Below are 55052 nucleotides of genomic sequence, written 5' to 3' on the forward strand. Positions count from 1 at the left end.
AGCCCACCGCCCTGCGCATACCGCATACCTCCGGCATACCGCAACAATCATGAAACGTCAGATCCCCACCCGCCATAGCGAGTTCAACCTCAGTAACGGCCTGTCGAGCGAGCGAACTCAAGATAATCCAGGACCAGGTCGGCCACGAGCACGCCTCGACGACCTCCCTCTACGGGTCTCTCTCGAGCGGCGCCGCAAGGCTGTCGAGACGATGCGGCTCCACGTCGTGGACCGCTCTGGGCAGGCGGCGCCGACCTCGTCGGCCACGGCGTACGAAGCGCACTCGGTGGCCGTGCCGTTCGGCAACTGCACCGAACCGTCGAACGTGAAGGCCGGCGGCGGGAGTTGCCCGATCCGGTTCCAGTGTTCCGGCTGCGGCTTCTACCGCCCCGACCCCTCATTCCTCCCGGCCGTCGAAGACCACATCCGCGCGCTCAAAGCGGACCGGGAGACCGCTCGCGCCATGCAGGCCGCCGAGTTCGTCATCCGCAACATCACCGACCAGATCGACTCCTACCAGTCCGTCGTTGTCGGCATCCGCACCAAGCTCGCCGCGATGCCCGAGGACGAACGGCGCCACATCGAAGGAGCATCCGCGGTGCTGCGCAAGGTCCGCGCCGCAGCCCCGCTTCCGGTCTTTCCCGTTCCCACCGTCCCCGCTAGGAGCACGTCCAATGAGTGAGCCCCGTACGCCCGCGCAGGTCCTTCGCGACGCCCGGCAGAAGGATTCGCGTACCAAGCGCGCCAGGGTCCTGTCCATCGTCGACCAGCTCGTCGCCGACGAAGAACCGGTCACCTTCATGGGAGTGGCCCGCGCCGCGAATGTCTCACACTGGCTGGTCTACGCAGACGGCGTACGCGAACACATAGAAGCCGCTCGCCGCGCCAGTCCCGCATCGCGCGCGGCGAAGCCCGCGGCCAAGCAAAGGCCCCTGCCGGCTGGAAGGTCGAGCAGGAGATCGTGCGCGAGGAGAACCGGCGCCTGCGCGCCGAGGTCGAGCGGCTCAAAGCGGCGGTCCGCCGGAGCCTGGGCCAGCAACTCGACCAACTCGGCGCCGCCGACCTCGGCGCACGGGTGGACGAACTCACCGCGGAGAACCGGAAGCTGCAAGACGACCTCGCCGAGGCCCTGACCCAGGTCGAGGAGCTGACGGGCAAGCTCGCCGACGCTGAGGACGATCTGATCAGCGCGCGGACCAGCCTGCGACGCATGATCCGGTCCGAGAACCAGGTCACCGGGCCATAACTGGCAAGCCCTGTTTGTTATTTATCCCGTTCGGCGGGGCTTCGTGCGCTTCTTGTGGTGGGCGAGCGTGTGTCCTCGCCAGCGCGCCGCCCAGGCCCGGAGGGGATCAGTTAAGGAGAGCGTTACGGCAGACAGCGGGGTGGTCGCGTACGCGCCGGGTGATGCCGCATCAACACCTCACGCGCCGCGATCGTCGACCGGGCCGCCCTACACGAGGGCTCCATCGCCGTTCGCAGGCGTCGACCTCTTCGACGCAGAACTCCTTCCTGCAGACCACCCGATGCGGACGGCTCCCCGCCTGCCCACCACGCCCCACCTCGGCTATGTGTCGCGGGCCAACACGAGGCGTGATACGGGCCAGGCGGTGGAGGACGTCCGGGCGTTCCTGGGGCGTTCACGAGTGGGTCTGACCTTGAGCGATGCGAGCAATTGAAGTGATCGACTTGCCTGCTCAACGAGGCATGGAAGACTTTTAGCTGCCGGGCTACGGAGCCTTGATGAGGATCTTTGATTGAAAACGGCCAGAGCTGCTCTTCGTTCCCCACTCGGTTGCTGTTGGCAACGAGGACCAGGGCCGCCCGCTCGTCGAGTGTGCGGGCCGTGACGCCCCGTCAAGTGCGCCTTCGGCGTCGCTCCGCGATGAGCTTCGCTCACCCTGGACGGCTCGCCCCGCCCCTGGACCTGGCTGGCTATCGGGCGGCCCCTCCCTTGTGGCGTCCGTCGGCAGGTCAGCTGCCTGTGGGTGGGGAGGCAAGGTGAGCAGGTCTGGGGAACCCCTTAGCAGGGTGGGGAAATTCGAAGAGCGTCATCAGCCTGGAGGCTGACATGACCTCCCTTCGCAGACAGTCCTCAACAGCCGAGCACTCGCCGCTGCCCCTGCGCCGGCCTGTTCCTCGGATACTGGGAGCTGGCCTGATTTTCCTGTGCCTAATTGCGGCCCTGTGGTGGATCGGCCACAACGACGAAGCCCCACGTTGGGCGGCGGAACACGACTGGCCCAAGTGGGTCCAGGGCGTCTGGAACATGGTTGCGCAGGTCTTCAGTGGCGCAGCGCAGGTGATGACGAACAGCGCCACCGGGGCGCCGCTGAGCACTCGGTTGGCGTGTCTAGCTCTGTTGATGGCCTTCTTCTGGGCGCTGCGGCGCGTGCTGCTTGCTGGCAATGCTTACAGGCCTGGCCCGGTGGACGTACAGCCGCTCATCGACGCCACTCCGGAGGGGACATCGAAGCCGCGGGTCGCGGACCTGACCGCCAGATTCCGTAAGCACCTGTCAGAGACGGACCTATATCCTCCGACAGTCCTGCCCGCAGAAGCACCGGCTGAGATCTTTCTGGATTTGCTCGGAGACGTGAACCTCGAGTCCGGAAAGCTCGGGACAAGCCTGCTGCACTTGTTTAGTCGCCTGCGGCCCAAGGTCGCCTACCGTGTCAGCGGCGTGTTGCAGTGCGCAACGCATGATCAGAAACGCTGTTATGGAGTGACGGTGACCGTTACCTCCTTCGCAACCCGCGGCAGCCGCGCGCACACGACCTGGGAATCCACATGGGAGGAGGCTGTGCACGAGGCGGGTTGTTGGGTGATGGCGACAATTCTTCCCGTCACTCGAGCAAGCAAGAACCCGCCGTGGCAATCCTGGCAGGGACGGTCCCTCCCCCCGGAACTGTTCGCCGCGTATCAGAAGGGCAGGGTACTGAGTCGCGAGCGAAAGTTCGATGAGGCTCTACATGAGTTTTACAAAGCGTCCCGATGGGACCCAACAAACTTGTTCCTGCGGACCCAGATTGCTGCAATTCAGGAGAAGTTGGGCTTGTATCTCGACGCTCTCGAGACCTACCACGGGGCACTCACGCTCGGCAGGCTGAGCACCGAGGAGGATGACACCCGGCTAGGAGCCGCCCGATTTGGAAGGCGGCGACTCACTTACCTCTGGCACTGGCGACAACGGTCCGGGTTGCTGCAGGCCCGCTACAGGTACGCTGTCGTCCTCGGTACCTCGGAGAGGACAGCTCGTCAGTGGTGCCACGATCCTGACGACGACATCCACCAGCACCGTGCTGAAGCACGTGAGCAGATCCGACAGGCGCTGACGCCGGCCTTCGAGGAGCGATACTGGCGCGCTGTCGCGGAACTCGTTCCGCCAGGTTAAACTCGCATGCCTGCAAGAGATTCGACGCCTCACACAGGACTACACCGTCGCTCGTTTCTACCCTAGCCTCCGCGCGGACAGAAAGGCCTTCACCCGAGCCACGCTCCGCATTAATCAGAAGGTGTGGGCCCCACTCAGACTTGGATGGTCTTCCTACGACGCCTGGTCGGCATACCAGGCGTCCCAGTTGGCGCAGAGAACACTCACGTCTCCCCTCTCGATCTCAAGCAGTCTGCCTCCGGGGGGACGGATATTGCTCCTAATACCACCACGGCGAAGTTTTTATGACTGGCTTCGCGATTACCGCACCTATGTTAGGTGCGCGGTAAATCTGAGGACATGGGTGCCGACCAATCTGGAAAATCGTGTGAAGAGCGCCCGGAAGGTGTTTTTGGGGGAGCGTCATCGTCATTGGCAAGAGCACTACAACGCGGCCTGCGTGTACGCCATTGCTATGAGTGCCCCCGGAATCGACGGGAGCCGCGACAGACTCGCCCGCCTGGCTTACAAGGAGTTGGAGAATGCCGTACGAGGCGCCGAAAGCAGCTTCGTGATGCTGCAGCGGTCTTGGATGCTCGCTGAGGACCCCGACCTTGCTCAACTGCGGACAGAAGACCAGATTCCACACTTGGCACGCTTCGAACGCGAAGCCTATCCGCACCCCACCCCTGACCGAAGGCGTTTCGAGGACCCAAGGCCGATTCACATCGAGATGGCTATGAATAATAGTCAACTATTGAGAGATCTCGCCAATGTGATGGAGTTGACCTGGCATAACAGAAGCTCCCAAGACCCTGTGGACACCCACGACGCAATCAAGTGGTTCGAGGATGAAGAACTTGTTTGGGAATTCATACACCGCGTAGCGAGCAGTCAGGCCCGGAACTGGCCCGATCGAGAGAGATTGTTGCAGAAGGTCCAGGAGATTGCCGACCCATCTCTACTGGTGGAGCTTCCTACCAGGGTACCGGAGTTCAATGACGTTCTGGATGACGATGAGGAATGGGGCCAGCCCGAGAGTGCTCGGAGACGTATCGACGGTCTGGACGATCGGCTCACGCTGCTGGGCAAACTCCTGAAGCCGATAGATAATACTTCTCCGTCGCCCATCAAATCCAGCGCGGTTTGGCTTCGCAACGCGGAAGAAGCTGATGCGGACGGGGCAACGTCGATGCGGTCGGCAACCGTCCGCCAGGTGTGCACATGCTATTCAGCGAGCTGGCAAACGCTCCGCAGCTTGATTGTTCCGAGTAACATGGATTCGGATCCTCGCGTGGATGCCTTCGAGCAAGCACTGCAGAGACTTCCCGATCCGCACCCTACAGCGTGGCTGTATTTGAAGTAACAAGATCAGGTCTCCGCTCTGCTGTTCGGGTATCCGTGGTCACGCGCTGCGGCCTTGATTGCTGCCTGACTGGCGTTGCAGATCTCCCGCCACCCGTTCACGTCGCCCAGCTACGTGAGGCTAGTTTCGACAGCCAGTCACCTTCCGCGACCGTGTGGGTGGTCGTGCATGTCGTCGGCTGAGGGCTCGTCGGTTGGGTCGGAGTGGAGGGGGTAACGCCCGGCGTTGGTGTCGACGGGCCGGGCGCGGCCAGTGTGGGACATGTCGTCGAGTGCGTGGGCGTCGGCGAGGTGGTCGTCGGCGTGGGCGACGTCGTGGTGTGGGTTGGGGTGAGTGACAGGAGGTGCGTCGCTGGAGGCTCGGCCGCGGCGAACGGCGACCACCTGCTGTGACGCCGTGTACAGGTGCCGTACGTGCCTGAACCCCAGGAAGCTTTCAACCTGGGCTTCTACTTGACAGCTGTAGATAAACCCGGCCGCCAAGAAGACGTTCGTGCTTCAAGCCGGGCGAGGGCAACCAGTACCGCACGGCCCGCACGCGAATACGTCCGGCCGTGCGGTGACCCACCGCACGGCGGGCCGGGTCTACTCGCCGGCCACCCCGCTCCGCGTCCTGGTCGTCTGGTCGTCTGGTCGTCGAGGACGGGGACGCAGCGCGGGGAGGACCTCCGGGCGGCACGTCCCGGTCGGCCTACGCTTCGTCCGTGCTCATTGCCTCCCGGGCGGCAGCGATCAGTTCCCGCCGCGCATCCGGGTAGGCGTTCCGGCGCTCGGCCCATTCCTGCCGCGCACCGCGCACGTTGTCGTGGGGGTTACGCTCGAATTCATGCGGGACCGCTGCGCTTCCCAGCAGTAACCGCACCTGCGAGCGGTCAAGTCGGGGAACCGCGTACAGCGCCTCGATCACCTCCGCATACTCGGGGGGCGGACTTCCCCGGTACGGGCTCCAGAGGGGCGCCCCTGCCGCGCGCAGTCGGATGAGGCACTCTTTCGCCCGCACCGCCGCAGGATCACCTTCTTGAGTCAGTTCCTCCAGCGCTCGAAGGGCTCGCTCCGTCGGGGCCCGCGTCTTGCCCGCCTGATACGCCCCCATAACCGCCCTGTTCATGTGCCTGAGCGCATCCTCCAGGCCGGGCGGTGTAGCCAGCTCAGCCTCGGCGTAGACGAGGCGGAACGTGTGATGGGTCCGTTCGATCTCCGCCCGCTCCGCGTCCGCCCGTGCTTGCGACGAGATGAACAGATGTTCCGTCGCCTCCATGCACTCAGCAGCCGCCCGTAGGAGTGCCGTGAGAGTCGTCCAACGAAGGTCGTGTAGAGCTTGTCGCCGCGCGGACTGGGCCGCGGTATCTGCAGCATCTCGTGCCGCCTGAGCCTGAGCATGTCCGCCGTGAGCTTGGATCCGCGCGCCCACGACCGTGCCCGCAATCGTGCCGCACACGCCAGCGGCACCAATCAGAGCCACTGTGATCTCCGTATCCATGCGCTGAATCATCACCCACGGCCACCTAGTGCCACTGCCGAAGGCCGTATTCCCGAGAGAGCACGGGCGACACTGCGGCAGCGCGAGGGCCCGTTGATCGGCGCTTCGCGACCTCTTCGGGTGGTACTTCGGTCGCCCCCCCGACCCACACAGTGACGTCGACAAGAGACCGCACTGACCGTGCCTGACGTGCCTGTACAGCTTTCATAGCTGCTACCAGCAGCGGAGCTTGACAGGTGCAGATAAACCCGGGGTGCGGATGCGGTGAGCTGCCGGCAGGTCCAGCATGGGACCAGGCATGACCTCGTCAGGGTGGGGGTGAGGAGGCTCCCCGGTGGGCTTTGACCGGCTGCCGCCCAGGTGGCTCTTCTCGGGTACTCACGAAGCCCTTCTGCCCGCAGTGGACGCTGAGGTGAAAACCTCCCGCAGCCTGACGTTCAACTGCGGGAGGTTTTCACCTCAGCGTCCAAGGTCCCCTGCTGGCCGGGGCTCCTTGCTGCCTGGTGGTAGTCAGGCGGTGCGTTCGTCTTCTGCTGGGCTGCCCTTGCGGGGCGGGATCATCCGGGGCCTGCGGGTGCCGGTAACCGGCACTTGGTCCTTGACGACGGAGAGAGTCTTGCGGGTGTGTGGGACGAGCTGGGTGACCTTCTCGGCGGCGTCGCGGGCGAGGTCGTCCAGGACGGACTGGTAGGTGTCGCGGGTGATGCGAGTGTCGGAGTGGCCGAGGGTCTCGGAGACGACCTTGACGTCGACCCCGGCCGCGAGCATGAGCGTGGCGGCGACGTGACGAAGATCGTGAAGGCGGATCGGCGGCAGGCTGGCGGCGTCCACGAGGCGCTCGAAGAGGTCGCTGACCTTGCCGGGGTGGAGCAGGGAGCCGTCCTCCTGGGTGAAGATCCGGCCGGACTCCTGCCAGCCCTCGCCCCAGACTTCCCGTTCCTGCTCCTGACGGGCTTTGTGGGCGAGCAGGAGCTGGTGCGTCTCGTCGTCGAGGGCGATGAGGCGGACGCCGCTGTCGGTCTTGGGTGCGCCTTCGTGGACCTCCCAGTTGTCCTGGACGAGTTGGGTGGCGATGGCCAGGGATCGGGCTTTCGCCGAGTGGTCCTGCCAGCGGACGCCGCATGCCTCGCCGCGCCGGGTACCCCGGAAGGCGATGAGCCGCCAGAACAGGTACAGGCGGTCGTCGGCGACCGAGTCGAGGAACCTGGCGGTCTGTTCGGGGGTCCAGACCATGACCGGTGAGGGCTTCTCGCCGGTCTCCTGCCAGCGGGCGATGCGCTCGTCGCTCCAGATGGTGGCCTTCGGTTTGGCGCCGGGCAGCAGTTCGACGTGGGCGGCGGGATTGAATGCGGGCATGACCTGCTGGGCGATGGCGACGTTCAGCGAGGCGCGCAGGGTGTCGCGGATATGCGGCTGGGTATTGAGGCCAGTGATCCGGCGGAAGGGCGGCATGGCGTCGAGCTGTGCCTGCAGCCACTTGCGTCGCGCCCGGTTCTCCGCGCCCTTCCATGGGGTCGCGTTGAGTTCGTCGCGAACCGAGCGGCGCTGGGTGTTCTGCTCCTGGATCTCGATGTTGCGCTCATTGATCGCGTTGAACATCGCGTCGACGTGGTGGACGCGCAGCTTGTCGAGCCGAAGGTGGCCCAGGTGCGGCTTGAGGTGGACCCGGATATCCAGCTCGTAGCGGGTGGCCCCGCCGCGCCGCAGGCGTTTGCGGCCAGTGAGCCAGGTGTCGAGCCATTCCGCCACGGTGGTCTTCGAGTTGAGGGTCTGCCCGGTCTTGAACCGGCGGCGGGTCTCGTCGTAGTCCGGGACGGGGTCCTTGTCTTTGACGCAGTTCTCCAGGAGGTCGCTGATCTGGGTCTTGCCCCAGGCGTCGTCCTCCTCGGGAATGCCCATGAGGGCGCGGACCTTGTCCAGTTCCTCCTGGGCCTTGGCGGAGGTCTCGAAGCCGCCGCGACGAAACCGCCTGCGGTGGCCGTCCTGTGCGGGGTCGAGTTCCTGGGAGGCGGTCCAGGTGCCGTGTCGTCGGGAGGACTTGAGCTTGGGGCAGGAGGCGCCGTACTCCTTCTTGGTCTTCGGGTCGATGCAGCGGCACCGCCGTATGAGGTTGCCGTTCTTCACTCGCTGTCCTCTGGGTGGGTCGGTATTTCCGGTTGGTCGACGAAGGCCAGCTCGTCGGGCAGGGCTGGAGGTGTGAGGTCGCGCTCGCGCATCCGGCCTCGGAACGCGCGCAGTTCCTGGCAGTCCTCGAAGGCGTGCTCTTCGTACCCTTCGGCACGCTGCAGGAGGGTGGCTCTGCGGGCCCGGTCCAGCGTGGTGCTCGCCGCGCGTCGCCGTTCCCTGGCCAGGGCGTTGGAGGACGTAGCAGCGGTCACCAGGTCGCCGTGATGGCGGAAGACGTCGAGGACGTCCCGGGCGGTGCCTTCGGCTGCGGGCTGGTCCAAGGGGGTCTCGCCGGTGAACCACGCGACGGCGTCCCAGGTGGACACTTCCCTACCTGGGAGGACCTCGACCGTGGCCGAGGAAGCGAGGGGGAAGAGGAGGGTCACTGGCGGGACGCCGAGCACGTCGGCCAGGACGACGAAGTCCGCGACGGTGATGCTCGTCTTGCGCCCGGATTCCAGGTTCTTCATGGAGTGCTCAGTGAACTCCGGCAAGCCGCGGTCGGCGCAGCCCTGGGCGACTTCGGCCATGGTGAGGCCGGCGGCCTTGCGCGCGTCCCGCAAGCGCTGGGCGATCCGACCGGTGAACGCTGTCGGCCATTGATCAGGGGTCATGGTGACACTTTACGCAACGATAAAGCGCCGCTGCAACTACGTGATACATCTTCGGCGTCACTGTGACACCTATAAATCACCAGGAGGGCATCATGACGGCATCTGGCTTGGTCCGTGAGGCGCGAGGGCTGACGGGTGACGAACTGCTTGCCCTTCCTGCCGTGATCGACCTCGACACCTCGAATCGGGCGTTGATGATCGGCCGGTCCACCGGTTATGGACTCGCCAAGCAAGGGGAGTACCCGGTCAAGGTTCTGCGGCTCGGGAACGCCTACCGAGTGGTGACGGCCGACCTGCTGAAGCTGCTGGGGCTGGGGCGCCAGCAAGGGGATGGGAGCCAGGACGATGACCGAAGCGAGAGTCACGGCCTTGCCGCCTACTAGCGGTTTGCTCGTCTATGTCACCGGCTGAACTGCCGGCCGCGCGCAGGGCCTGCGCGGCATCGTCTCGGGCTCGGTGCAGTCTGCTGCCCCGGACAGTAGCGGGTGGTCCGACTCGGCTCATGTGAGCGGCGTCTGGAAAGGTTCAGAGATTCGGGCTGCGGTGAGGATGGTTGCGCCTCTACCGTGGGTCAGTCGAAATGAGACCGGGAACGTGTAGTCGAGGAGACGCCTTGGATCCGGTATCGGTGGGAGTGTTGGCGGCGCTGGCAGGCGGGGCCGGGGGCGAGCTGGGTCGGCAGGCCTGGGCGACGCTGAGTGAGTTGGTGCGGAGACCGTTCGGCAGGCAGGCGGGAGCCCCGGCACCCGGGGAGGCCGAGTTGGTGGCGATGAGCGAGGCGCCAGGCGAACCGGCACGGGCAGAAGCGTTGAGTGGCGCCCTCGCCGCGCGGGCGGCCGTTGACCCGGAGTTCGCTGCCGCGCTGGACTCGTGGCGTGGCCAGATTCCAGCGTTGGCCGAGGGCTCGGTGACCAACACAGTCAGTGGCGGTACCCAGTATGGTCCGGTGATCCAGGGTCGGGACTTCTCCGGCATCACCTTCAACAGTCCTACAGCTCCCCCCGCGCGGGAGAGTTGAAGGCTTCGGTCGACCCTTGCGACGTCCGGGCAGCCCCGGTTCGGATGCCGTCGACGCAGGGGGGTTGCGTCCCATCATCTGTATGACTCGGATCACCCGTGCGGTATTGCGCGGTAGCTCAGGACGTCCGCGCGTCCGCTGGGGGAGTGCTGCGTGAACTGGCGGTTTTCCTGATGTACGCATCCAGATGTGCCCGGTATCGTTGAGGACACTGTCAGTGATGTTGTGGATACTGGAGGCAGTCGTGGCCCGCGCGTGGGAAGCCGATCCGTCTGCGTTATTCGTCAAGCGCCTCGGTAAGTCGGCGGCGGAGCTGGGCAACTCCAAGGACGACGACGAGTGCCCGGACATCTGGCAGCTGAGCAACGGTGACGTTGCCGTGATCGGCCGCGATCTCACCGCGCACTACCGGTCGCGCCTGCCGAGCGAGGTGAACCTGGGGCCGGACGAGCGGTTGGTCGTCATCCCGGGCAACATGCTGAGTGCGGCGAAGGTGGACATTCCCGATGCTTGATCTCCTCGCTCCTGGGCTCCCGGACGAGCTGGGTGAGCGGCTCACACGCCAGGACTACAAGCGGGACTTCCGGGAGCGGCGCGCCGCGATCCGTGATGGGGAGTCCTGGAAACTGGAGCGGTTGCAGCACTTCGAGGAGACGAACGACGACAGCCGGGAGGCGCTGCGTCAGGGGGACTGGCCAGCAGTGTTGCGGCTGTTCGAGGCCGACCGTGACGCCTTGGTTCGAAGGGCCAGGGATGAAGTGTCGCGCGGGGCGGTCTTTCATCGTATTCGTGTGGTTGAGGAGCCGCTGACGCCGTATGTGCAGTGGGAGCTGCACTGGCTACGACTGAGCGCGGAATGCGGGCATTCCGTTCGCGTCCTGCCTGCTTCCGCGGTCGCCGCCGCGGAGGGCGATGCGCTGCTGCCGGAGTTGAACCTTCTGGACAGTCGGGTTCTCTACCGTGTGCTGTACACCGCTGCCGGTCAACCGGACGGGGCGATTCGCTTCACCGATCCCAGCACCGTGAGGAACTGGGCGGAGCATCTGCAGGAACTGTACGCGGCTGCGGAGGACGTCCAGGCGTACTTCGACCGTGCCGTGGCCGACCTGCCTCCGCCGCCCGCGGCCTGACCAGGGCGCATCGATCGACGTGCCTACAGAGGGAAACAGGCGACCCGGAGACTCGCAGAACGACCTCTCCGGGTCGTCTCGTGATGTCGTACAGGCCGGGAGCGTCACTGGTGACATCCACTTCCACCACGCTGCCGCCTTGGGGCCATCGGGGCCCGTCCCACGCCAGCTCCCAGCCGACGTGAACACCTTCGTCAACCGCTTCGACGAACTGGGACAGCTGAACGCGGTGCTTGCCGACCGAAACGGCGGGCGCGTCGTCGTCTCCGTTCACGTGGTGGCCGGCACGGCGGGCGCGGGCAAAACCTCGCTGGTCCTGCACTGGGCGCACCAGGTCAAGGACCAGTTCCCCGACGGCCAGCTCTTCGTCAACCTCCGCGGGTACGATCCCGGAGAACCAGTCACAGCCGCGCAGGCACTTCAGCGCTTCCTGCGGGCCCTGGGCGTGGCCCCGGCCGAGGTTCCCCAGGACGTCGACGACGCAGCAGCGATGTACCGCTCACTGATCGCCGACCGCCGGGTCCTGATCCTCCTGGACAATGCGGCCACGGTCAGCCAAGTCCGGCCGCTGCTCCCCGGCGGAGGAGACAGCCTCGTTGTGGTCACCAGCCGCAGCCGCCTGGCGGGTCTCTCGGTGCGTGACGGCGCCCAAAGGATCACGCTTGGCACGCTTCCGGAGCCGGAGGCAGTCGCTCTGCTGCGCGCGGTCACGAGGGGTTATCGACCCGAGGACGACGGCGACAAACTGGCAGAACTGGCGCGCCTGTGCGCCCGTCTGCCGCTTGCCCTGCGGATCGCCGCAGAACGGGCCGCCAGCCACCCGCACATGCGACTCGACGATCTCATCAGCGATCTGCGTGACGAGTCCGCCCTCTGGGACGCCCTCAGCACCGGCATCGATGACGAGGCCGAAGCCATCCGTTCGGTCTTCACCTGGTCCTACCGCGCTCTACCCACGCACTCGGCCCGCCTCTTCCGCCTCCTTGGCCTGCACCCTGGAGCGGCGTTCAGCCTCCCCGCTGCCGCCGCCCTCGGCGAAGCCACACCCAGCCGAACACGCCAGCTACTCGACGATCTGGTCGGGGCCCACCTGCTGGAGCAGACCGCTCCGGACCGGTTCCAGTTCCACGACCTCCTACGCGCGTACGCCACCGACCTTGCGCAGGCAGAGGAGTCGTCCGACCAAAGGCAAGCTGCGCGACGACGCGTCCTGAGCTGGTACCTCCACACCGCCGACGCCGCCCAGACGTGGCTGTATCCGTCAGAGGACCACCTGCCACTGCCCGGACCCTTGCCGGAAGTTACGCCCCTCGTCTTCACCGACTACAACGCCGCCGTCGACTGGTCCGAACGAGAACAGGACAACTTCCTCCCCGCCGTGCGCGACGCCGCCCGAAACGGAATGGACGAGACCGCTTGGCAGCTGGCCACCATCCTGTGGTTCGCACGCCCCGCCTCCTCGTCGGAGCGGGACTGGCTGGAACTGGGCCGAATCGGATGGGAGGCAGCGACAAGACGAGAGGACCAGAGAGCGCAGACACGGCTGCTCATCAACACGGGCATCGCGCACAGGGCTCTGAACAACTTCTCCGAGGGCCTGGACGCTCTGGAGCGAGCCGTCACGTTGGCTCGCAGCTCGCAGAACCGGTTCGACGAGGCCCAGGCCCTCAACCTCATGGGCCTGATCCATCTACGACAGCGCGAACTCGACTTGGCGGACGCGCATTTCGGGCAGGCCATGTCCGTCTTCCGAGACCTGGGAAATGGTCAACGAACCGCCACCGCACTGTCCAACATCGCCAGCACTCGCCTGAGCGCCGGCCGCCTGCCCGAGGCCGCTTCGGTCATCGACGAGGCGCTTGCCGCGCACCGGGCCCTGGCCAATCGTGGCGGTGAAGGCAACCTCCTTCGGATCGCAGCCGCCCTGCGACTCGAAGAGGGCGACACGGATGCCGCCCGGCGATCCATCGACGAGGCGCTCGACATCGCGCTCGCCCTCCGCGACCACACCCGGGAAGGCTTCTGGCTCCTCACCCTCGGCGACATCCAGCGCACCGCCGCCCAGCACGGCGACGCCCTGACCTCCTACCAGCGCTCCGCCATGCTCCACCGACGCCTCGGCGACCGCAGCCGCGAAGCCCTGGCCTGGCGCGGCACGGGCCAGACGTATGCCGCGATGGACCGCCACGGCGAGGCCACCACCTTCCACCGCCAGGCCGCGGCCGTTCACCGCGACCTAGGGGACACCTGGCAACTCGCCCTGGAACTCGACCACCTGGCCGCAGCCGTTCACCCGGAGGACCCCGAGACTGCCCGTGGCCACTGGATCGAGGCCCTGACCCACCTGACCCCCTATACCGACCCCCGGGCCACGTCCATCCGCTCCCGCATAGAAGCGTTGCTGACCTGAGCTGCCGGTTGACGCCGTCGCTGATGTGGCCAACGACGCCACCAAGCTCGACGTAGATCCAGCCGTTCGAGGAACGCCGGGCGCAGGTGGAGGAGGCCCTCTTCGGCTCCCCACCCCTGGTGTCCGCGCTCTTGGTCGAGGACGAAGCCGGTGACATCGTCGGCCTCGCCGCCCACTCGTTCCTCTGGCGCAGCGCGGGTTCCACGGCTTAGTCGATGTTGGTGTCCATCCCTGGAGCCCTTCGGGCGTTGTTCCTGAGGTTGGCGAAGGGCAGGGCTCCTCCGTGGAGTTCTTTGAACTCGTCGATCAGGTCCTGCTCGGCCTCACCCGCGTTGGCCTCGGTCATCGGCCGCCAGGCGACGAGCAGTGCAGCCGAGTCGACCAGCTGCCAGATGTAGCGACCGCCCCAATGGCCAGCCAGCAGACCAGTGCCGTGGCGGCGGTAGTCGGCAAGCCGCTGGTTCAGTCCGTCCTGGCCCGCGGCCTTGCCGATGTACACGACCGTTGCCCCGTCCACCCAGGCATCGCCGAGCTTGTCGGCGGTCACGGATGGGTCGCGGCCTTTGAGGTGTCCGGCAGGGCTGGTGGGGAGGAACGACGGGGGCGAGGTGTCCGTGCGGATCACCACGTAGATTCCGTGCCCGGTGGGGACGTTGCTGTCGGGCAGTTCACGGAACGGCACGAAGCCGCGGAAGCCGCGTGCGGTCAGGGTCCTCTGCGTCAGCTCTGGTGTCGGGCTCATGCCAGGCATCGTGCCAGGCGCATCTGACAGTCCTCGGCCCAGTTCTCGTAATAGCTACGGCCAGGTGGCGTGTAGCTCATCTGTGATGCTCAGGACTTCCCATCGACAGCAGAAGCTGCCCGCAGCCTCCGTCGCGTCCTTCGCTACTCGTCCTCCGGCATCTGTGGGCAGGGTCGATCGAGCAGTCTGCGGTGTCAGACGTTCCCGGTAGGGTCCCCGCGATGGTGTGAGCCGGTGTTGGAGGAAATGTGGCGAGACGAATGCGGGACGAGGCGTTCCGGGTAGAGCAGGAGCAGGGGCGCTACGCCTCTCACGTACGTCCGATCAATGAGATGGTCGACGCCTTGCGCGACCAGGACGAGCGTGGCTGGATGCCGCACGTCGCCCCCTGGCACGGGGGCGTGGAGGCGCGCGCCCTGTCGATCCTGCGGGACCCGGGCCCCAAGACACAGGAGGGTGTCGGCTCCGGATTTCTGTGCGTGGAGAACGACGATCCGACAGCGGAGCTTCAGGTCCAGCTCTTCGAGGGGGCGGGGATCGCGCCGCGAGACGTCACTCCCTGGAACGCCTACCCCTGGTACATCAACCGCTCGCCGAAGGCGGCCGAGCTTCAGGCCGGCGTCGAGGTCCTGAAGCAGCTGCTGGGGTTGATGCCGAAGGCCGAGGTCGTGCTTCTCCAGGGCAGTGAAGCCCAGGACGCGTGGCGCCGCCTGCTCAAGACGCACCCCGGAGTTGTCCGTGAACGGAGTCTGAAGGTGGTCAGCACCTACCACCCGGGACGGCAGGCTCTCTTCGTGCGAGACCCGGATGAACGCGCCAGCCGCGCACAGCACAGAGTCGACTCCTGCCAGACCGTCGGTGACGTGCTCCGTGGGGTGGGCGGGCAGCTGTAGAGCTCGGCCGTGCTGGCGCGGACCAGGCCGTGGATCATCTTTCGCTCACCGCTCGCGCGCATCCCTCCAGTAGTCATGGAGCATCTCGGTCGGCCACGAAGGCTGTGTGACAGGGCCGCGCGGGAGCATCTCCTTGAACACGGCCACGAGGTCGATGACCGGTGTGCCGTCGACGGCGTCGAGGTCCGTCACGTGGAGGTCGCGCCCGTCCACTCCGAGCAGGCGCGGGAATGACGTCGCGATGCGGGCGGGGCGACGGTGGTTGCGGTGTACGAACGTTCCGGTCGCCGGCCACTCCGGGTTGTTGCGAGGGCTGCGGGCGTGCAGCGCGACGTCGCTGGGTGAGCCCTCGGAGAAGTACCAGGTGACCTGGAGATGCGAGAACTCCTCGATCCCCTGCAACGTGTCGAGGGGGTAGTCCGGGCGCAGCCGGATGATGGATTCCACGCCGCCCTGGAAGTCGTCGCCGACCTTCAGATGGCCCCCGACAACCGTGGCGACGATCGGCACCTCGATGGACTGTGCGGTCACAGCTGCCCCTTCTTTCCCTCCAGATGGGATGGTCCGGTACGTGTCCGCACCGCGCGCCCCCATCGTCATGGCGAGGTCAGGCTACTCGCCTGAGCACGGCCTTGGCTCGTTCGTCGATCTCCGCCGCTGCGCTGATCCCACGGTTGCGGTACGGGGAGAGAACCCGGCGCATGTTGATCACCGCCTCGCGGGCTCGACCGGAATGGACGCCGTTTATGGCGTCCAGGGCCTGGGCCCAAGTGCTGCACGCTGCCTCGACGTTGCCCTGACTTGCCTGCGCGGCGCCCAGGTATCCCAAGGTCACGACGTGAGTGCGACCGAAGGCGTCGGTCTTCCTCGTGTGGACGCTGCGCCAGAACTCGTCCTGGGCTCCCTGGAGGTCGCCGAGAGCCCAGAGCGTGCGAGCTGTTTCGTGCGCCAGGCTGGCCTCGGAGAAGAACCAGACGCGGGCGGGCTCGTCATCCCCGGGCTTTGCCGCTGCGAGGTCGTCCTCAGCCCGGAGGAGGGCTACACGCGCTTCGTGGCGCTGTCCGGCCGTGGCCAGGCTCCGCGCCCGCACGACGCCTAGCAAGGCTCGTTCGCGGGGAGTCGCCAGGGTGTACCGCTTGTGTTCGACCGAGGCCGTCGCGATGTCCACGGCTTCCTTGGGGTGGCCGAGATCTGTCGCCTGGTGGGCCATGGCACGCAGGACGTGGCCGGCCATTGGTGCGTCCTCGGCCTCGGCCGCCAGCTTCACTGCCAGGGTGAAGTAGCGCCGGGCGGCCTCGTGGTGCGACGCGTCGAAGCTCATCCAGCCGGCGACGTACACCAGCTCGGCAGCGGCGGCGAAGAGGCGGCAGCGCGTCTCGTCACTGGCGAAGACACCGCCGACGTACGTCGCGACGTCGTCGTAGATGTACTGGTAGAGGGCTGTCCGGCCGTCCACTCCGCCCTGGCGTTGGTCACGCTTCGAGAAGAACTCGGTCATCTCCTTCACCGCGTTGATCTCGGCAGTCCCGACTCTCCGGCTCGTCGAAGCGGAGCGCGATCGGGCACGCTCGGGGGCCTCGTCCCACCACGTCTGTCCAGGCAGGGCGAGTCCGGTCACCGAGTAGGCAGTGCCGGCCAGCACACGGCGTCGCTCCAGGTCCACGTTGCTTCTCCCCAGATCCACCAACGCACTCACCGTATCGACGTGCCATTCGGATGCCATGACCGCACCCCATTTCGGCGGGGTGAGGCCGATCTCGGCGGGAGTGATGGGGCGTTGGAGCCGACGGGACAACGTCTCACTCAAGATAAGGGGCGCCCGCCCGGAGGGTTCCGTTCCCGCGATCCACATCGCGATGTGCGAGCGGCTGGTGCCGAGCAGCTCGACGGCGCCGACCTCGGCCGCAACCCGTACGAGGGCAGCGGCGACCTTCGGCTGCGACCAGCCGGTTTCCGCGATCGCAGCGGCCAGCTTCTCGTTCCGCTCGCGCCTCATCGTGCGCCCCTGTCCACAAGATGATCTTTGACGGGTTTGACGGCATCGCCGACCGGTGGGGGATACCAACCCACCGTGATTCACGGTTCGCTCAAGGTCAACCAAACCACCAGCTGGCTTTCCCCCGGGAGGAATTCGGTGAACGCAATCCAGACGTACGGCTCTGGAGACCGGATGCCGCCGGGCGGGCAGGGCCATGTCTCCGAGCCTGCCCAGGCCAGAGAAGGAGGTCCGAGAACGGCGGTCGACGCGCACCTCCGCAGCTTCGACGCCTCCACCGAGACCTGCCGCCGAGTCCTTGACGGACTCCGGCGGACACTGTGAGGAGGCCGAGATGATGCCCATCTGGAGCCTGGAGTCCGTCATCGAGTCCCCCGAGTACCGGGTGAGCCTCACCATGGTCTCGGACGACATGGCACCCGGGGCGGCACGGACCTTCACGCGGGAAACGCTGTCGGCCTGGGGACTTGAAGAGCTGATGGACCGCACGGTCCTGATCGTCAGCGAACTCACCACGAACGCCGAGCGCCACGGCGGTACGCCAGGCGGCACCGAGCGCCCCTCGGACGCGGACAGCCAGGTGGTGGCCGAGCACATCACGCTGACCCTCACCGCCCAGAGCGGAACCGTGGGCATCGAGGTGGAGGACAACTCCCCCTTGCCGCCGATCCCTCGCACCAGTGGGCCGGACTCGCTGGACGGACGCGGTCTTCTACTCGTCACGGCCGAGGCCGACGCATGGACGGCTTGCCTCAACCAAGACGGCAGCGGCAAGCGGGTTCTCGCGGTCGTGAGACGCCGAGAGGCCGTCCCCTGCGGCCCGACCCCCACCGCACACCCCTTTCAGCCCTACTCGCTCGCCATGGAGGCGTTCGCCATGCCTGCTCAACACACGCCCGTCGCCGCGCCCTTACCTCCGAGGAAGAAGATGGAAGACGTCGTGACACAGCACGTCCTGCTCCTCGACCTGGACGGTGTCCTGGTCGATACGCGCCCCGTCATGCAGGAGGCGTGGCGTGCGGTCCAGCAGACTCACGGCGTCGACCTGCCGTTCGAGATGTACGAGCAGCACCTGGGCCGTCCGTTCAACGACATCATGGAGCGGCTCGAACTGGCCGACGCCGATCGGATCCACCAGACGTACACGGCGGCCTCGCAGGCCGCCTCCCCTCTGGCCCGACCGTTCGAAGGCGTGGAAGAGGTGCTCCACGCTTTCGCCGCCGCCGACTGGCGCCTCGGCGTCGTGACGTCCAAGCCTTTGGACAGAGCCGCTCCGCTCCTCGCCCAACTCGGCTGTCCCTTCGCCACGGTCCGTGCACCCGGCGGTCCGGGGAGGGGCAAGCCGGCCCCGGACCCGCTGCTGCTCGCCCTCGTTGACCTCGCGGCCGATCCGGCGTCCGCAACCTACGTGGGCGACATGGAAGTAGACCGTGAGGCCGCTCGCCGAGCCGGTGTCTCCTACGTACACGCCGCCTGGGGTTACGGCGCCCCCGGCACTCCGGAGCCCCAGATCGCACAGTCGCCGGTGGACCTCCTTCGACTGCTCGACGTGAGCAAGAAGAGCGTGCCCCTCATCGAGGGGAGCCTGCTGTGACCGACTCTGGCCAAGGCGTCGAGGCGCTGATGACCGCGCTGGAAGCAGAGTACGGCGATGCGCTCATGACGGCCGGCGGCGTGAGCTGGCTGTCGGTCCACCACGTACCGATTCGCCGCCTGGTCACCCGCCTGGTGAGGCAGCTCCTGAAACTGGACGAGGTGCCGACCACCACGGTGTTCGGCGCAGCCGAGGATCTGGTGGTGGCCGGCGGCAGTACGTCTCTCGGCTACGTCGCGTACGAAGTGTCCGAGGCAGGTCTTTCCTTTCTCCTCGGGCACGGCGAGCCCGGCCAACTCACCCCGGACGGTGGCGAGCTCGCGGTGCCGGTCCAGCCTCGCTTGAAGGTCACCACCGCACCCGTGTGCGCCGTCTCCTGGTCATCCCGCCATGCGGAGACTTTGCTTCCGGTTCTCTCCGACCTCGCCGGCCAAGGGGTGAGGAGCACCGTCGTGGACATGGCCTCCGAAGTGGATCAACGTTTCCCGGATACGGCGGAACCGGGAATCACCGTGCTCCGCCTGCCAGAAGAAGCCCTTGGCCGACACGGCGACGTACCTGCCCAGAGCGCTTTCCGGCCCGAAAACGAGCGCACGGTACGAGTGGGACAGCACGAGATCGACATCGGCCGACTGGCGTGGCTCGCCGCCCGAGTGCTTGTGCGCAGCGCCGGCTGCACCCAACCGTCCTGGTCGGCAACGCTGTACGTCGAGCAGTGGCTCGACGCCGTTCTCCTCGAATCCCACAGTCGGGTCCTGTTGTGCAGCAACGACTCCAGCCCGCTCGGCGTGCTCGCCGTTCGCGCCGCCGAACGTGCTGCCGCGGACACCGTCTACGTCCAGCACGGCGCGTGGGTCGAGGGGCAGCCTTCCTCGCATGCCCAGCGCTGCCGCCATGTCGCGGTCATGGGGGCGCGTGATGTGCGGACGGCCCGGACTCGGACTCGGCGCGCTGACGCTCGTACGTACGTCGTCGGCCAGCCGCGGTTCGACGGGCTTACTCAGATTGACCGCCTCGGTCAGCGGGCCTATCTGCAGAAGATTTTGAAGGAGCAGACGGGTTCAGCGCCGACAAGGATCGTCGTGTGGGCGTGCCAGCCGTTCAGCGAGCAGCGGCTTCTTGGCCAGACCGAGGTTCTGGCCGAGGGGCTACGGAACGCGACGGGTGGCTGGGGTCTTGTGGTGGCGCCACACCCCGCTCAGAACGCCGAGACGATGTCGCCTCTGCTCGACGTGCTGAACGGTGTCCCGGTCGCCTTGATCGGCTCGGAGGTCGGAGCCCGCGGATGCCTGGCCGGCGGGGATGCCCTGATCAGCGCGTCATCGACGTGCGGGATCGAGGCTCTGCTCCTCGAAGTGCCCGTGCTGGAACTGGCGCTTCCTGCCACGCGCACGTTGGGACTCGCCGATCACGGGGCCGCCTGGCGTTGCGAGTCCAGCCGGGACATCGCCAGGTTCCTGACGCGTATCGACGAGTCGCCGCAGGCCGTACGCGTACCGACGGCGGCCAGGGAGTCGATCTGCCACTGGGACGGCCGCAGCGCCGACGCCGTCGCGGACATCGTCACCCAGGCGCTGTCCGGCAGCACAACTCCCCACCACTCAGCGCAAGGGACCGACAGGCGATGACAAACACGTTCACCGGCGACAGCGTTGCCGAACTCTTCGTCGGCGCGGTGATGTTGGCCAAGAGCGGGGACAAGGTCAGCCCGCGCGGAATGGCCACCCGCGAGGTCTTCGACGTCAACATGACGCTGACCCAGCCCAGGGCCCGTCTGCTGTACGCGCCGCCCGTCCGAATCCTCAATCCCGCCTTCGCGGTGGCCGAGACCGTCTGGCATCTCTCCGGGACCGACGCCCCGTGGATCTACGGATACAACGAGCAGCTGCGGCAGTACGCCGACGACGGGATCCTCCAGGGTGCCTACGGGCCGCGGATGCGGAACTGGGCAGGGAAGGTGGACCAGCTCCACCGCGTGGTCGAGATCCTCAAGGCCGACCCCGACTCCCGCCGCGCCCTGATCCAGCTGTACGACCCGGCCCGCGACACCGCCGGGCACAAGGACGTCCCCTGCACGCTCGGCTTCCGCTTCCACCTGCGCGCGGGCCGCCTGCACATGTCCACCACCATGCGCGGCCAGGACGTGTGGATCGGCCTGCCGTACGACCTGTTCTTCTTCACCACGCTGCACGAGCTGGTCGCCGGCTGGCTCGACGCGGAGCTGGGCGAGTACCACCACCACGTCAGCTCGCTGCACATCTACGAGCGCGACCTCGACAGGGCCGACGGGCTGACCGACGTCGTCGCGAGCCCGCTCATGCCCGAACTCACGACGCCGTGGGAGGGCTTCGACGAACTCCTCCGCCGAGTCGAAGCACGTGATGAGACCGGGCATCAGGGCTGGGACTCCGTGGCCGAGACGATGTGCAGCTACCGGCTGTGGAAGGACGGGATGCGCGAAGAGGCGCGGCGCGTCGCCGACGCCGTCGACGGACCGCTCGGTGAGGCCCTGACCGCCTGGTACGGCGAACTGACCTGCCGCACCGGAACCTCGGCCGTACAGGCTGCCGCGGGAACGAGGTGACGGCCGTGGTGGACCACGTGCCCGCCGTCATTCTCGGTCTTTGCTCCTACACGCACGACTCCGCCGCCGCTCTCCTGGTGGACGGTGAACTGGGCGGCTTCGTCGAGGAGGAACGCCTCTCCCAGAAGAAGCACACCCACGAGTACCCCCACCACGCCGTCGAGTGGCTGCTGGGCGAGGCCGGCCTCACGCCCGGCGACGTCGACGCCGTCGCGTACAACTTCCAGCCCGTCCGATACCTCGCCGAGGCCCCCGCGGCCCTGCGCCTCGCGCTCTCGGGCACAACCCGTGACCGGGCTGTGCCACGGGCCGCCGGATTCGCCAAGGTCGCGCTGCGCACCCGGCGCCGCGTCCAGTCCCTCGGTCGGCAGTTCCCCGGCGCGCAGGTTTCGCCCGTACTGCATCACCGCGCCCATCAGCTGACCGCCTTCGCCGCCTCGGGGTGGAACGAGTCCGCCGTGCTGGTCGTCGACAGCCTCGGCGAGCGGCAGACCACGACTATCGCCCATGGCCACCATGCCGGCCGTCCCACCACCCGCACCCTGGAGGCCATTTACGATCCGGCCTCACTGGGCTACGTGTACGGGGCGGTCACCGAGCACCTCGGCTGGCGCCGGGGCGACGAAGAAGGCACCGTGATGGCGCTCGCCGCCCTCGGCGACCCCGCCCGCTTCCGACACCTCTTCGCCCGCGCGGTCCGCACCACCGCCACCGGCTTCGCCCTGGACCCGGCCTATTTCCCGCCGCGCGTCCTTACCTCCGGCTACTCGCGGACCTCCCGCCGCTTCATCGTGGAGACCTGCCCGCCCCGGCGCCCGGACGAGCCGCTCCAGGAGGTGCACCAGGACCTGGCCGCAGCGCTGCAGGAGCGCACCGAGCAGGTGATGCTCCACCTGGCGCGGCGCGCCCGCCTGCTCACCGGCTCACGGCGGTTGTGCCTGGGCGGCGGCGTGGCCACGAACTGCGTCAGCATCGGGCGGATCATCGAGGCGGACATCTTCGACGAGGTCTTCGTGCCGCCCGCTCCGGGCGACGCAGGCACCGCGCTCGGTGCCGCGGTCGCCGTGCACACCGACAGAGGGAACGGCCGGCCTCTGTGCGGGGTCGCCCGCGCCTGCTACCTCGGGCCGTCCTACCCGGAGCCGAACCTGGACCTCACGCGGTGGCCGGGACTCCAGCAGAAGACCCTGGACATCGAGGTCGCGGAGTTCCTCGCCGACCAGCTCGCCCACGGCGTGATCGTCGGACTATTCCAGGGACGTGTGGAGGCCGGCCCCCGCGCATTGGGGAACCGGTCGATCCTGGCCTCCCCTCTGGAGCCCGGCGTCGTCGAGCGTCTGAACGCGGGCGTGAAGTTCCGCGAGCCGTTCCGCCCGTTCGCCCCCATGGTCCTCGCCGACCGAGCAGGGGAGTTCTTCACCCTCGGCCAGGACGCGCCGTATATGTCCATGGCCTCCGGAGTGACGGACAAGGCCCGCGAACACATCCCCGCCGTCGTCCATGCCAACGGCACCTCCCGCCTCCAGACCGTCAGTCAGGCCCAGAACCCCTTCATGCACGACGTGCTGCGGGCATTCGCTCGCCGTACCGGTGTCCCCGTGCTGATCAACACCTCGCTCAACGTCAAGGGCAAGCCCATCTGCGGCACCCCGGACATGGCCCTCGACTGCCTTGCGAACTCCGGGCTCGACGCCCTGCTGCTGGAAGGCCGGTGGATCACCAAGTGAAGATCGGATACAGCTTCTGGGGCTTCCTCGGCAACGGCATCACGGACACACCCGACGGAGGCCGCAGCCACCGCCGCCCTCTGGTCGACGCTCTCCTCGCACGCGGCCACGAGATCGTCTTCCTCCAAGCCGACCGGGACCTCCTCGAAGCAGGAGACGACCTCGGCGGTACGTACACCTTCGACGGCGGCATCCCCGACATCGACGTGCTGTTCCTCGAATGGCGCTGGCTCATCGACGGACGCAACAACACGCCCTGCGGCGCCGAGGGGCACACCTGCGACCTCCACCGCCAGGCCGAACTCGTCAAGCGGTACACCGTGCTCCGCAGCACCCCCACTGTGATCTGGGACAAGGACCGCCAACTGCGCGAACACAACGTCCTCCGCAGTGTCCCCGGCGTCGCGGTGTGCGAGGCAGCCCTCAGTCCCACGCCCGGTGCCCACCGTCTGCTCTTCCCGGTCGACGACCGACTGCTGGACCAGGCGGACCCGAACGCACTCGCCAGGAGGCCGCGGGAGACAGCGCTCGGCTACGTCGGCAACCGGTACGACCGCGACGCACAGTTCGACCGCTACTTCTCCCCGGCCGCCGCATGCTTCGAGCACCAGGTCGGCGGAAAGTGGACGGACACCAGCCGTTGGCCGCACATCACCTTCCTCGGCCGGATCCCCTTCGAGGCGGTGGACCGCCTCTACAGCGGAGCCCTGGCCACTGTCCTGCTGCTGCCCGAGCGATACGCCGCTGTCGGGCAGATGACGCAGCGGATCTTCGAAGCCGTTCTCGCCGGGTGTCTTCCACTGGCTCCCGCCGATATTCAGCACGTTGAGCGGTTCGTTCCCGAGGAACTGGTGGTGCAGTCCGGGGGACAGGTGATCCGGCGGATCACCGATCTTCAGAAGATCGTCGGCAGCCACCGGCATGCCGAACTGATCGCCGCCTGTCTGGGCCGTCTGGAACTCTTCCGGCTCAGCCGTCAGGTGGATGCGCTGGAGACCGTTCTCGCCACGGTCACGGGAGCTGCCGAAGAGCAGCGAGGAGCCGCGTGATGAAGTACCTGCCGCGGGCCGCCGAGCCCGGACCATCCGTACGTGTTCCGGCGGTCGGTCCGTCCGGACACCTGAGCACCCCTAGGGTGGAGCACCATGAAGAAGGTCGCCATCGTCGGCTGCGGAGGCAGCGGCAAGTCGCATGTGGCCCGTGCGCTGGGGGATGTCCTGAACGCCCCGGTGACGCACCTGGACGCCGCGTTCTACGACGACGAGTGGAACGAACTGCCCATGGAGAAGTTCGCCGCGGTGCAGCGCGACCTGGTCGCGCAGGAGAAGTGGGTGATCGACGGCAACTACAACTCCACGCTCCAGATCCGGCTCCAAGCCTGCGACACCGTCGTCCTGATGGACGTCTCCACCCTCGCCGCATTGTGGGGGGTCTTCTCCCGCCAGCTCCGGCACGGCGCCGGGCACAAGGGCAACGGGGTGCACAACCGCATCCACTGGGGCGTGATCAAGTACGTGGCGACGTACCGGCGAAAGATGCGTCCACGTGTCATGGCCAAGATCGATCAGTTCGCGACCGGGCATGCCGACGTGGTGCTGCTGACCAGCCGACGACAGACGCGGCGCTGGTTGCGGAAGGCCGCCGACCAGCAGAGCTGAGCCGCCCGCGCCTCCGAGGGGGGTGCGGCGCATGAACCTCAACCCGTTCCTCGACCCCGGGCGGCAGGAAGACCTGTACGGGCACGCCTCCCGGCTGGCCAGACGGTCCAACGCGTTGATACGGGCCAGGACCGTCGGCCGGCCGGTACCCGACACCATCGTCCACCTGGCCCGGTCCTACCTCGCGCGGGGCTCGGAGCGTCTCCGCCTGGTGGCGGACATCGGTTGCGGCCGCGGCACCAGCAGCCGGGTCCTGGCCGAGCAACTTCATCCGGAACGCCTCGTCGGCATCGACGCGGCGCCCGCGCTGGTGGCCGATGCCCGCAAGCGTGTGGGCCGCGTTCCCGGTGTCCAGGTGGGCTTCCTGAAAGGGGACTTCCACCGAATGCCGATGCCGGACGGCTCCTGCGATCTGGCCGTCGCCGCCTTCTGCCTCTACCACTCGACGCACCCCGAGCAGGCCATTGCGGAGATCGCCCGTGTCCTGGCTCCCGACGGCGTGGCCATCCTCGTCACCAAAGCGCTCGACAGCTACCGCGAGATGGACGCCCTGGTGACCGCCGCCGGACTCGACCCGCGCGCCGAGCAGCACGAGAGCCTCTACGTCTCCGCGCACGGCGGCAACCTCGCCGACCTGGCGAAGCCCTCCCTGAACGTGATCGCGACCGAGCACGAGGAGCACCGCTTCACCTTCGACGGACACGATCACGTGGCCGAGTACGTCGCCACGAACCCGAAGTACGACCTCGCCCCCGGCCTGTACGGCAAGCCGGGCGCGTTGGCCGCCACGCTCCACGAACTCCTCCCGGACGTACCGATCGCCACCAGCTCGGTCATCACGTACGTCGTGGCCCGACCGCGAGGAGGCCGGACGTGAGAACCACCCACTTCACCAAGACCTACGAGACCCCGGAACACACTGCAGCCGCCGCCCGTCATCGCACCTGGCTGGCCGCCCACGCGCAGCCGCTCCGCCAGCCGGCCCTGACGGTCATCGGCCCGAACAGCCTGACCTTCGAGTGGATCGAGGGCCGCCACGCAGAACCCGGCGACCTGCCGAGGCTGGCGGGGCTGCTGGGCGACGCTCACGGCACCGCCTGGGCCAGTGACCTGCGTTCCGTCTCCCTGAACGAGCCGCACACCTTCCGCGACGGCACTCCGTTCGGCGACTACCTCCCCGTACGCGAAGTGGCACTGCGCAGGCGGCTGAAGCAAGGTCATCTGCCGGACAGGATCGCTCTGCACGCGATGCTGACGCTTCTGGAGAAGACCGCCGAGGGGCCCGCCGCCTTCTACAAGGACAGCAACCCGCGGAACTTCCTGTTCACCGAGGACGGCACGGTCTTCACCCTCGACACCGACGACCTCACACTCGCCCCGTTCGGGTACGACCTGGCCAAGCTGATCACGACGCTGGTCATGACGTACGGCCCGATCGGCCCACCCGCCATCGACGAGGCCCTGAGCACGTACAACGAGGCCGTCGGCCGCCACGACTCCCGGCTCGGTACGACGGATCGCGAGCGCCTCGACGACTTCCTCGCCCTGCACTGCGTTCTGACCGCCCCGTACGCAGGGCGCAACGGTTACCGCTTCGGCTGGCCGGTTCCGCGCCCCCGACTCCAAGGTCTCGCATGATCACCACGGAACTCGTCTTCGTCCGCCATGGCGAAGCCCACTGCAACGCGAACGGCGTCGTCGGCGGCCCGGTCACCTGCACCGGGCTCACCAACCTCGGGTACGACCAGGTCGAACAGGCAGCTGCCCGGCTGGCTGACGAGCATCGCGACAGACCCTTCACCGCCCTTTACACCGGCCCTCGTCTCCGGCTTCGGCAGACCGGCGAGATCCTCAGCCAGGCCCTCGGCCTGCCGATGCGCACCGCGCCCGGTCTCGGCGGCCCCATCCACGGCGTGGCCGACGGCAAACCCTGGACCGAGGTGAAGACCGCCGCCGACGGCGGGCCGCACGCCCACCCCGACCGGCCCTGGGCGGATGGGTCCGACACCTGGAACGGCTACCTCCAGCGGGCCGGAGACTTCCTTCACGGTCTCATCGACCGGCACGAGGGCGATCGCGTCCTGTTCGCCGCGCACGGCGAGACCGTGATCGTCGCGCACACCCTGCTTCTCGCGATCCCGCTGGGTTCGCTGGCGGGCTTCACCGTGTCCCACGGCTCCATCACCCGCTGGCAGCACCACCTCAACCGGCTCGACCAGCGGCGCTGGATGCTGGACCGGCACAACGACACCGCCCACCTGGGTGCCTCAGCGATACGGGCGACGTCGTGATCACGGCGTACGACGACCCGCGCATGGAACTCGCGCGGCAGACGGTCGGAGCCGTCCGCATCGTCGCGGACCCGGCGCTACCGCCTCACCTGCTGCACCTTGTCGATGTCCGCGGGAACGCCTACTTCGCCAAGCAGCACGCCAACCGAAACCGCTATGTCCACGAGGCGCACGCCTACCTGACGTGGGGACGCCACCTTCAAGGCCACGCCCCTGAGCTGGTCGGCCGACAGGACTCCACACGCACTCTGCTGCTCACGGCGATACGCGGGCAGAGCGGCGACGACCTGCCGCCCGGCTCGGCTGAGGAAGAAGAGGCTCACCACAACGCCGGCCTCGTGCTGGGAGCCCTCCACCGGGCCACGGCAGGTCCCAAGACCGGCGGCATCGGCGTCGAACTGGCCGGTCGGCTCCGAGGCTGGGTCGACAGGGCCGACCGCGCCGACCTCCTGTCGACAGACGAAAGGAGGAGCCTGCTGCAGGTCGCGGACCTCCTGTGCCACGTCCAGGTGGAGAGCGCCGTGTGCCACCTCGACTACCAGCCCAGGAACTGGCTCATCGGGGACGGCTTCTGGATCTGCGACTTCGAGCACATGCGACGCGACGCCCGCATCCGGGACTTCGCCCGCCTCGAGTTCCGCCGCTGGCAGGCCGCCCCCCATCTCCGCAGCGCCTTCTTCGCCGCGTACGGGAGGGAGCTGAGCGACGCTGAGCAACACCTCCTGGAGTCCTTCGGCGCCATCGAAGCTGCCACCGCCCTGGTCCGGGGACACGAGCAGGACGACCTCGCCCTCAGCGCCCACGGCCGCACCGTGCTGGCGCGACTGAGCTGACCGACCACACCGACCTTTGGAGAGTTACGTGTCAGAAAGCACCTCCGCCTCGACCACACCGACCCCGCGGCGCGCGGTGGTGACCGGGGCCGCCGGATTCATCGCCTCTCACCTCGCCCACACCCTGCTCCAGGCAGGAACCACCGTGATCGGCGTCGACCGTCGCGACCCCGCCGCAGACCAGACGGCAGCAGTCAACCTCGCCGCTTCGCACGGCCTCCCGGGATACATGCACATCACCGCCGATCTGCTGACCTGCGCGATCGATCCGCTCCTCTTCGACGCGGACGTGATCTTCCACCTGGCGGGCATTCCCGGCGTACGAGCTTCGTGGGGCCCGCACTTCGGCGACTACGTGGCCTCCAACATCCTCGCCACCCAGCGGGTGATGGACGCCGCCACCCGCATGCGCGTCCCCCGCGTGGTCGTGGCTTCCTCCTCCAGCGTCTACGGACCCACCAGCGGCGGCCCCAGTGTCGAGAGTGACCATCCTCGGCCGGCCTCCCCGTACGCGGTCACCAAGCTCGCCGAGGAACAGCTCTGCCTGGCGCACGCCGCCCGGGTCGACTGCCCCACGGACGTCGTCGCTCTGCGGTACTTCACCGTCTACGGGCCGCGCCAGCGCCCTGACATGTTCGCCCACCGCGCTCTCCTGGCCGCCATCACCGGACAGCCGCTCCGCCTGTACGGCGACGGTCACCAGCGCCGGGACTTCACCTACATCGACGACGCGGTCGCCGCCACCATCGCGGCTGCCTTCTCGCCGACCGACACGGGCATCGTCAACGTCGGAGGTGGCTCCAACGCCTCCCTGCTCGAAGTGATCAACATCGCCAAGAGTCTTGTCGGCCGCGACATCCAGATCCACGTGGAGCACGCACGCAACGGTGACGTTCTGACCACCCGGGCCAACTCCGGCCGTGCCCACGACGTACTCGGCTGGCAGCCCACGGTCGACCTTCACAACGGCATGCGCGCCCAGATGCAGGCCCTGACCCAGCCCGCGTACCGCGCCGCGGCCTGACCATCTCGCGACCCGACAGGAGTTGCCGTGGAGAGCCCCGAAAAAATCCGGCGGGATGCCTTCTTCCACCGGATCACCGCGCAATTCCCCACCGACGGACAGATCAGCTCGCTGATCATCACCCACCTGCTCCCCGAGCGCCCGGCGTTCCTCCACGCGATGGCCCGGACCACCACGGTCGCGGCCGTGCTGCCCAAGCCCAGATCCATATCCCAGCGGACCCTTACGGAGGTGCGCCGCGAGTACGCCGTGCACCCCCTGAGCCGCGACCTGTTCACGGACCCCACCAGCGCCCTGGAGTACCTGGAGGTCACCGCTCCCGGTCGTGACGTCGTACTGCTCGACATCGGGGGCTACTTCGCACCCAGCCTCGGCACTCTGGTCGAGAAGTTCTCCGGCCAGGTCGTCGGCGTCGTCGAGGACACCGAGAACGGACACCAGCGGTACGCGTCACTCGGCCAACTGCCTTGCCCCGTTTTCTCGGTGGCGCGTTCCCCTCTGAAGGACTGCGAAGACCACCTGGTGGGACGGTCCATCGTCTTCTCCACCGAGTCCCTGGTCCGCACCCGCGGCGACATCCTGGTCAGCCGGGGTGCCTGTGTGATCGGCTTCGGCAAGGTCGGCCGCGCCATCGCCCAGACGCTGCGCGTCAACGACGTACGCGTCACCGTCTATGACAGCGACCCCGTCAAGCGGGTGCAGGCACACTCCCAGGGGTTCCGTACGGCCACTTCCCGCACTGAGGCACTCTGCGACGCCGACCTCGTACTGTGTGCGACCGGCAATCTGGCGCTGCGGCACGGGCATTTCGAGGCGCTGCGCAACGGCGCCTATGTGGCCTCGGTGACGTCCTCCGAGGACGAACTCGAGCTGGACTCGCTCGACGGGCACTACCGACGGACACCCGCCGGGGAGCACCTGACGCGGTACGACGTGACAGGCCATCACTTCTTCGTTCTCGCCGACGGTGGTGCGGTCAACTTCGTCCACGGCGCGTCAGTCGGTACGTACATCCACCTCGTGCAGGCCGAGATCCTCGCGGCCACCGCAGCGCTCAGCCGCGGCGACCACGAGCCGGGCCTGCATGAAATGCCCTCGTCCGACCGCCAGACCATCGCGAAGGTCTGGCTCGACCACTTCGCCAAGTGATCACATACCCCGTCCCACACACCCTTGATCCGCCACTGATCGATAGGAGAACGCCGTGGCCGCCACCGCAGCGCGTCGCCACATAGCGGTGATCCCCTGCCGCTGGGGCGCCTCACGATTTCCCGGAAAGCCCCTGGCCCTGCTCGGCGACATGCCGCTGCTGTGGCACGTCCACCAGCGCTGCCAGGAGGCGAAACGGATCGACGACGCCGTGGTCGCCACCGACAACGAACGCATCGAAGCCGCCTGCCGTCGGCTCGGCATCCCTTGCGTGATGACCGGCGACCACCCCACCGGGACGGATCGCGTCGCCGAGTGCGCCCAGCGCGTCCAGGCCGACGCGTACATCAACGTCCAGGGCGACGAACCGTTCATCGCCCCCGCCGCGATCGACGCGGTGTCGGAGGCGCTGGTCCACCTCAGCGCCGAGACCCTGGCGGTCAACGCGTACGCGAAGCTGGACGACGCGGCATCGGTCATCGACCACAACGTCGTCAAAGTCGTGGTCGGCGAGAACGGCAACGCCCTCATGTTCTCCCGGCAGCCGATCCCGTACCCGCGGGGCCATCGTCCGAACTACCTGCGACAACTCGGCCTTTACGGCTTCACGCGCAGCGGACTCGACCTGTTCCGGCACCTGGAACAGGGACCGGTTGAGCGCGCCGAAGGCGTCGAGATGCTCCGGCTGGTCGAGCACGGGCATGGCGTACGGATGCTTGCCGTCGAGGACGAGGGCATCGCTGTGGACACGCCGGAGGACCTCGAAAGGGCGTGCGCGATGCTGCGATCACATTCTTGAGGGCCCCTGAATCTGCTGGTGACAAGCCAGCCGACCGCCGTGGTCGACAGTTGAACCGGCCCACCGCAGGACACGGTTCGCGGCGTGCTTCAGAACCTCCTGGCTGAGGCGCCGGAGCGATCAGTACTCATCCAGCTTCAGCCACGGTTCGATGCCGAGTTCTTCGGCTTCGCTGTCCATCTGCTTCTCGCTGAGACGAACGTTCGTCATCGCCGCCGTCCCGGTGCCTTCGGCGGCTCCTTCGAGGATTACCGTGCGCGAAGTTGTCACGGCTTCAGCCCAGGCTTCCGCAGCGTCAGCGAAATCCTGCGTATCGGCCGGTGCCCGACTCGCGTACTTCCGCAGCTTCTCGGCTTCGAGCTGTGCGACAAGTTGCACACTCTCGACCTCTGTCCGGGCGTCGCCGGCATCGACTGCCTTGGTCTCTAACTTCATCTCGTCGCGGATGTTGTCCACAGACGCGCGAATGTCGCTGACGGAATTCTCCACTTCGGGATCGTCACCGCATCCGGTCAGTAGAGCACCGGCGCTCAGGACGAATGCAACGGCAGTAAGACGCGAGTTCCTCAAGATCCCCCCTGGGAATGAACCGGCCCCACGCGGTGCGTGGTTGACAGTTGGCCGGATGTTGTGGATCTTCCCGATCGGTGGGACGAGGTGTCAAGCGACGTTCACGGCATGCGCCGGGCGGTTTCAAGCCGCGCCTTGAGTTCGGTGCGGATCAGCGCTTCCAGGGCGTCGATCGATTTGACGCCCAAGTCATCCCGCCAGGCTTCTTCGGCAACCTCTCGCGGCGTCATGAATGCCATTTCCGGCAGGCGCTCTTCCTCGTCGAAGTGGGCGGATTGTCGCGATGGCCGCCGTCGACGCTGAGGTGCGGCCGACGCGGATTCTGAAGCCGCGTGTGGATGGCCGCGCTCGTGCAGGATTGCTTCAGCTGCTCGATCGATTGCGGAAGCGACACTGGTGCCTCCTTCGGACTGACCGAAGAGTCTGCGGTCGCCCTGAATCATCCGGACTCGGGTCGAGATACTGGCATCGCGCCGGGAGATGATCTTCGACTCAAGCTCGTCGACCGAAGGCCCACCAGGAGAATGGGCGAGTTCCGCGGCTATCCGTGAAGGAAGGAAATCCCGGATGACTGTGGCGCGGACGAAGATTTCGGCTGCGTTCTTGATCGCCTGGTCGAAGGGTATGACGTCGCTCATGACTGGCAGATTCTCCTCCGCCGGCTCGCGGGCTGTCACGAGAATGGGAAACTGCGCGCCAGCCTGGGTGTTCATGCCTTGAGTGGGAAGGGCTTCCCGTTGCGCATCGGCTGCCAGCCCAAGGCGATCCCTCGACGGATGCCTTCTGCGACCTCTCCGGGGAGAACGGGTACCGACTCGGCGCCCACCCAGTTGCCGGGGTGCGCGCGGCCGGTGTCCACGACGAGGACGGAACCGCCGGGCTCGCTGTGCTCCACGGAGTAGGTCAACGAGCCCCAGTTCATGCCGTGGTCGTACGTCGGGCGTCGGCGCAGAGTCCACCGATAGGTGACCCCGTCGACCGTGATCGACCGGGCCCCCTTCCTCGCCAGTGACATCTGCCCGCCCCTCATCGGCTACGCGAGGGCTCATGATGCGCCGTGCTCGAATCCAGCGCCATGGGTTTAGGCTCCGCCGGTGTCGACACCGAACCGCTTTGAGATGGCCTTCGACGGCCGTGCCTACGAGGCAGCACAAGCGGCGCGTCTTGCTTATCGGCGGCTTCGTGTCTGTTTACTACGCCGCAGCACTTGAGGCCGCCGCCCGGGGCCGCTGGGCGGGGATTTGCCCCATCGCCCTCTCTATCAAGATCCGGATGACTACCCGCTCAGGGTCTGGGGCCGGCGTGCGCCCGTATCGCTCTCCGTAGCGCGCAATGGCGTCGTCGACCGCTGCGGCATCCGTGCAGACTTCCGCCACGCCTTCGAGTGTGGCCCACCGGCCCCCGTCGACCTGGCACACCGCGACCCGGGCCGTACCACCGCCTGCGAGGATGTTGGCGACTTTCCGGCTGGATTTGCGGGTGATAACTCGGGCGACTCCGGCGACGGCGTCAACGGTCACGCCCACGGGCACAACGTGCGGGCGGCCGTCAGGACGCAGCGTAGTCAATGTGCACAGGTGGTACTCGTTCCAAAACTCGTAGTAGTCATCAGCTTGACCCGATATCGCGTTCGACATGGCTGAAAGCGTAACGGTGCCAGTTGCCCGAACTGCCCTGAAGTGACCACGGCCACACCTGGCTTGAGCAGGTGATTAGCCCGATTCGGCGCCGCATGTCGCACGTCATTAAGCCGTGAATATCTCAGATTCATAACGGACTCGACATCGAAGTTGAGAGCTTGAAGCGTCCACGCCAGGACGCAAAAGGCCAGCTCAAAAACATGATCTAACACGCTGATGGCCGATTTAGATCGTTTTGGCGGGTCGGAGTTACTTGCGGGCTGCACATATTGATCATGCTTTTCAGGCCATGTCTTATCTGAACCGTCACGTACTGTCCAAGGGGTTCCCGGAGGCTCCATTGAGGCGGCTCACCGGGTGTCTCATTGCGTGTTCGCGTATGTGACATCCGTGTTGAGTGAGGCGATCTGGAGGCCAGGCATCCGGGCCCCTTGAGGGGCTTGGTGGGGCACGCAGGCATATCCGGCTGCGGTCGTTTCGGCGCCGGGAACTGGACGTCATCGACACGGGCGCGGTGTCGCCCCGGCTCGGGGGAGCCATCACCTTGCCGGTTGGAGGGATTACTCAGTGTGGTCACAGAAGAGTGGTCGAGACGCGGCGGAGCCGACGGTTCCTGCACGGGGCGGAGCCAGCCGTGGGCGCCTCGGGCGCTGGCGCACAGCCGTGAACCGGACCGTGGAGAGGGATCTGCACCGTCTGATTCGGCGTGAGCTGCAAGACCTCGGGATTACTCCCCCGCTCGACGTCGCCGAACTCTGCCAGGCGCTCAGCCGACGGCGTGGGCGCCCCCTGTACCTGCGGGAGGCTCCGCTGCCGAAGCCGGGGCCCTCGGGGATGTGGGTCGAGTACGAGGACTACGACGTGATCCTCTACCAGCAGGAGACAACCCGCCTGCACCAAGATCACATCAAGCTCCATGAGATCGGGCACATCCTCGTAGCGGAGAACGAAGAGGCCGCCGCAAGGGAGGCCGCAGGCGAGACGGCGGCAGAAGCCCCCACGGTCGACGCCGACGAGGAGACAGCTGTCTTCGTCGAGGGCTGGGCCACCATGCTGCCGGTGTTCGATCCCGAGACGATCAAGCGCGTGGCCCGCCGATGCTCGTACGAGGACGGCGAGGAATGCTCCGTCGAACTGGTCGCGACCATCATTCTGGAGTGGTCGTCCCTGCTGGACGGGTCCACTCCGCTGTCGGACGACCCCTCTCTTCGTCGTGTGGAGTCGGCTCTCGGTGACCGGCGAGGATGGCTGTAACCCGTGGAACTGCTACTTCTGGGGCTCGTGGCCGCTCTCCTCTGGAAGCTCTACCAGCTGAAGCGATCCCCTCATGACGCACCCCTGCGGTCTGTCACCCTCTGTCTGCTCTGCGCTGCGCTGTCGTACCCCGTGGCCATGCCCGGCGGCGCGTCCGGCGTAGATACGGTCGCCGGCCACGGAACAGCGAAGCTGATCCAGAACGTGCTGTTGCTCCTCGCGGTGTACTTCCTGATGTGCTTCTACCTCTACTCCGCAGCCGACGAAGAAGCGGGCCGCCGCCGGGCGCGCAAGGAAGCCGTCGTCGTCGGGGTCGTCGCGGTAGCCATCACTGTGGCTGCGGAGTCGGTGCCGCACGAGGTCTTCGCCGGCAGCTTCAGCACAGCCGACATGACGATTCCGCAGATCGCCTTCTTCTACAGCGGGGCCGGTCTCTACCTCATGTATGCCCTCGGCATGGGGTGCCGGTGGACTCGCCGTTACGCCCGCATGTCCCGGCGCCCGCACTCCACCGGGCTCTGGATGGCAGCCGTCGGCCTGGGGGCGATGGCCGTAGCCTGCGCGATCCGCGCTGTCATCGTCGCCGTTCGCTGGGCCGACGTAGACGTGCCCCAGCCTCTTATGGCCGCCGTTGCCTTCCTCCTGGTGGTGTCCGTCCTGCTGTTCGCGGCGGGTATCACGTACTCCGGAGCGCGAGCCCGAATCTCCTCCCTGCGGCTCTGGCTCCAGCACCGGCGTGATCACCGCCGCCTCGCTCTTCTGTGGGAGCTGCTGGCGGAGGCGTACCCCGAGAACGTGCTGAGGCCGGCGTCTCCGGCTGCGCTGGACCGGTGGCGGGCCCGTGGCGTGCACCGGCGCTACCACCGCCGCATCGTGGAATGCCGCGACGGTTTGGTGGACATCAGCCCCTACCTGCTGGATGAGGATGACGACAGCGCGGTCCTCAGCATCGACTCCACGGAGCTTGCCGCACGGCTCCGTCGAGCCTCCGCCCGGATCGGGGATGGCGTCCCTGCACCCCGTCGAGCCGTCCCCCTCGCCATGGCTCTGGGAAGCGACCGGCAGTCGGATGTGAAACAACTGATTGCGGTGTCCGACGCCCTGCGTGATGCTGCATGACCCGTAATGATCAAGGAGACAGGATGCTGATCACCGGTGGACGAGTGCTTGTCGACTCGGGGACCTACCTGGAGGACGGCGCAGTTCTCATCGAGGGCGACTCGATCACTGCCGTCGGGCCGCGCGAACAGATCGTGGAGCAGGCCGGCTCCGACGTTCCTCACTTCGCATTCGACGGAACCGTCCTGCCGGGGCTGATCGACGCACACGTCCACCTCGCTTTCGACGGCGGCCCTGATCCGGTTTCCACGCTCCAGGACTCGACGGATGAGGTCCTGTTCGAGGACATGTGCCGTCGTGCGGAACGGCTCCTGCTCAGTGGTGTCACCACGGCCCGTGACCTCGGTGACCGGGGTGGGCTGGCGCTTCGTCTGGCTGCGGAGATCAACGATCGTCGTACGCCGGGACCGAGGATCGTGTCCGCGGGCACGCCCGCGACCACCGTGGGCGGGCACTGCCACTTTCTCGGCGGCGAGGTTTCCGGTGAAGCCGAGATCCGCGAACTCGTACGTCGCAATTTCGCAGCGGGGGCCGGGGTCATCAAGGCCATGGTCACCGGCGGCGGCCTGACGAAAGACGGCCCCAAGAGCCACCAGTCCCAGTTCACCGCAGAGGAACTGACCGCCCTGGTGGACGAAGCCCATAAGGCAGGTGTCCCCGTCGCAGCCCACGCACACGGTGCCGACGGCATCACCGCGGCCGTGGAGGCCGGTGTGGACACGATCGAGCACTGCACCTGGATGACGAGTGGTGGCCTCGACTTCCGGCAGGACGTGGTGAAGCAGATCATCGACCGGGGAATCACCGTCTGCCCGGCGGTAAGCCCCCACTGGCAGATGCTCCCCCGAATCTTCGGCGAGGAGCGCGCCGCCGCGATGTTCGATCTGGTGCGCCGGATGGCCGACGCGGGCGTACGCCTGGTGGCCGGAACGGACGCCGGAGTGCAGCGCGCCGGTTTCGACGGCCTGGTCCCGGCCCTGTCGTTCTACTCCCACTTGGGCCTGGCGAATGCTTCGATCATCGACATGGCGACGTCCGAAGCGGCCACGGCGCTGGGGCTGGGCTCCACAACGGGGCGGATCGCTCCTGGCTACCGCGCGGACCTCCTCCTGGTCGATGGAGACCCGCTCTCGGACCTCGACGCGCTGAAGGACGTCCGGGCTGTGTTCGCCTCCGGCCTGCGCCGCGAGCCGAACGCAGCGGCGGAGTAGAAGTAGCTGGTCAGTGCCCTGTTCCCAGCGACTCCCTGAGTCCTGGGAACAGGGCACTATTCGTTGGCGTCGGGGTCGGCCTTTTTCTCGAACTCGGTCGCGAGATCGTTCAAGATCGAGAGGACGTCGGCCGGCAGACCCTCCGCGCCGAGACCGCGGGCCCGGACTCGGCCTACCTTCCCGCTCTTGGCGGCCGACATCAGGCGAAGTCCTTCGTAGACCTGCCGGGCGACAGCGTCGTCCGGCTCGAAGTACAGGCGCGTGACGCCGAAGAACTGGGCGAGACCTTCCAGGACGATCGGGGCGGGGGCTTCGGCTTCGTCGGTGCCCGTACGAAGGGCCTCCACCTTCTCGGCCGTGGTGACCTGCGACCCCGCGTAAGCGTTCACAGACTCCGCGATCTCCTCGTCCCCCGGCACCGCCCCCGACGGGTACGAGCGCTCCAGGAGGAGGGTGATCTTTTCAGCGAGTGTTCGGGGCGGCTCCTCAATCATCGCGGCAGCCTCGCCCTCCACCTCCTCCCCCCGGGCCTTCGCCATTGACCGCTCCTGCGCTCGCTTCACCTCGTCCACGGTGACGCGATACGCCTCCGCCAGGTCAGGGAGGTACCTGTCCTTGAGGCGCCGCACCCCTTGTTCCGCGCCTGCCACCGGGCCGGCGCTCTTGGTACCGATGACCGCTGCCATCTCGTACCGGTAGAGGCCGGCGTCGCACCGAAGGTCAGTGAGATCGGGCAAACCGTCGCGGGGGAACAGGACGTCCAACGGCTTCTTGAGCACCCCGGCGAGGGCGGGCAACTTCTCCTGATCCGGCACGGATGAGCCCAGTTCCCACCCTGCCACTGTCGAATCCGCAGCTCCGAGGGCAGATGCCACATCGGACTGCGAGATCTCGGCGGTTCGACGTACCGCGCGCACACGAGTCCTGTCGAAGCGTCGAGCTGGCATGAGACCTCGTTTTTGTGTGAACCGAAGAAATATCGGTCCGTTGACCTTTATCGTGAACCGAGATAGCTTCAGGCTATCGAAAAACGCGGGGATTCGCACCCCCGCCCTCGGCGGCTAGGCCGTGCGCCTGCCGAGGAGAACGTCGGTCAGAGACACACCGGGGAGGTGGCGGGGCGATGCAAGCGAACGGTCCGTGATGCGGCCAGGCAACGAAAACCGGCGCCCGGGAGCTACCAACTCCCAAGCGCCGGGCTGGCACCCCGAAGGGCACCGATTCACATCTCGCGGGCGGCGGGGCTTTTGCACGAGAACCGCCGCACCGCACTCCTACGAACAACGGAGTATCCCATGCTCGCCACGCCGAGCGGAACCCCGGCATGCCCGGACACGGCCCGCCAGCACCGCCTCGCGGCCCAGCTCGCCGACATGATCCCCGGGGCGACCACCATCCGCGTCAGCCTCACCGACCCGAAGCAGGCGTGGCCCCACCCCCACGCCATCGCCAAGGACGCGGTCGGGGAGCCGATCGAGCTGAGCCGGACGACCGCCAGGGTCGCAGCCCGGTGGGTCCTGCGGGTCTGGCCGGACGCGGACTGGACCCGGCCCCACACCTTCGACCTCGCCGCCGCGACCCTCACCCGCAGCGACCTCGCCGCTGCCAGTCGGCGCCGCTGACATGGCGCGGATCCGAACGATCAAGCCGGAGGCGTTCGTCTCCGAGTCGCTCGCCGAGGTGAACGTCGAGGCCGAGCGGACCTTCTTCGGCCTCCTCACCCAGGCCGACGACCACGGCCGCCACCGCGACAACGCCGCGATCATCGCGGGGCTGCTCTGGCCCCTGCGGGCGGAGCACACCTCAGTCCACGTCGAGGACGACCTCCAGCAGCTCGCCAACGCGGGCCTGATCTGCCGGTACACCGGCTGCGACGGCCGCCGCTACCTCCACATCGTCACCTGGTCCGAGCACCAGAAGATCGACAAGCCCAGCCAGTCCCGACTGCCCTCCTGCCCGCAGCACCACGCGACTGACCGGTGCGGCCCCTGCAAGGGGACCTGCACGAGGCGTACCGAGGCGTCGCCCACCCCTACCCGAGGGCTCGCCGAGGCTTCGCCGAACGCTCCCCGAGCCCTCGAACTACCCGCGCGGCCCGCTCCGACGCCTCCCGCCCCCCGAAGCGAGGGCCCGACCGCACAACAGGACGCCCTCGTCGGCATCCCTGACCGCCCCGGCGTGAAACCCGCAGGTCAGACGGCATTCCCGGAGGGCTCCCCGAAGCCTCCCCGAAACCTCGGAGAGGGCTCGGCGCCTGGATCTAGGATCTTGGATCCTGGATCTTCATTCCCTACGGGGCGCACAGCGCCCGACGCCACAGTCTCGGCCAACGACCTCATCGGCGAGTACGTCGCCGCGTGCGACGAGCGACCGCCCAGCGACGTGCTCGGACACCTCGGCCGCATCGCCAAGAAGCTCCTCGGCGAGGGCATCGCCCCGGAGCACGTCCGCGCCGGACTGCGGCGCTTCGCGGAGATCCAGGGCCACCCCAGCCGCCTGCCGAGCCTGGTCAACGACGCCATGAACGCACGGTCCGCCGGTTTGGCGCGGCCGGGAATCCGGCCTACCGTGCCCGCTCACCAGGCGTGGACCAACCCGGTCGACGCTGCCGCCGCCTACGCCGAGGAGCTGTGATGCGCACCTACACCCGCGACCCGCAGACCCTCGGCGGCGCAGGCACCCTGGACCGGATGGCCCGGATCCTGGCCGCCCGCAACATCGACCCGGCAGCCGTCGCCGCCCTGGCCGACGAGCCCGAGCGCTTCTCCCCGCTGGACGCCCTGTTGGCCGCGATGCCCCCGCGCTACCAGGGCGCGGTCGCCGACCACCCCCAGGTCCTGGACTGGGCCCGGGACGTCGCCCAGCAGGCCGTCGCCCCGAGCATCGGAGCCCGGCGGCAGGTCACCACCGGCCCGAGCCTGCTGATGGCCGGGGTGGTCGGCGCGGGCAAGACCCACCAGGCGTACGGCGCGGTCCGACAGCTGGTGCAGACCGGAGTGGGCGTGCGGTGGCGCGCGACCACCGCCGCCGACCTGTACGCCGACCTCCGCCCCCGGCAGGGAGTCGACAGCGAGCGGGAGCTGGCGGCCGTCAGCCGGTGCCCGCTGCTGATCATCGACGACCTCGGCGCGGCCAAGGCGTCCGAGTGGGTCGAGGAAGTGACGTACCGGCTGATCAACCGCCGGTACAACCACATGCTCCCGACGCTGATCACCACCAACCTGGCGATCAAGGACCTCCGGGCCTACCTCGGCGACCGCGTCACCTCTCGGCTCGCGCAGATGACCACCCGGGTCGAGTTCGAGCCGGTCGACCGCAGACGCCACCGCCCCGCCGCCTGACCCACCGCAGGCCGCCACGCCGGGCCGCGCCCCCAGAGCGTGCTGCCCCATGCACCTCCCGACCCAGCGCACCCCTCCGCCGGCGCCCCCGCGCGCGGAGAGCGATCGGAGCAACCCGCATGACCACCACGACGATCAGCCCTGCCCACCACCGGTCGCTCGGCGATCACACCTGGCAGGACCAGGCCGTCTGCCAGAGCACCGAGTACAACCCGGTGGACCCCGAAATCTTCTTCCCCGAGCCCGACGAGACCACCAAGATCACCGCCGCCAAGTCGCTGTGCGGCCAGTGCCCGGTCCGCCGCACCTGCCTGGACGCAGCGCTGGAAGGCGGCGACACCCACGGCATCCGGGGCGGGATGACCGAGGAGGAGCGCGAGCCGCTGCACGAGAAGCTCGCCAACCGCCTCGACTACAGCCGGGTCAACGCCACCGTCGCCGGGCGCGACGTCCACCTCACCAAGGCCGAGCGCCGCGCGGTCGTCCACGCCGCCTACCGCCACGGCCTCACCGAACAGCGCCTCGCCTGGCTCCTGAAGATCACCGAGGAGCACGCCCAGAAGCTGTACCGCGAGATCCGCCGAGCCATCCGCAACCGAGACCTGGAGCAGACCACGAAGGCCACCCCACCTCCCGAGACCGACGGCAAGCGCCTGGGCCGCGACGACTTCGGGACGGCGGCGTGAACATCGCGAGCGCGCCGAGCACGGCGCATGTCACCGGATGGGACCGCGCGGTCGTCATCGCCCTCGGCGGTGCGGGATGCGCTCTGTCGTACGACGCCCTGCAGCAGATGGCCGTCGCCATCCACGTCCGGGGCCTGCTGACCTACCTCTTCCCTTTGGTGATCGACGGGTTCATCGCCTACGGCATCCGCGCCCTGCTGGTCCTGCGCGACGCACCGCTGCGCGCCCGGCTTTACGTCTGGACACTCTTCGGCACGGCCACCGCCGCCAGCATCTGGGCCAACGCGCTGCACGCGGTCAGGCTCAACGAAGAGACCGCCTCGGACACCGGGCTGCGGCTCGGAGACACGGTGGTCGCCGTGCTGTCCACCATCGCCCCGCTCGCTCTGGCCGGAGCGGTCCACCTGTACATACTCATCGCCCGGGGGTCGGTCAAGGACAGTGACCGAAGTGACCGCGACGACCTCGGTCAGACCAGTAACCCCGGTCAGCCGGAGCGCATCGCGGTCACTCGGACCGACCGGGCCGGTCAGCAGCAGCCGCAGCCCGGTCAGGTCAGCTCCGGACAGCCGGACACCGCCCTGACCGACCGACCCCGCCTGTCCCTGGACAAGCAGACCCCGGACGCCCGGACAATGACCGGGGACAGCGCCTCGGCGGACAGCAGCAGCCCGGACACCGGTCACCATGACCGGGGGCTCAACGCCGCTGACCTGGGCGGACAGTCGGACACCGCCCCGGCGGTCAGTGACCGACAGGCCGTCACCGAGCCGGTCACCGGTCGCCCGGACAACCTCCCGCCGGTCACTGACCGGCCGGTCACTCCGCCACCGGTCACTGACCGGGACCCCCGGACAACCGGTGACCGGCGACCTGACCCGGACACCGAGGAGCTGCTGGAGATCGCCCGGTCAGCGGTCAGGGCCGAGGACAAGCTGACCCGCAAGGTGGTCGCCCAGGCGATCCGCGGTCAGCAGATCCCGCTGTCCAGCGACACGCTGACCGCCCTGATGGTCCAGCTCCGCCAGCAGCACGGACAGTCGGTCACCACCTCCCGGAACTGACCGCACACCACATGGGGCGGGTGACCGAGCCGGACACCTCGGCCGGTCACCCGCCCCGGGACACGCGCCCCACGACCTCCTGAAGGAACCGGAGAGCACTGCCATGCGTACGAACCCCGCCACGCCGGCCGAGGTGGACTCCTGGCTGACCGTCCTGCACCAGCGCGGCCACCTCCACCGCGCCGAAACCGGTCCCGACAGCACCTGGACCGTGCAACGACACCGACACAGCCGCCCCTGGACCCTGCACCACCCGGTCCTCGCCATGGACTGGATCGAGGACATCGTCCGCGACATCCACCAGCAGGACGCGGAGACGGGCCGGTGACCGCCAACGACCCGGCGGCCACCACGCCCGGACCGCAGCGTGACCCCAACACGGCTCCTGGCGGAGCAAGTTGTCGCGTACGACGGTCCTACGGCCCGTCGTACGCACTTGCCCCCGCCCAGGACGGCGGGGGAAGTCCGGCTGGTCCCCGAGCGAGGGCGCACGGGGACCAGCCGGACTCCCGGCACCAGGGGGCGCCGGTCGTGGGAGGAGAAGCAGACGACCGCGCCCCGCGCGAGCAGCAGAGCACGAGCCAACCTGCGTTCCCCGACCGCAAGCCGCGCCGACGCACCCGCAACCCGAGTCGGCGCACCCACAAGACGACCACCCGCCTGTCCGACACCGAGAAGACCGAGATCACCGCCGCCGCCAAGCAGCGCGCCGTCACCGTCGCCCGTTTCCTCGCTGCTGCCGGCCTCGCCGTCGCCCGCGGTTCGACCACCGTGCACACCAACGAACAGCTCGACGCCGCCATCGACGAGATGGCCGCCCTGCGCACCGCCATTTCCCGTGTCGGCAACAACATCAACCAGATCGCCTTCGTCTACAACGCCGGAGGACAGCCCCGCCCCGGCGAATTCGACCACGCCCTCACGACCTTGACCCGCGTCCTGGCCCGCGTAGACGACGCGGCCGACACCCTGGTGAAGAAGCGCCTCTGATGGTCCCCAAGATCCGACGCGGCTCGCGCACCCACGGCTTGCTCGTCTACCTCTACGGCCCTGGCAAGCGCGACGAGCACACCGACCCCCACCTCGTCGGCAGTTGGGACGGCTTCGCCCCTGACCCTGGCCGTGACACCAGTCCCGACCCCGACCCCAAGGTAACCCTCGCCCGGCTCGCTGCCGCCCTGGACCTGCGGGTCAAGCAGGCAGGCCCCAAGGCCCCGGCCGAGCACGTCTGGCACTGCTCGGTACGCACCGACCCCGGCGACCGGACCCTGACCGACGCCGAGTGGAACACCGTCGCCCGCCGCCTGGTCCAAGCCGTCAACCTCGCCCCCGACGGCGACCCGGACGGCTGCCGCTGGGTCGCGGTGCGCCACGCAGACGACCACATCCACATCCTGGCCACGATGGTCCGAGGCGACCTGCGCCGCCCGAGGATGAACTACGACTTCAAGAAGGCCCAGGCCGAATGCCGCCGCATCGAACAGGAGATGGACCTGCGTCAGCTCAAGCCCGGCGACGGCACCGGAGCCAAGACCCCCACCAGCGCCGAGCGCTTCAAAGCCGAGCGCACCGGCCGCCCCGAGACACCGCGCGAGACGCTGCGCGAAGCCGTCCGCCAGGCCGTCGCCGGAGCCGCCGGCGAAGCCGAGTTCTTCACCCGCCTTCGCGAGGCGGGCCTGCGCGTCAAGCTGCGGCACGCCCCCTCCGGGGACGTCCTCGGCTACACGGTCGCACTGCCCGGCGACCGCAACCGCGACCGCGAGCCGGTCTGGTTCGCGGGCTCGACCCTGGCCCCCGACCTTTCCTATCCGAAGATCCAGCGGCGCCTCGCCGACGGAACCGCCGACGCGGTCACGATGGCGGAAGCCGACACCGGCCGGTCGGACTGGTCGCCGTCGGCACGGGGGCGACGCACCGCGACCGGGATCGCCGAGCGCGCCGCGATCCGCCTGGACAGCGACGACGACGATGCCGCAGCCCAACTCGTCGGAGTCGGTGAACTCCTGGACGCGGTTGCCCAGACCTCTCCGGCCGCCACCCGCGCCGAACTTGGTGCCGCCGCTCGCTCCTTCGAACGCGCCACCCGCAGCCACGTCCGGGCCGAACGCGCCGACACCCGGGCGATCCGCTCGGCGGCCCGAGGCATCATCCAGGCCGGCAGCGCGCTCGGCCGAGGTGAGGACGGCGGCACCACCGCCATGCTCGTCTCCACCCTGGTCCTGGTGGCGTTGGCCGCAGCACGCTGGCACTCCGCACGCGGTCACGCCCAACAGGCCGAAGCCTCCCGTCAGACCGCCGAGCACCTGCGCGCCGCCTACCGCCAGGCCGCCGCCGCACCCATGCAGGCCCTGCGCGAACAAGGCCGAGCCCTGCCCGAAGCCCAGCGCCGCACCTACGAGACCACCATCCGCGCCGCCCTGCCCGAGAACAGCACCCGAGCCGACACGAACACGAAGATCGACGCCCTGGCCGCCACCCTGGCTCAGGCCGAGCAGGCAGGCCACGACCCGAAGGCCCTCCTGCAGGAGGCCATCGCCATGCGCGAACTCGACACGGCCGAGGACGTGAACGACGTCCTGGTCTGGCGACTGCGCCGCCTCGCCCAGCTCCCCGCGCACCCGGGCGAAGCCGCTCGACGCCCGCAGGCCGACACCGGCCGCGCCAAGTCTGCGGCCAACCGGACCGGCGTTCGGACCGGACCTCCGGCAGCGCCTAGGCCCGCCGCCCCGGACCCGCGCAGCCGCCCGCCGCGCCGCTGACCAGCAGTCCGGCAGGCCCGCCACCGGCCTGCCGGACTGCGCGAAACCCCTGGACAACCAACTCCACCGGCTGTTACGGATGAACAGAGAAGGCCCTCGACCGGGAGATGATGCTCGTGCTCAGAACGACCGACCACCACGTAGAGCCGACCCCCGTCCTGCCCGCCGCCCCCGCCGGAAGCGACCCCCTGCTGCAGCTCCAGTACGAGACGCAGCCCCCCAGCGGACCCGGCGCGACACGCTGCCTCAGCCACCCGCCGGAGTTGTCCCTGCGCGGGATCCCCGTGATGTGCTCGGCCTGCCGGGCTCGGCGCGACTGGCTGCTCATCAACCACGGCCGCAACGTCTGGATCCGCTGCCGCTGCAGCAACCAGTGGCTCGAGCCCGAGATCAGCCGCGCCGACTTCGACGCCATGATCGCCATCCCGGACGGGACGACCTACGCCAGCGTCGAGCAGGGCCTGGCCGCACTCGGCTTCGACGGCGCCTTCGCCGGCACCTATCTGGACTAAGCCTCGAACCACCTCGGTGGATCGAGGCTTAGGCGGACCCGCCGATCATGTCGCCGACGGCGGCGGTATGTGTCGCGGCCACTGCATGCTGGCGTGTTCTGACGCGGCGGCCCGGAACGCTTCCATCAGCACGAACCCCGGATGCGTCCCGAATACTTCATATTTCCGCCGGTAGTGGCATGACCAGTAGCTCACCATGGGTCGCTCCGTGCGTGCGAAGAAGTCTGGATTGCGCTCGATGAACTCGCGATAGAGCCTGCGGTCAGCCAACCCCGGGGCAGCGAGGCCGGGAACACCCAGGCCGATCGCCTCAAGGATCTCCAGCACGTACTCGCCGGCCAACCGCACCACAAATGGGACCACCCATGGCTCGCTCGACGCCATGATCTTTTCGAGGTGGCGCTGGCGAACCTTGTCATCACCGTGCCGTGACTACAGGCAATGCAAGATCACCTGTTGGGTTTCGGTCAATGGCCCCTCCGAACTGCCGGTCTCCGCCTCCTCGTTGTAGATCCGGTAGGGGATGGCAACGGTCTCGCCCTGCACCGCAACAACCTCGAATGACTCCGCCGGCGCGAGCTTGGCATCCGGCATGACCGTCAAGACGCTCTGCACGGCACCGGCAAGACGTGCCGGAAAGGTAGCCATAAGGACATGCGTGACGTTCGACGGACCCCGGGGCAGCCGCATAACACGAGGAAGGGCGGCGAGCCCTCGCTCCCTCCGCAGCCCGCCTCAACGTTGCGAGGCAGGCTTTAGCTGCGTTCCCCTCCACCCGGCCATGATCAGCCATCAAGGGCTCGACCGTCTCACCGCTTGTCGGGCACGAGCCCGTTAGGCAAAACATGTTGAAACGGTCGGCGTGAATCAAGGTCAAACGCCTGCTAGGGAGCGGGCGGCGCCATCGGCGAGGGGGGCACCGGTGTGGCGCTTGGTGCCGGAACGCGCGGGTAGCTGATGTGCACCACGCGCACGAGCGCCCCTGGCACGAAGACGCACATGGCCGCCGACCGGGTACGCGGTACGTTGCCGGGCCCCGTCCAGGCGATCGGCCGTTGCAGCACGATGTCGCGACGGGTCGGGTCCGGATCGGTCGACACGTAGCGGACGTAACCCTCCACCAGCCGGCCGTCGGACAGCTCGATGGCGATGAACGGCTTGTGCTGCCCGTCCGCCCCCGCGCGGTCGGTGAGGGCGTGCACGGCTACAGTCCCTTCCCGGACTGCGGCGCCCGTACGTCTGGGTGACTTCCGGCCCGCGTACACGCCGGCCAGTGTGCTGAGCACCATGCTCAGCACACTGGCCACGACCACGGCGCCGACCCAGGACCAGGGACGGTCCCGGAAGTCGGCCGATGCCTTCGTCACCTCACGGAGCGTTACGAGGGAAGGTGTCAGTTCACCGATGAGCAGGGTCAGCAGCAGCCCGGCCGCGGCTGCCAGAGCGCCAACGCTGAACAGCTCGACGACCTCGGTGGTCGAGGACCGGGTGTCCTTGGGACGGTAGCGGCTCATGGACTGGTGGAAGGCGAAACCCGGCGTCATCGCGGCCAGCAGCAGCACCGCGGCGATGACGCTACTGGGCACTCGGCTCCTCCGGTGGCTCGACGACGGGCGCCTGCGCGGGCGGGACGCCGGTCACGGCGGGCGGCAACGGGGGCTCGGGCCCGTCGGTAAGATCCTCGACAACGAACTGGCGCTCGTCGAAACCGAACTCGTCCTCCCAGTCCGCTCCCCCGCCCCCCTCGTTCTCAGGGCTCGGCGAGGGCTCACTGTTCTGGGTCGTCATGACACACGCATCCTTCCTGTGCAAGCTTCAGATGTGGGGTGGGTTAGGTGTGGGTGGGTCGTCGAACGACGCCGTGATACTGACAAGTCCCGCCCACAGGCGCGGCGGGACCGGGCCGACCTCTGCCCGGAACCGGCGCTGGGCAGTGCGCAGTGCCGTCGCCGGAGCGACGCCCTCGGCGAGGAGTCGGTACAAGACGGCCAGGATACGGGCCGTTGGGTGGCTATACAGGGGGTTCTTCCCCTTTCCGTCCGGCAGCGGAAAGATGCCTCCGATGACCGTCTCGGCGCCTCGGCACAACGCGACCGTCGGAATACCGAGCGGGTCGGTGCCGCGCCGTTCGTCGAGTTCGGCGGACAGACAGGCGTTGATGAGCAGCGTGCGCGGGAACCGCAGCGTGAGCATGCGGGCCGCGGACAGCGTGGTATTCCGGTCCAGGCGCAGGGCATGCGCGAGTCCCGGTCTGTCGTTGCCGTGCACGGAGGCGGCACCGAGCGTGAACTCGACGCCGTTGGGGTCCAGCAGCGACAGCAACTGCCTGGCGGTGCGGGCGTGGACGACACCGATGCCGTACGCGGCGTCCAAGGCGGTCCGTTCGACGTCCAGCCCTTCAGCGTCTACACCGGAGAGAAACGCGAATGCCCGTCCCCGGGCCCCGCCCTCTGCGTCCGACGAAGGCCGGGGCACCTGCTGTTGGCCCTCCATGAGGGACAGGCTCGGTGACATGGCGAGGACGGCTCGGTCCACCACGTACCCTTCCGGGTCGTCCGGCGCGACGCTCAGGGCGCCCCAAGGCACCCGCCACAGGCTCGAGTCGGGGACGACCAGCAGCTTGGGCACCGTGCCGTCGGGGTCGGCGTCGTCCAAGAGTTCCAGGAGGCCGGGCGGTAGCAGGAGGCGAGCCAGTGTCGCCCAGGGCAAGACATCACGCGAGGTCAGACGGCGGCAGCGTGGCGACGTCTGCCAGTCTGGTGCCTGGGCGCGCACCCCCTCGGTCTCCGTGGCGGTATCCGGCTCCGGCGGCGTCACCGATTCCTGCCCGTCCCGCAGGGACTCGATGCCGGCCACGTCGCCGAGCAGTACCGCTGCGGCTCCCTGCACTGTGTGCAGGAAGGGGCGCCTCGTACCATCGGGGGATGTCCACAGCCCTACGACACTGGTCTCCGTGCCGTTGGTCACGAGTCGTGCATGCAGCACATGGCTGTTCCAGCGCCTCGCATACGTGCGTGGGTCGGCGACGGGTGCGTCGCCGTCCGCTTCCATGACCCACCGGAACCTCAGTGACACCAGCGTCTCCAGGCGCTCGTACACCCGCGCCACCTGGCCGCTCGTCATTCCGGGGCGGGCGGGGGCCGTCTGGACCTCGGCGATCAGCGCGCCCTCCGGACCGCTTTTCGTGTCCTCCGCGCTGGCCAGCGTCGTCAGAAGGCCAACGATCTCCGTCATGCCATCCTGCTCGATGTCGTCGGGTGTCCGTGTGACGAGTTCACCGCGCAGCATGCGGCGCAGGGCGGTCCGGCTGCCGAGGTCAAGGAGTGACGCGAAGGCGTCCAGGGCTTGGTGGTCGTCACGCTGATACAGGGTGTGAGCCGTGGTGTACGCGGTGAACTCGTGCTCGCTGTAGAGGTCGACGTAGTACGCCTGGGCGTCGCGCCAACCCCAGCCGGTGCGCAGTTCGGCGACGCCTCGCATCATCTCCAGGTATGCGGCGAGGGCTCCCTTGTCGTCGCCCTGCGCATGGGAGACCAGGGCGGTGGCGATCAGGTGACGTACGCGGTGAGGCAATGTGCCGCCGCCGTGCGAGAGAGCACGATCGGCCTCGGCGGTCCACTGGGCGGCGTCCGCGACGCGGTCCTCAGCGAGTGACACGGCGGCGAGCAGGTCGCACGCGCCGGCGCGTTGCGGGTGGCAGCGCCACTTGGCGGCCAGTGTGCGTGTGGTCATGGCGTGTTCAGTCGCACGCGGAATGTCGTCTTGGTCGAGGGCGAGGTTGGCGAGGTACAGCTCTGCGCGGACCCGGCTCAGTCGGTACATCCGGCCCCTGCCGACCGCCACCGCTCGAGTGATGGTGGCGTATGCCTCCTCGTTCCGGCCCAGCAGCAACTGGATCTTGCCAAGCTTCTCCAGCGCCTCAGAATGAGCCGAGCGGTTGCGGCCCTGTTCGTGGTGGCCCACCGCAGCGACCGCCTCCGACTCGGCGGTCGGCAGGTCGCCCTGCGCCACCGCGAAGTCGCTGCGCTTCATGGCGACATTTGCTGCCAGCAGCGGGAACCGCTGCGTGGCCGGATCCGCGGCGACGGACTCGAGCAACTCGACAGCCGCGGCGAGGTCTCCGGCCAGACTCAGCTGGTCCGCCCTCTCCAATTGCTTGGTCAGCGGCTCCACGAGAGTTGCCTCGCGTAGGAGCTCGCCCATGCCGACCATGCTCGTGTCCCGTACGTGACGAAAGGCGAGTACGACAACACCCAGGACGAGTAGCACCAACGGCGGATACCAGGAGCCGCCCCTGAGCGCCCTCGATGTGAGGTACGAGAGGGCCGCGACTGCGGCAAGAAATTTCCAGGAGACCTGGCGTCGCATGCCGTTGGTCTTTGGCTCTCGCCCATGCCCGACTTCGCCCATGGGCGCCCCCCACTGCTTGGCCCTGGACGATCAGCATAGGGACACGACCTCACCGCGACCGTCGAAACTGGAAATCGGGCCAACGGCGCCTGGGCGGTCGCGTGCACGCGGTCCGCGATCCGCGCAGCCTCGAACGGACCAGGCAGTGGGCCGTCCAGACCACATCGGTGACGCTCCTCAAGCTATGGACGACGGTCAGCCGCGGCTGCTGTGCTTCGGTAGCTCGCCCCGGAAGTCGCAGCCAGGGCACTCGTCTTCGCCCTGGACGTGGCCCTCATACCAGCCGTGAACGGCTGCGTGGAGGATCGCCTCCTCCACTGAGGCTTCGCCGCTGTGGACCGATGCGATGGCGTTGCCGACGACCACCCGGAGCACGGCGTTGTCGGGCGAAGGGAACGGCGGGGACGGCATCGGCGAGTCGGTCGTCATGGCCGCAGCCTACGGGCGGACCTGACCGCCGGTCAGCCGGATGCGGTGCTGTCGTGCTGAGCGGTGCCGTGCAGGTCGCTACGGAACCCCCGGCCGACGGGCTGCCAGCCCTGGAAGGTGGCCGGCCTCCATCGCGGCCGGTCCGGCACGCTGGTGTCGTCGGGCTCGGGCAGGCTGCCCCGGCTCTTGCGGCTGCGGGCTGCTCGGACGCTGATGCCCAGGTGGGTGGCGACCTCCGGGTATCCCCAGAGCTGCGGGTCGTCGGCCATCGTGTTCTCCTCGTTCGTCCGTGACGAGCGTACGCAACGCGCGGCTGGGCGTACGGCAAGGCCGCCCCTGCCTGTTCGGCGCGGGGCGGCCTTTTGCGGTTGCGGTCAGACCTCGGCGAGGTGATTGGAGAGGTCGAGGGAGGCGGTGGCCACTGCGAGGGCGGCGCACAGGCCGCGTACCTCGTGGATGGTCGGGCGGACCAGGTGCGGCCAGTCGTCGGGTGCGGAGGGCCAGGAGGCGAGATGGACCTCGGCGTTGGCCAACCCGAGGTGGGCGGTGACGTCCCAGCCCGACAGGGAGGCGGGTTCCCAGTAGAGGCGGATGCGGCCGAGAGGGAGTCTGGGGGCGTCGGCCGGGAGCCAGGAAACGTCGAGTGGTCCGTTGGGAAGGGCGGAGATGCGGTGGACGAGTGCGCCGCGCACTCCGGACGGCATGGGCTGCAGAGCGAGGCCTTGCAGCGGGCGGGCGGCGAAAGAGTGGGGTCGCGGTGAGATGGGAACCTCCTGCCGGGATCAGTGCGCCGAGGTCAGGCCCAGACGAGGGCGTCGCGGACCGCTCGCGGGAGGTAGTCCTCCTGACCGTCGTCGGCGATGAACGCGACGCCGTCGCGCACGACGACGTCGGTGCCGAGGTAGTGCGTGAAGGGCCAGTCGGGGTTAATGGCCAGGCGGATCGGCAGGTCGGGGTCGAGGTTCTGAAGCTGGTGGAGCAGGTGGCCGACGGTCAGGTAGTGGGGCACGGGAACCTCCGAGTGTGAGATGGGTGGGTGAAGCGGTGCCGGAGGTGGAGCGTCAGCGGGCGTCGAGGCGGAGCAGGTCGCGCAAGACCTTCGGGCCGGTCGGGCTCGGCTTGGGGTGGCTCGCGAGGTGCCGCCTGCGGCACTCGTTGACGTAGCCCTTGCCGGGGTTCTTCATCTGCCAGTCGCCGCACGAGCAGATGGCCTGGGTGTAGGCGCGGCCGGTGCAGCGGGGGTGAAGCGGCTTGCCGGAGCTGGTGTGCTTGTGCTCGGCCGGGCAGTCGGTGTCGTCGGCGTGGTGGTTGGTCAGCGGTGCGCGGTGTTGCAACGGGTCTCTCCTGGTGGGGGCTTACTTGCCGGGGTCAGGGGGTGCGGAGTTGTCGCTTCTCGGCGTGCCGTTGTGCGCGGCGGCGCAGGACCTTCGCCTTCGATCCGGTGGGGTAGAGGTAGCAAGTGCAGCTTCTCCGGGCGTAGCGGCAGGCCCGGCGGAAGTTGGGGCGGGCGGCGCTGAGCATGCGTGCCACGATGACTCCTTCGCGAGTTTGGGCCGGGCGGCGGTGCGGCGGTCTGGCCGTCGCTACTGAGCGGTACGGGGACATGCGGCGACGAGCGCGGCGAGGAAACCGGACACGGCCTCGGAAGGGGTGTCGAGGCCGAACTCCTGGACCCAGGGCTCGGCGTCGGCGGGGATGACCCGGACCTGCCAGACGATGCCGCGCTTCCAGGCGGCGGTGTCCTCGGGGAGCCAGCCGACGTAGACGCGGCCGTCCGGGCTGGTGCAGTGCACGTTGGCCTCCGGGGTGTCGACGATCGCCCAGCCGAGTGCGCCGAGCAGTTCGAGCACTGGACCCGCGCAGTGGTCGCTGGAGAGCCAGGCGCGCTCCTCCACGGTGGGACGGACGACAGCGGGCAGGAGAGTGCTGGAGGCGTTCACGAGTGGACGGTCCCTTCGTTGACCTGCGGTTTTACCGACACCCGTACGTTGACATGCGGTGTGCCGAAGTACGTAGTCGTTTCCCGGAAGGTGCTGTCTGCCGTGGGCGAACTGGCCACCGAGGGCGCGAGACCGGCGGGCCGGGGAATGGAACGGCGCGGCCGGTTGTCGTAACTGGGTTACGGCGCAGGGCCGTACAGAGCCGGAGGGGGAACGGGGTGGCGGAGTCGAGCAGGCACTGGGACGGTGTCGGGCTGGAGCGCAAGATCCGCAGCGCCGGGCGGCCGTGGACGGTGGGAGACATCGCGATGGTGGCCGACGGCCAGTGGGCCGTGGGCACCCAGGCCGAAGGGCAGCGTGACGGGGAAGCCGTGGCGGAGCGCCGGGTCGCGGACGGGCGGCGCGTCGAGCTGACGGTGGAGGAGCTGGCTCGCGCGGTGGGCTCCCGGTTCGGGGACGCCCACCGCGACGAAAACGCGGAGTAACCGGTTAGCGGCGTGGCCCGGTCGCGGCCACCGTCGGGCCGACAGCGGCCGACGGAGCGGGCTGGTCGGGTGGTTGGCCCAGGGCGCGGGGCGCGTGCGCGGAGCGGGCGACAGCGGCCTGGGCCAGGCGGAGCGCCGGTGCCCGGTCCGCGGTCATGGAGGCTTCGCGGGCCTCGATAACGTGGCTGATCGCCTGCAGGGCCGTGCGGCTCTCGGCCTGCGCGACCCGCAGGGCCACCGCCGAGCTGGTGATCCGGTCCAGGTCGTAGAAGGCTGGCACATGGCCGGACCGGGTGAGGGCGTGCAGACGGTCCTGGTGGACGGCGACCGCGTTGTTCGAGACGACGAGGCTCGATCGGATATGCATCGCCGAGCGCAGGAGCGGGTCCTCGACGGGGCGGCGGACCGCGAGGCTTTCCAGCGCGTCGATGGGGCGGCCCCAGGCTTTCTCGATCATCGCGTCGGCCTGGTTGAGGGCAGTGGCGTCGGACACGGGTGGCTCCGGAGGGTGAGAAGGGGAACGGTGGTCAGCGGCTGCGCCCTGGACGCGGGACCTGCGGAGCCGATGGCGGGCGCGGTGCCGGGATGAACGGCCGTGCGCCGACAGGCGAAGGCACCACGGTGGAACGCGAGTTGGCAACCTGGGCGCGGCGGACATCCAGAGGTGTCGGCACCGGGGGCTTGACCGGGGTCGCCGTTGCCTGCAGCGGAAGGCGGCGCAAGTCGTCGCCGTAGCGGATGACCGGTGCCGGATCAGTGAGCGCGGTGTTCATCGCGGCCACCAAGCCCTCCGGGGTGAAGGATGAGGCGGTCGCGTACCACTCGTTTCCAGGCGGTCCGGCCAGCATGAGCCACCGCTCTTGATGGCCCGTCATCTCGGCGGTGTGGTCGAGGCGGGTCCGGCGCAGGTGGACCTCGGCCAGGCCGTCCGGGGACTCGAAGGAGACGTCGGACGCGCCGTAGCGGTGGCTCCAGCCTGCTGCCGCCAGCGGAGTGCCGACGTCGAGTGCCGCCAAGTCGCTGTTGCCGTAGTAGAGGTAGGAGTCGGGGCCCTCGGTGTAGGCGGCGGCGAGCGCGGTGGTGAAGCCCTGGACTATCTCGGTCGGGGTGCTGTCCTGGTACGTGACCAGCCAGCGAGGCATCGCGAAGGGGTCGGAGCACGCCGTGATCTTCCACAGCGCGTCGTCGTCGCCTTCGGGCAGGTACCCCAGGCGGATGGTCTGCTCGGGTGCGTTGACGTACACGTTGCCCATCTCGTCGTGATTCAGTTTCCAGCCCACGTCGAGGAGAGGCTGGAGGGCAGGATCGCCGGTGAAGGTCGATCCGGCCAGGTATCGCGGGGTGACGTGGTACTCGCGCCACCGCTCGTCGTTCAGGTCGTACGGCACGGCTTCTCCAAGGGCGTGGTCAGCGGCGGCGCGAGGAACCAGGCGCGGGCAGGCCGGCGGCGGCCGAGGCAACGGGCGGAGTCGCTCCGGCCTGCGATGTGTTGGGCGAGCGCCGCCGACCGGCGCGGGTCGGCGCCCGCGCCGACGGGCGTGACGGTGACGTACGGCAGATTCCGCTCGGGGATGCCCGACAGCGGACGCTCGACGGGCTCGGTGCTGCTGAAGGCGAGCACGGCCTCCCGCACCAGGTAGAGCGGGGTGGCGCTGGTGAAGTCGGCGTGCCAGCGTTCACCGTTGACGTGGTCCACGCAGCCGTACAGCGTCCACTGCGCTGGCCCTTCGCCCTCCAACTCCATGTAGTCGTCGAGGTGGCCCTTGCGCAGACCGAAATAGGCGTGCCCGTCCGGGGAGCGCTGGTAGAGGTACATGGCGGTGTCGTCGGTCTGCCACCCGCGGTCGGCCAATGCCCCGGCGGGGCTGCTGGGCCGGTGGTGGGGGCCGGCGTGCAGGAAGTCGCGATGGTCGCTGGGCAGGCCCTCGGCGAGCGCGGTGGTGAAAGCAGAGGTGATCTCGGCCGGGGTGTTCCTGCTGAAGCTGGCCCACCAGAGAGGTGTGCCGAGCGGCTCGCGGCACTGGGTGGCCTTCCATCCGCCGTACCGGCTCTCGGGCAGGTAGGCCACCTGCGCGTCCTGGCGCGGGCTGGTGAACATCAGGCCGGTGGCGGTGGTCGCCTTGCCCCAGCCCCGGGCGTCGCATAGAGCGTCGTAGACGGCGGCGGTGTCGCCTCGCCCGGCGAGATAGACGGGACGGACCAGCAGATCGGTGTCGGGCGCGAGGTCGCCCGGAGGAGAGGTCGCAATCACGGGAACGGCTCCTGGAGGAGGTGGGGAACGGGCTCGCGCGCAGCCGGGAGCGGACTGCTCGGCAGCATGCGGGCACGAGGGCGGCTGTGACGCGGATCTGGTGCTGGATGCCATGCGGATCACCGGCCCCGAGAGGGGGCGGACCGGGCAGTGACGGCTGCCGGCACCCTCGGTTGTGGCTGCGGAGCGTGGCTGAACAGGGAGCCCGGCGCGGCGGTGCTCCGCCGCAGGGCCGCTGCGGTACGGATGCCGTCCGACCCCAGCGGGATGCCGGTGTGGGTGCGCGTGGCCGCCGCGACCGGGGCAGCGGCGGGACGCGGTGCGGCGACGGGGTTGCTCCAGCGCTCGACGGCTGCGTAGACCGGGCCCAGCGCCCGCCCCGCGTCGGTCAGGACGTAGGGGGCGCCGTGGCGCGGTCCGGTGCGAGTGACCAGGCCGTCGAGCTGAAGCCGGATCAGCCGCTGCCGGGTGAAGCTGCTCTCGAGCCCGGCCTGTTCGGCGATGTGGACGAACCGCGCGGGCCCGCCCGCGTCGA

At 68.3% G+C, this 55052-nt stretch carries 63 protein-coding genes and 1 pseudogene (1 of these 64 running past the window's edge); 37 read left to right on the forward strand and 27 right to left on the reverse strand.

The window, feature by feature from the left end; translation table 11 throughout:
* Positions 1 to 49 precede the first annotated feature (49 nt).
* The 5 genes and pseudogenes from ACWD3C_RS21300 to ACWD3C_RS21320 all read left to right on the forward strand — a co-directional run bounded on the left by ACWD3C_RS21300 (position 50) and on the right by ACWD3C_RS21320 (position 4739).
* Positions 50 to 682 carry a hypothetical protein gene (locus ACWD3C_RS21300; RefSeq protein ID WP_451146095.1) on the forward strand — a complete coding sequence of 211 codons (633 nt, stop codon included), beginning with the start codon at positions 50 to 52 and terminating at the stop codon, positions 680 to 682.
* A 279-nt stretch (positions 683 to 961) separates the two neighbouring features.
* A complete protein-coding gene (locus ACWD3C_RS21305; RefSeq protein WP_451146097.1) occupies positions 962 to 1246 on the forward strand; it encodes a hypothetical protein in 285 nt (94 codons plus the stop codon).
* Positions 1247 to 1414: 168 nt separating this feature from the next.
* Positions 1415 to 1679: pseudogene (locus tag ACWD3C_RS21310) on the forward strand (NAD(P)-dependent oxidoreductase); the annotation flags it as partial.
* A gap of 392 nt (positions 1680 to 2071) precedes the next feature.
* Entirely contained in the window at positions 2072 to 3394 is a 1323-nt protein-coding gene (locus ACWD3C_RS21315; protein WP_451146099.1) for a hypothetical protein, read from the forward strand.
* A gap of 343 nt (positions 3395 to 3737) precedes the next feature.
* Entirely contained in the window at positions 3738 to 4739 is a 1002-nt protein-coding gene (locus ACWD3C_RS21320) for a hypothetical protein (RefSeq protein WP_451146101.1), read from the forward strand.
* 690 nt (positions 4740 to 5429) lie between these two features.
* Here ACWD3C_RS21320 and ACWD3C_RS21325 read toward each other — a convergent pair.
* From ACWD3C_RS21325 to ACWD3C_RS21335, 3 genes are all read right to left on the reverse strand, one after another.
* The gene (locus ACWD3C_RS21325) at positions 5430 to 5996 is read right to left on the reverse strand and encodes a hypothetical protein (RefSeq protein WP_451146103.1); all 567 of its coding nucleotides are present in this window, start codon (positions 5994 to 5996) and stop codon (positions 5430 to 5432) included.
* Positions 5997 to 6728: 732 nt separating this feature from the next.
* Complete coding sequence (locus tag ACWD3C_RS21330) at positions 6729 to 8342, reverse strand: tyrosine-type recombinase/integrase (protein ID WP_451146105.1); 1614 nt, start codon at positions 8340 to 8342, stop codon at positions 6729 to 6731.
* Positions 8339 to 8998, reverse strand: a complete 660-nt coding sequence (locus ACWD3C_RS21335; RefSeq protein ID WP_451146107.1) for a helix-turn-helix domain-containing protein — start codon at positions 8996 to 8998, stop codon at positions 8339 to 8341. The genes ACWD3C_RS21330 and ACWD3C_RS21335 overlap by 4 nt, the downstream gene beginning before the upstream one ends.
* 92 nt (positions 8999 to 9090) lie before the next feature.
* Here ACWD3C_RS21335 and ACWD3C_RS21340 point away from each other — a divergent pair, with 92 nt between their 5' ends.
* From ACWD3C_RS21340 to ACWD3C_RS21360, 5 genes are all read left to right on the forward strand, one after another.
* Positions 9091 to 9381: a hypothetical protein gene (locus ACWD3C_RS21340; RefSeq protein ID WP_451146109.1), complete on the forward strand. Its 291-nt coding sequence runs from the start codon at positions 9091 to 9093 to the stop codon at positions 9379 to 9381.
* 879 nt (positions 9382 to 10260) lie between these two features.
* Positions 10261 to 10530: a hypothetical protein gene (locus tag ACWD3C_RS21345; RefSeq protein WP_067020178.1), complete on the forward strand. Its 270-nt coding sequence runs from the start codon at positions 10261 to 10263 to the stop codon at positions 10528 to 10530.
* Positions 10523 to 11146 carry a DUF6879 family protein gene (locus ACWD3C_RS21350; protein WP_451146111.1) on the forward strand — a complete coding sequence of 208 codons (624 nt, stop codon included), beginning with the start codon at positions 10523 to 10525 and terminating at the stop codon, positions 11144 to 11146. Before ACWD3C_RS21345 ends, ACWD3C_RS21350 begins: the two co-directional genes overlap by 8 nt.
* 181 nt (positions 11147 to 11327) lie before the next feature.
* Positions 11328 to 13556: an ATP-binding protein gene (locus ACWD3C_RS21355; protein ID WP_451146113.1), complete on the forward strand. Its 2229-nt coding sequence runs from the start codon at positions 11328 to 11330 to the stop codon at positions 13554 to 13556.
* Positions 13557 to 13642: 86 nt separating this feature from the next.
* A complete protein-coding gene (locus ACWD3C_RS21360) occupies positions 13643 to 13768 on the forward strand; it encodes a hypothetical protein (protein ID WP_451146115.1) in 126 nt (41 codons plus the stop codon).
* Here ACWD3C_RS21360 and ACWD3C_RS21365 read toward each other — a convergent pair.
* Positions 13765 to 14298 (reverse strand): hypothetical protein, encoded by a 534-nt coding sequence (locus tag ACWD3C_RS21365; RefSeq protein ID WP_451146117.1) that lies wholly within the window; start codon positions 14296 to 14298, stop codon positions 13765 to 13767. The two genes, ACWD3C_RS21360 and ACWD3C_RS21365, sit on opposite strands and share 4 nt — an antisense overlap.
* A 248-nt stretch (positions 14299 to 14546) precedes the next feature.
* On the opposite strand from ACWD3C_RS21365, the gene ACWD3C_RS21370 reads away from it, so the two are divergent.
* Positions 14547 to 15191, forward strand: a complete 645-nt coding sequence (locus tag ACWD3C_RS21370) for a uracil-DNA glycosylase (protein ID WP_451146119.1) — start codon at positions 14547 to 14549, stop codon at positions 15189 to 15191.
* A gap of 45 nt (positions 15192 to 15236) precedes the next feature.
* On the opposite strand, the gene ACWD3C_RS21375 is transcribed toward ACWD3C_RS21370, so the two are convergent.
* Complete coding sequence (locus tag ACWD3C_RS21375) at positions 15237 to 15722, reverse strand: TrmO family methyltransferase domain-containing protein (RefSeq protein ID WP_451146121.1); 486 nt, start codon at positions 15720 to 15722, stop codon at positions 15237 to 15239.
* Between the two features lie 76 nt (positions 15723 to 15798).
* Positions 15799 to 17187 carry a Tat pathway signal protein gene (locus tag ACWD3C_RS21380; RefSeq protein ID WP_451146123.1) on the reverse strand — a complete coding sequence of 463 codons (1389 nt, stop codon included), beginning with the start codon at positions 17185 to 17187 and terminating at the stop codon, positions 15799 to 15801.
* 334 nt (positions 17188 to 17521) lie between these two features.
* Between ACWD3C_RS21380 and ACWD3C_RS21385 the strand changes: the two genes are divergently transcribed.
* The 13 genes from ACWD3C_RS21385 (at position 17522) to ACWD3C_RS21445 (ending at position 30846) form a co-directional block, all read left to right on the forward strand.
* Positions 17522 to 18781: an HAD-IA family hydrolase gene (locus ACWD3C_RS21385; protein WP_451146125.1), complete on the forward strand. Its 1260-nt coding sequence runs from the start codon at positions 17522 to 17524 to the stop codon at positions 18779 to 18781.
* The gene (locus ACWD3C_RS21390) at positions 18778 to 20409 is read left to right on the forward strand and encodes a hypothetical protein (RefSeq protein WP_451146127.1); all 1632 of its coding nucleotides are present in this window, start codon (positions 18778 to 18780) and stop codon (positions 20407 to 20409) included. Before ACWD3C_RS21385 ends, ACWD3C_RS21390 begins: the two co-directional genes overlap by 4 nt.
* Positions 20406 to 21365 carry a thymidylate synthase gene (locus ACWD3C_RS21395; RefSeq protein ID WP_451146129.1) on the forward strand — a complete coding sequence of 320 codons (960 nt, stop codon included), beginning with the start codon at positions 20406 to 20408 and terminating at the stop codon, positions 21363 to 21365. The genes ACWD3C_RS21390 and ACWD3C_RS21395 overlap by 4 nt, the downstream gene beginning before the upstream one ends.
* Positions 21366 to 21373: 8 nt before the next feature.
* Positions 21374 to 23092 (forward strand): carbamoyltransferase family protein, encoded by a 1719-nt coding sequence (locus tag ACWD3C_RS21400; protein WP_451146304.1) that lies wholly within the window; start codon positions 21374 to 21376, stop codon positions 23090 to 23092.
* Positions 23077 to 24141 (forward strand): hypothetical protein, encoded by a 1065-nt coding sequence (locus ACWD3C_RS21405; RefSeq protein ID WP_451146131.1) that lies wholly within the window; start codon positions 23077 to 23079, stop codon positions 24139 to 24141. Before ACWD3C_RS21400 ends, ACWD3C_RS21405 begins: the two co-directional genes overlap by 16 nt.
* A 96-nt stretch (positions 24142 to 24237) precedes the next feature.
* Entirely contained in the window at positions 24238 to 24750 is a 513-nt protein-coding gene (locus ACWD3C_RS21410) for a topology modulation protein (protein WP_451146133.1), read from the forward strand.
* A gap of 31 nt (positions 24751 to 24781) precedes the next feature.
* On the forward strand, positions 24782 to 25627 hold the full coding sequence (locus ACWD3C_RS21415; protein WP_451146135.1) for a class I SAM-dependent methyltransferase: 846 nt from the start codon (positions 24782 to 24784) through the stop codon (positions 25625 to 25627).
* Positions 25624 to 26388 carry a phosphotransferase gene (locus ACWD3C_RS21420; protein ID WP_451146137.1) on the forward strand — a complete coding sequence of 255 codons (765 nt, stop codon included), beginning with the start codon at positions 25624 to 25626 and terminating at the stop codon, positions 26386 to 26388. Before ACWD3C_RS21415 ends, ACWD3C_RS21420 begins: the two co-directional genes overlap by 4 nt.
* Positions 26385 to 27041 (forward strand): histidine phosphatase family protein, encoded by a 657-nt coding sequence (locus ACWD3C_RS21425; protein ID WP_451146139.1) that lies wholly within the window; start codon positions 26385 to 26387, stop codon positions 27039 to 27041. Before ACWD3C_RS21420 ends, ACWD3C_RS21425 begins: the two co-directional genes overlap by 4 nt.
* Positions 27038 to 27874: a phosphotransferase gene (locus tag ACWD3C_RS21430; RefSeq protein WP_451146141.1), complete on the forward strand. Its 837-nt coding sequence runs from the start codon at positions 27038 to 27040 to the stop codon at positions 27872 to 27874. Before ACWD3C_RS21425 ends, ACWD3C_RS21430 begins: the two co-directional genes overlap by 4 nt.
* Before the next feature lie 28 nt (positions 27875 to 27902).
* A complete protein-coding gene (locus ACWD3C_RS21435) occupies positions 27903 to 28898 on the forward strand; it encodes an NAD-dependent epimerase/dehydratase family protein (protein ID WP_451146143.1) in 996 nt (331 codons plus the stop codon).
* 27 nt (positions 28899 to 28925) lie between these two features.
* Positions 28926 to 30047: an adenosylhomocysteinase gene (locus ACWD3C_RS21440; RefSeq protein WP_451146145.1), complete on the forward strand. Its 1122-nt coding sequence runs from the start codon at positions 28926 to 28928 to the stop codon at positions 30045 to 30047.
* A gap of 55 nt (positions 30048 to 30102) precedes the next feature.
* Complete coding sequence (locus ACWD3C_RS21445) at positions 30103 to 30846, forward strand: 3-deoxy-manno-octulosonate cytidylyltransferase (RefSeq protein WP_451146147.1); 744 nt, start codon at positions 30103 to 30105, stop codon at positions 30844 to 30846.
* Positions 30847 to 30966: 120 nt separating this feature from the next.
* Here ACWD3C_RS21445 and ACWD3C_RS21450 read toward each other — a convergent pair whose 3' ends face one another.
* The 4 genes from ACWD3C_RS21450 to ACWD3C_RS21465 form a co-directional block, all read right to left on the reverse strand.
* Entirely contained in the window at positions 30967 to 31335 is a 369-nt protein-coding gene (locus ACWD3C_RS21450) for a hypothetical protein (protein ID WP_451146149.1), read from the reverse strand.
* A gap of 182 nt (positions 31336 to 31517) precedes the next feature.
* Positions 31518 to 32129: a hypothetical protein gene (locus ACWD3C_RS21455; protein WP_451146151.1), complete on the reverse strand. Its 612-nt coding sequence runs from the start codon at positions 32127 to 32129 to the stop codon at positions 31518 to 31520.
* A complete protein-coding gene (locus tag ACWD3C_RS21460; RefSeq protein WP_451146153.1) occupies positions 32126 to 32431 on the reverse strand; it encodes a hypothetical protein in 306 nt (101 codons plus the stop codon). Before ACWD3C_RS21460 ends, ACWD3C_RS21455 begins: the two co-directional genes overlap by 4 nt.
* Positions 32432 to 32609: 178 nt before the next feature.
* Positions 32610 to 33053 (reverse strand): pyridoxamine 5'-phosphate oxidase family protein, encoded by a 444-nt coding sequence (locus ACWD3C_RS21465; RefSeq protein WP_451146155.1) that lies wholly within the window; start codon positions 33051 to 33053, stop codon positions 32610 to 32612.
* A 666-nt stretch (positions 33054 to 33719) separates the two neighbouring features.
* Here ACWD3C_RS21465 and ACWD3C_RS21470 point away from each other — a divergent pair.
* From ACWD3C_RS21470 to ACWD3C_RS21480, 3 genes are read left to right on the forward strand one after another with little or no spacing between them, the layout of a single operon-like run.
* Positions 33720 to 34310, forward strand: coding sequence for a hypothetical protein (locus ACWD3C_RS21470; protein ID WP_451146157.1), 591 nt, complete (start codon positions 33720 to 33722; stop codon positions 34308 to 34310).
* Between the two features lie 3 nt (positions 34311 to 34313).
* Positions 34314 to 35429 carry an MAB_1171c family putative transporter gene (locus ACWD3C_RS21475; RefSeq protein WP_451146159.1) on the forward strand — a complete coding sequence of 372 codons (1116 nt, stop codon included), beginning with the start codon at positions 34314 to 34316 and terminating at the stop codon, positions 35427 to 35429.
* Between the two features lie 23 nt (positions 35430 to 35452).
* Positions 35453 to 36640, forward strand: coding sequence for an amidohydrolase family protein (locus ACWD3C_RS21480; protein ID WP_451146161.1), 1188 nt, complete (start codon positions 35453 to 35455; stop codon positions 36638 to 36640).
* Between the two features lie 56 nt (positions 36641 to 36696).
* Here ACWD3C_RS21480 and ACWD3C_RS21485 read toward each other — a convergent pair whose 3' ends face one another.
* On the reverse strand, positions 36697 to 37686 hold the full coding sequence (locus tag ACWD3C_RS21485) for a helix-turn-helix transcriptional regulator (protein ID WP_451146163.1): 990 nt from the start codon (positions 37684 to 37686) through the stop codon (positions 36697 to 36699).
* Positions 37687 to 37935: 249 nt separating this feature from the next.
* Between ACWD3C_RS21485 and ACWD3C_RS21490 the strand changes: the two genes are divergently transcribed.
* The 9 genes from ACWD3C_RS21490 to ACWD3C_RS21530 all read left to right on the forward strand — a co-directional run bounded on the left by ACWD3C_RS21490 (position 37936) and on the right by ACWD3C_RS21530 (position 45002).
* A complete protein-coding gene (locus ACWD3C_RS21490) occupies positions 37936 to 38262 on the forward strand; it encodes a transcriptional regulator (RefSeq protein ID WP_451146165.1) in 327 nt (108 codons plus the stop codon).
* 1 nt (position 38263) lies between these two features.
* Positions 38264 to 39274, forward strand: coding sequence for a hypothetical protein (locus ACWD3C_RS21495; protein WP_451146167.1), 1011 nt, complete (start codon positions 38264 to 38266; stop codon positions 39272 to 39274).
* Positions 39274 to 39981: an ATP-binding protein gene (locus ACWD3C_RS21500; protein ID WP_451146169.1), complete on the forward strand. Its 708-nt coding sequence runs from the start codon at positions 39274 to 39276 to the stop codon at positions 39979 to 39981. The genes ACWD3C_RS21495 and ACWD3C_RS21500 overlap by 1 nt, the downstream gene beginning before the upstream one ends.
* Positions 39982 to 40100: 119 nt before the next feature.
* Positions 40101 to 40667 carry a WhiB family transcriptional regulator gene (locus ACWD3C_RS21505; protein WP_451146171.1) on the forward strand — a complete coding sequence of 189 codons (567 nt, stop codon included), beginning with the start codon at positions 40101 to 40103 and terminating at the stop codon, positions 40665 to 40667.
* A complete protein-coding gene (locus ACWD3C_RS21510) occupies positions 40664 to 41731 on the forward strand; it encodes a DUF2637 domain-containing protein (RefSeq protein WP_451146173.1) in 1068 nt (355 codons plus the stop codon). The genes ACWD3C_RS21505 and ACWD3C_RS21510 overlap by 4 nt, the downstream gene beginning before the upstream one ends.
* Before the next feature lie 103 nt (positions 41732 to 41834).
* A complete protein-coding gene (locus tag ACWD3C_RS21515; RefSeq protein WP_451146175.1) occupies positions 41835 to 42059 on the forward strand; it encodes a hypothetical protein in 225 nt (74 codons plus the stop codon).
* Between the two features lie 203 nt (positions 42060 to 42262).
* Positions 42263 to 42721: a plasmid mobilization protein gene (locus ACWD3C_RS21520; protein WP_451146177.1), complete on the forward strand. Its 459-nt coding sequence runs from the start codon at positions 42263 to 42265 to the stop codon at positions 42719 to 42721.
* A complete protein-coding gene (locus ACWD3C_RS21525) occupies positions 42721 to 44490 on the forward strand; it encodes a relaxase/mobilization nuclease domain-containing protein (protein ID WP_451146179.1) in 1770 nt (589 codons plus the stop codon). Before ACWD3C_RS21520 ends, ACWD3C_RS21525 begins: the two co-directional genes overlap by 1 nt.
* Positions 44491 to 44597: 107 nt before the next feature.
* Complete coding sequence (locus ACWD3C_RS21530) at positions 44598 to 45002, forward strand: hypothetical protein (protein WP_451146181.1); 405 nt, start codon at positions 44598 to 44600, stop codon at positions 45000 to 45002.
* Positions 45003 to 45047: 45 nt separating this feature from the next.
* Here the strand turns inward: ACWD3C_RS21530 and ACWD3C_RS21535 are convergent, their stop codons facing one another.
* The 12 genes from ACWD3C_RS21535 to ACWD3C_RS21590 all read right to left on the reverse strand — a co-directional run bounded on the left by ACWD3C_RS21535 (position 45048) and on the right by ACWD3C_RS21590 (position 51781).
* Positions 45048 to 45386: a hypothetical protein gene (locus ACWD3C_RS21535; RefSeq protein WP_451146183.1), complete on the reverse strand. Its 339-nt coding sequence runs from the start codon at positions 45384 to 45386 to the stop codon at positions 45048 to 45050.
* Positions 45387 to 45434: 48 nt separating this feature from the next.
* Complete coding sequence (locus ACWD3C_RS21540; RefSeq protein ID WP_451146185.1) at positions 45435 to 45650, reverse strand: hypothetical protein; 216 nt, start codon at positions 45648 to 45650, stop codon at positions 45435 to 45437.
* 236 nt (positions 45651 to 45886) lie between these two features.
* Positions 45887 to 46588, reverse strand: coding sequence for a DUF6338 family protein (locus ACWD3C_RS21545; protein ID WP_451146187.1), 702 nt, complete (start codon positions 46586 to 46588; stop codon positions 45887 to 45889).
* Complete coding sequence (locus ACWD3C_RS21550) at positions 46578 to 46790, reverse strand: hypothetical protein (protein ID WP_451146189.1); 213 nt, start codon at positions 46788 to 46790, stop codon at positions 46578 to 46580. Before ACWD3C_RS21550 ends, ACWD3C_RS21545 begins: the two co-directional genes overlap by 11 nt.
* A 27-nt stretch (positions 46791 to 46817) precedes the next feature.
* A complete protein-coding gene (locus tag ACWD3C_RS21555; RefSeq protein WP_451146191.1) occupies positions 46818 to 49370 on the reverse strand; it encodes a CHAT domain-containing protein in 2553 nt (850 codons plus the stop codon).
* Positions 49371 to 49607: 237 nt separating this feature from the next.
* Positions 49608 to 49841 (reverse strand): hypothetical protein, encoded by a 234-nt coding sequence (locus ACWD3C_RS21560; RefSeq protein ID WP_451146193.1) that lies wholly within the window; start codon positions 49839 to 49841, stop codon positions 49608 to 49610.
* Positions 49842 to 49873: 32 nt separating this feature from the next.
* Positions 49874 to 50110: a MarR family transcriptional regulator gene (locus tag ACWD3C_RS21565; RefSeq protein WP_451146195.1), complete on the reverse strand. Its 237-nt coding sequence runs from the start codon at positions 50108 to 50110 to the stop codon at positions 49874 to 49876.
* A 105-nt stretch (positions 50111 to 50215) separates the two neighbouring features.
* Positions 50216 to 50545, reverse strand: coding sequence for an esterase (locus ACWD3C_RS21570; protein ID WP_451146197.1), 330 nt, complete (start codon positions 50543 to 50545; stop codon positions 50216 to 50218).
* Positions 50546 to 50637: 92 nt separating this feature from the next.
* Entirely contained in the window at positions 50638 to 50850 is a 213-nt protein-coding gene (locus tag ACWD3C_RS21575; RefSeq protein ID WP_451146199.1) for a hypothetical protein, read from the reverse strand.
* A 52-nt stretch (positions 50851 to 50902) separates the two neighbouring features.
* Positions 50903 to 51175, reverse strand: coding sequence for a hypothetical protein (locus tag ACWD3C_RS21580; RefSeq protein WP_451146201.1), 273 nt, complete (start codon positions 51173 to 51175; stop codon positions 50903 to 50905).
* Positions 51176 to 51209: 34 nt separating this feature from the next.
* Positions 51210 to 51371, reverse strand: coding sequence for a hypothetical protein (locus ACWD3C_RS21585; RefSeq protein WP_451146203.1), 162 nt, complete (start codon positions 51369 to 51371; stop codon positions 51210 to 51212).
* A gap of 53 nt (positions 51372 to 51424) precedes the next feature.
* Positions 51425 to 51781: a DUF317 domain-containing protein gene (locus ACWD3C_RS21590; RefSeq protein ID WP_451146205.1), complete on the reverse strand. Its 357-nt coding sequence runs from the start codon at positions 51779 to 51781 to the stop codon at positions 51425 to 51427.
* A gap of 218 nt (positions 51782 to 51999) precedes the next feature.
* On the opposite strand from ACWD3C_RS21590, the gene ACWD3C_RS21595 reads away from it, so the two are divergent.
* Positions 52000 to 52266 (forward strand): hypothetical protein, encoded by a 267-nt coding sequence (locus ACWD3C_RS21595; protein WP_451146207.1) that lies wholly within the window; start codon positions 52000 to 52002, stop codon positions 52264 to 52266.
* A 4-nt stretch (positions 52267 to 52270) separates the two neighbouring features.
* Here the strand turns inward: ACWD3C_RS21595 and ACWD3C_RS21600 are convergent, their stop codons facing one another.
* From ACWD3C_RS21600 to ACWD3C_RS21615, 4 genes are all read right to left on the reverse strand, one after another.
* Positions 52271 to 52759 (reverse strand): hypothetical protein, encoded by a 489-nt coding sequence (locus tag ACWD3C_RS21600; RefSeq protein WP_451146209.1) that lies wholly within the window; start codon positions 52757 to 52759, stop codon positions 52271 to 52273.
* A gap of 34 nt (positions 52760 to 52793) precedes the next feature.
* Positions 52794 to 53654 carry a DUF317 domain-containing protein gene (locus ACWD3C_RS21605; protein WP_451146211.1) on the reverse strand — a complete coding sequence of 287 codons (861 nt, stop codon included), beginning with the start codon at positions 53652 to 53654 and terminating at the stop codon, positions 52794 to 52796.
* The gene (locus ACWD3C_RS21610; protein ID WP_451146213.1) at positions 53639 to 54517 is read right to left on the reverse strand and encodes a DUF317 domain-containing protein; all 879 of its coding nucleotides are present in this window, start codon (positions 54515 to 54517) and stop codon (positions 53639 to 53641) included. Before ACWD3C_RS21610 ends, ACWD3C_RS21605 begins: the two co-directional genes overlap by 16 nt.
* A gap of 119 nt (positions 54518 to 54636) precedes the next feature.
* Positions 54637 to 55052 carry the final stretch of a winged helix-turn-helix transcriptional regulator gene (locus tag ACWD3C_RS21615; RefSeq protein ID WP_451146215.1) on the reverse strand. The gene runs 421 nt beyond the window's last position, so the window shows 416 of its 837 coding nt (coding positions 422-837); the start codon falls outside the window, past its right edge — the gene reads right to left on this strand; it ends in the stop codon at positions 54637 to 54639.

The organism is Streptomyces sp. NPDC002845 (assembly GCF_053591955.1).

Excerpts from the sequence above, each read along its gene's own strand:
- ACWD3C_RS21315 (WP_451146099.1), top strand. The coding sequence starts at position 2,072 with ATGACCTCCCTTCGCAGACAGTCCTCAACAGCCGAGCACTCGCCGCTG.
- ACWD3C_RS21560 (WP_451146193.1), bottom strand. The coding sequence starts at position 49,841 with ATGACGACCGACTCGCCGATGCCGTCCCCGCCGTTCCCTTCGCCCGAC.
- ACWD3C_RS21365 (WP_451146117.1), bottom strand. The coding sequence starts at position 14,298 with ATGAGCCCGACACCAGAGCTGACGCAGAGGACCCTGACCGCACGCGGC.
- ACWD3C_RS21565 (WP_451146195.1), bottom strand. The coding sequence starts at position 50,110 with ATGGCCGACGACCCGCAGCTCTGGGGATACCCGGAGGTCGCCACCCAC.
- ACWD3C_RS21500 (WP_451146169.1), top strand. The coding sequence starts at position 39,274 with ATGCGCACCTACACCCGCGACCCGCAGACCCTCGGCGGCGCAGGCACC.
- ACWD3C_RS21410 (WP_451146133.1), top strand. The coding sequence starts at position 24,238 with ATGAAGAAGGTCGCCATCGTCGGCTGCGGAGGCAGCGGCAAGTCGCAT.
- ACWD3C_RS21490 (WP_451146165.1), top strand. The coding sequence starts at position 37,936 with ATGCTCGCCACGCCGAGCGGAACCCCGGCATGCCCGGACACGGCCCGC.
- ACWD3C_RS21415 (WP_451146135.1), top strand. The coding sequence starts at position 24,782 with ATGAACCTCAACCCGTTCCTCGACCCCGGGCGGCAGGAAGACCTGTAC.
- ACWD3C_RS21555 (WP_451146191.1), bottom strand. The coding sequence starts at position 49,370 with ATGCGACGCCAGGTCTCCTGGAAATTTCTTGCCGCAGTCGCGGCCCTC.
- ACWD3C_RS21395 (WP_451146129.1), top strand. The coding sequence starts at position 20,406 with ATGACAAACACGTTCACCGGCGACAGCGTTGCCGAACTCTTCGTCGGC.
- ACWD3C_RS21540 (WP_451146185.1), bottom strand. The coding sequence starts at position 45,650 with ATGGCTACCTTTCCGGCACGTCTTGCCGGTGCCGTGCAGAGCGTCTTG.
- ACWD3C_RS21385 (WP_451146125.1), top strand. The coding sequence starts at position 17,522 with ATGATGCCCATCTGGAGCCTGGAGTCCGTCATCGAGTCCCCCGAGTAC.
- ACWD3C_RS21495 (WP_451146167.1), top strand. The coding sequence starts at position 38,264 with ATGGCGCGGATCCGAACGATCAAGCCGGAGGCGTTCGTCTCCGAGTCG.
- ACWD3C_RS21465 (WP_451146155.1), bottom strand. The coding sequence starts at position 33,053 with ATGTCGAACGCGATATCGGGTCAAGCTGATGACTACTACGAGTTTTGG.
- ACWD3C_RS21335 (WP_451146107.1), bottom strand. The coding sequence starts at position 8,998 with ATGACCCCTGATCAATGGCCGACAGCGTTCACCGGTCGGATCGCCCAG.
- ACWD3C_RS21460 (WP_451146153.1), bottom strand. The coding sequence starts at position 32,431 with ATGTCACTGGCGAGGAAGGGGGCCCGGTCGATCACGGTCGACGGGGTC.
- ACWD3C_RS21350 (WP_451146111.1), top strand. The coding sequence starts at position 10,523 with ATGCTTGATCTCCTCGCTCCTGGGCTCCCGGACGAGCTGGGTGAGCGG.
- ACWD3C_RS21340 (WP_451146109.1), top strand. The coding sequence starts at position 9,091 with ATGACGGCATCTGGCTTGGTCCGTGAGGCGCGAGGGCTGACGGGTGAC.
- ACWD3C_RS21525 (WP_451146179.1), top strand. The coding sequence starts at position 42,721 with ATGGTCCCCAAGATCCGACGCGGCTCGCGCACCCACGGCTTGCTCGTC.
- ACWD3C_RS21515 (WP_451146175.1), top strand. The coding sequence starts at position 41,835 with ATGCGTACGAACCCCGCCACGCCGGCCGAGGTGGACTCCTGGCTGACC.
- ACWD3C_RS21480 (WP_451146161.1), top strand. The coding sequence starts at position 35,453 with ATGCTGATCACCGGTGGACGAGTGCTTGTCGACTCGGGGACCTACCTG.
- ACWD3C_RS21530 (WP_451146181.1), top strand. The coding sequence starts at position 44,598 with ATGATGCTCGTGCTCAGAACGACCGACCACCACGTAGAGCCGACCCCC.
- ACWD3C_RS21535 (WP_451146183.1), bottom strand. The coding sequence starts at position 45,386 with ATGGCGTCGAGCGAGCCATGGGTGGTCCCATTTGTGGTGCGGTTGGCC.
- ACWD3C_RS21300 (WP_451146095.1), top strand. The coding sequence starts at position 50 with ATGAAACGTCAGATCCCCACCCGCCATAGCGAGTTCAACCTCAGTAAC.
- ACWD3C_RS21550 (WP_451146189.1), bottom strand. The coding sequence starts at position 46,790 with ATGACGACCCAGAACAGTGAGCCCTCGCCGAGCCCTGAGAACGAGGGG.
- ACWD3C_RS21425 (WP_451146139.1), top strand. The coding sequence starts at position 26,385 with ATGATCACCACGGAACTCGTCTTCGTCCGCCATGGCGAAGCCCACTGC.
- ACWD3C_RS21505 (WP_451146171.1), top strand. The coding sequence starts at position 40,101 with ATGACCACCACGACGATCAGCCCTGCCCACCACCGGTCGCTCGGCGAT.
- ACWD3C_RS21570 (WP_451146197.1), bottom strand. The coding sequence starts at position 50,545 with ATGCCGTCCGGAGTGCGCGGCGCACTCGTCCACCGCATCTCCGCCCTT.
- ACWD3C_RS21325 (WP_451146103.1), bottom strand. The coding sequence starts at position 5,996 with ATGGAGGCGACGGAACATCTGTTCATCTCGTCGCAAGCACGGGCGGAC.
- ACWD3C_RS21455 (WP_451146151.1), bottom strand. The coding sequence starts at position 32,129 with ATGAACACCCAGGCTGGCGCGCAGTTTCCCATTCTCGTGACAGCCCGC.
- ACWD3C_RS21380 (WP_451146123.1), bottom strand. The coding sequence starts at position 17,187 with ATGAGGCGCGAGCGGAACGAGAAGCTGGCCGCTGCGATCGCGGAAACC.